The organism is Marinobacter sp. CP1 (genome assembly GCF_001266795.1).
Taxonomy (GTDB): Bacteria; Pseudomonadota; Gammaproteobacteria; order Pseudomonadales; family Oleiphilaceae; genus Marinobacter; species Marinobacter flavimaris.
The window spans coordinates 4696566-4754236 of sequence record NZ_CP011929.1 but is presented as its reverse complement, the minus strand read 5'-3'; the positions used below and the strand labels follow the sequence as shown (position 1 = coordinate 4754236).

General features: G+C 56.2%; 47 protein-coding genes and 1 other RNA gene (1 of these 48 only partly in view). 36 read left to right on the top strand and 12 right to left on the bottom strand.

The window, feature by feature from the left end; translation table 11 throughout:
* Positions 1-149 precede the first annotated feature (149 nt).
* From ACP86_RS21845 to prsK, 3 genes are all read right to left on the bottom strand, one after another.
* Entirely contained in the window at positions 150-2837 is a 2688-nt protein-coding gene (locus tag ACP86_RS21845; protein WP_053115409.1) for a tetratricopeptide repeat protein, read from the bottom strand.
* Positions 2838-2885: 48 nt separating this feature from the next.
* Positions 2886-4259: a PEP-CTERM-box response regulator transcription factor gene (prsR, locus tag ACP86_RS21840; protein WP_075267743.1), complete on the bottom strand. Its 1374-nt coding sequence runs from the start codon at positions 4257-4259 to the stop codon at positions 2886-2888.
* A 102-nt stretch (positions 4260-4361) separates the two neighbouring features.
* A complete protein-coding gene (prsK, locus tag ACP86_RS21835) occupies positions 4362-6497 on the bottom strand; it encodes an XrtA/PEP-CTERM system histidine kinase PrsK (RefSeq protein ID WP_053115407.1) in 2136 nt (711 codons plus the stop codon).
* A gap of 265 nt (positions 6498-6762) precedes the next feature.
* Here prsK and ACP86_RS21830 point away from each other — a divergent pair, with 265 nt between their 5' ends.
* A complete protein-coding gene (locus tag ACP86_RS21830; RefSeq protein ID WP_053115406.1) occupies positions 6763-7527 on the top strand; it encodes a PEP-CTERM sorting domain-containing protein in 765 nt (254 codons plus the stop codon).
* A 70-nt stretch (positions 7528-7597) separates the two neighbouring features.
* On the opposite strand, the gene ACP86_RS21825 is transcribed toward ACP86_RS21830, so the two are convergent.
* Genes ACP86_RS21825 through ACP86_RS21815 form a run of 3 tightly spaced genes read right to left on the bottom strand, consistent with a single transcriptional unit; the run spans position 7598 to position 10280 of the window.
* Positions 7598-8545, bottom strand: coding sequence for an SDR family oxidoreductase (locus tag ACP86_RS21825; protein WP_053115405.1), 948 nt, complete (start codon positions 8543-8545; stop codon positions 7598-7600).
* The gene (locus ACP86_RS21820) at positions 8545-9360 is read right to left on the bottom strand and encodes a lysophospholipid acyltransferase family protein (protein ID WP_053115404.1); all 816 of its coding nucleotides are present in this window, start codon (positions 9358-9360) and stop codon (positions 8545-8547) included. Before ACP86_RS21820 ends, ACP86_RS21825 begins: the two co-directional genes overlap by 1 nt.
* Positions 9357-10280, bottom strand: a complete 924-nt coding sequence (locus tag ACP86_RS21815) for a D-hexose-6-phosphate mutarotase (RefSeq protein WP_041645245.1) — start codon at positions 10278-10280, stop codon at positions 9357-9359. Before ACP86_RS21815 ends, ACP86_RS21820 begins: the two co-directional genes overlap by 4 nt.
* A gap of 118 nt (positions 10281-10398) precedes the next feature.
* Between ACP86_RS21815 and ACP86_RS21810 the strand changes: the two genes are divergently transcribed.
* From ACP86_RS21810 to ACP86_RS23575, 21 genes are all read left to right on the top strand, one after another.
* Positions 10399-11154: a 2OG-Fe(II) oxygenase gene (locus ACP86_RS21810; RefSeq protein WP_053115403.1), complete on the top strand. Its 756-nt coding sequence runs from the start codon at positions 10399-10401 to the stop codon at positions 11152-11154.
* 101 nt (positions 11155-11255) lie between these two features.
* Positions 11256-11352, top strand: an RNA gene (gene ffs / locus ACP86_RS22370) — signal recognition particle sRNA small type.
* A 151-nt stretch (positions 11353-11503) separates the two neighbouring features.
* Entirely contained in the window at positions 11504-13372 is a 1869-nt protein-coding gene (gene dnaX, locus ACP86_RS21805; protein ID WP_053115402.1) for a DNA polymerase III subunit gamma/tau, read from the top strand.
* A gap of 3 nt (positions 13373-13375) precedes the next feature.
* On the top strand, positions 13376-13699 hold the full coding sequence (locus ACP86_RS21800) for a YbaB/EbfC family nucleoid-associated protein (protein WP_053115401.1): 324 nt from the start codon (positions 13376-13378) through the stop codon (positions 13697-13699).
* Positions 13700-13730: 31 nt separating this feature from the next.
* Complete coding sequence (recR, locus tag ACP86_RS21795) at positions 13731-14333, top strand: recombination mediator RecR (protein ID WP_053115400.1); 603 nt, start codon at positions 13731-13733, stop codon at positions 14331-14333.
* A 31-nt stretch (positions 14334-14364) separates the two neighbouring features.
* Positions 14365-15522, top strand: coding sequence for a ribonuclease D (locus ACP86_RS21790; protein WP_053115399.1), 1158 nt, complete (start codon positions 14365-14367; stop codon positions 15520-15522).
* Positions 15519-15812, top strand: coding sequence for a YcgL domain-containing protein (locus ACP86_RS21785; protein ID WP_014577237.1), 294 nt, complete (start codon positions 15519-15521; stop codon positions 15810-15812). The genes ACP86_RS21790 and ACP86_RS21785 overlap by 4 nt, the downstream gene beginning before the upstream one ends.
* Entirely contained in the window at positions 15809-16255 is a 447-nt protein-coding gene (locus tag ACP86_RS21780) for a YcgN family cysteine cluster protein (protein ID WP_053115398.1), read from the top strand. The genes ACP86_RS21785 and ACP86_RS21780 overlap by 4 nt, the downstream gene beginning before the upstream one ends.
* Positions 16255-16599, top strand: a complete 345-nt coding sequence (locus ACP86_RS21775; RefSeq protein ID WP_008171839.1) for a hypothetical protein — start codon at positions 16255-16257, stop codon at positions 16597-16599. The genes ACP86_RS21780 and ACP86_RS21775 overlap by 1 nt, the downstream gene beginning before the upstream one ends.
* A gap of 25 nt (positions 16600-16624) precedes the next feature.
* Positions 16625-18760, top strand: coding sequence for a VWA domain-containing protein (locus tag ACP86_RS21770; RefSeq protein ID WP_053115397.1), 2136 nt, complete (start codon positions 16625-16627; stop codon positions 18758-18760).
* Between the two features lie 17 nt (positions 18761-18777).
* Positions 18778-19620, top strand: a complete 843-nt coding sequence (locus ACP86_RS21765; protein WP_053115396.1) for an AAA family ATPase — start codon at positions 18778-18780, stop codon at positions 19618-19620.
* A 34-nt stretch (positions 19621-19654) separates the two neighbouring features.
* Complete coding sequence (locus ACP86_RS21760; protein ID WP_053115395.1) at positions 19655-20833, top strand: vWA domain-containing protein; 1179 nt, start codon at positions 19655-19657, stop codon at positions 20831-20833.
* A 345-nt stretch (positions 20834-21178) separates the two neighbouring features.
* Complete coding sequence (locus tag ACP86_RS21755; protein WP_227507784.1) at positions 21179-21727, top strand: hypothetical protein; 549 nt, start codon at positions 21179-21181, stop codon at positions 21725-21727.
* Positions 21728-21733: 6 nt separating this feature from the next.
* Complete coding sequence (locus ACP86_RS21750; RefSeq protein WP_053115393.1) at positions 21734-23140, top strand: hypothetical protein; 1407 nt, start codon at positions 21734-21736, stop codon at positions 23138-23140.
* The gene (locus ACP86_RS21745; RefSeq protein WP_053115392.1) at positions 23137-25944 is read left to right on the top strand and encodes a tetratricopeptide repeat protein; all 2808 of its coding nucleotides are present in this window, start codon (positions 23137-23139) and stop codon (positions 25942-25944) included. Before ACP86_RS21750 ends, ACP86_RS21745 begins: the two co-directional genes overlap by 4 nt.
* Positions 25934-26416, top strand: a complete 483-nt coding sequence (locus tag ACP86_RS21740) for a tetratricopeptide repeat protein (protein WP_053115391.1) — start codon at positions 25934-25936, stop codon at positions 26414-26416. The genes ACP86_RS21745 and ACP86_RS21740 overlap by 11 nt, the downstream gene beginning before the upstream one ends.
* On the top strand, positions 26417-26764 hold the full coding sequence (locus ACP86_RS21735; RefSeq protein WP_053115390.1) for a hypothetical protein: 348 nt from the start codon (positions 26417-26419) through the stop codon (positions 26762-26764).
* A gap of 16 nt (positions 26765-26780) precedes the next feature.
* Positions 26781-27407, top strand: coding sequence for a MotA/TolQ/ExbB proton channel family protein (locus tag ACP86_RS21730; RefSeq protein ID WP_053115389.1), 627 nt, complete (start codon positions 26781-26783; stop codon positions 27405-27407).
* Positions 27404-27934, top strand: a complete 531-nt coding sequence (locus tag ACP86_RS21725) for an ExbD/TolR family protein (RefSeq protein WP_053115388.1) — start codon at positions 27404-27406, stop codon at positions 27932-27934. The genes ACP86_RS21730 and ACP86_RS21725 overlap by 4 nt, the downstream gene beginning before the upstream one ends.
* Complete coding sequence (locus ACP86_RS21720; RefSeq protein WP_008171825.1) at positions 27931-28419, top strand: ExbD/TolR family protein; 489 nt, start codon at positions 27931-27933, stop codon at positions 28417-28419. Before ACP86_RS21725 ends, ACP86_RS21720 begins: the two co-directional genes overlap by 4 nt.
* Positions 28412-29422 (top strand): AgmX/PglI C-terminal domain-containing protein, encoded by a 1011-nt coding sequence (locus ACP86_RS23575; protein WP_053115387.1) that lies wholly within the window; start codon positions 28412-28414, stop codon positions 29420-29422. Before ACP86_RS21720 ends, ACP86_RS23575 begins: the two co-directional genes overlap by 8 nt.
* A gap of 45 nt (positions 29423-29467) precedes the next feature.
* Here ACP86_RS23575 and ACP86_RS21710 read toward each other — a convergent pair whose 3' ends face one another.
* Positions 29468-29953: a MaoC/PaaZ C-terminal domain-containing protein gene (locus ACP86_RS21710; protein ID WP_053115386.1), complete on the bottom strand. Its 486-nt coding sequence runs from the start codon at positions 29951-29953 to the stop codon at positions 29468-29470.
* Between the two features lie 188 nt (positions 29954-30141).
* On the opposite strand from ACP86_RS21710, the gene ACP86_RS21705 reads away from it, so the two are divergent.
* The 3 genes from ACP86_RS21705 (at position 30142) to ACP86_RS21695 (ending at position 37149) form a co-directional block, all read left to right on the top strand.
* Complete coding sequence (locus ACP86_RS21705) at positions 30142-31818, top strand: long-chain fatty acid--CoA ligase (RefSeq protein ID WP_053115385.1); 1677 nt, start codon at positions 30142-30144, stop codon at positions 31816-31818.
* A gap of 123 nt (positions 31819-31941) precedes the next feature.
* The gene (hrpA, locus tag ACP86_RS21700) at positions 31942-35877 is read left to right on the top strand and encodes an ATP-dependent RNA helicase HrpA (protein ID WP_176443091.1); all 3936 of its coding nucleotides are present in this window, start codon (positions 31942-31944) and stop codon (positions 35875-35877) included.
* Positions 35878-36027: 150 nt separating this feature from the next.
* Complete coding sequence (locus ACP86_RS21695) at positions 36028-37149, top strand: beta-ketoacyl-ACP synthase III (protein ID WP_053115384.1); 1122 nt, start codon at positions 36028-36030, stop codon at positions 37147-37149.
* Between the two features lie 12 nt (positions 37150-37161).
* Here the strand turns inward: ACP86_RS21695 and ACP86_RS21690 are convergent, their stop codons facing one another.
* Positions 37162-37569 (bottom strand): acyl-CoA thioesterase, encoded by a 408-nt coding sequence (locus tag ACP86_RS21690; protein WP_041645241.1) that lies wholly within the window; start codon positions 37567-37569, stop codon positions 37162-37164.
* An 89-nt stretch (positions 37570-37658) separates the two neighbouring features.
* On the opposite strand from ACP86_RS21690, the gene ACP86_RS21685 reads away from it, so the two are divergent.
* Genes ACP86_RS21685 through dinG form a run of 5 tightly spaced genes read left to right on the top strand, consistent with a single transcriptional unit; the run spans position 37659 to position 44604 of the window.
* A complete protein-coding gene (locus tag ACP86_RS21685; RefSeq protein ID WP_053115383.1) occupies positions 37659-38447 on the top strand; it encodes a VacJ family lipoprotein in 789 nt (262 codons plus the stop codon).
* 29 nt (positions 38448-38476) lie between these two features.
* On the top strand, positions 38477-39964 hold the full coding sequence (locus ACP86_RS21680) for a DUF3336 domain-containing protein (protein ID WP_014577215.1): 1488 nt from the start codon (positions 38477-38479) through the stop codon (positions 39962-39964).
* Position 39965: 1 nt separating this feature from the next.
* On the top strand, positions 39966-41672 hold the full coding sequence (locus ACP86_RS21675) for an ExeA family protein (protein WP_053115382.1): 1707 nt from the start codon (positions 39966-39968) through the stop codon (positions 41670-41672).
* 2 nt (positions 41673-41674) lie between these two features.
* A complete protein-coding gene (locus ACP86_RS21670; protein WP_014577213.1) occupies positions 41675-42400 on the top strand; it encodes a general secretion pathway protein GspB in 726 nt (241 codons plus the stop codon).
* The gene (dinG, locus tag ACP86_RS21665) at positions 42400-44604 is read left to right on the top strand and encodes an ATP-dependent DNA helicase DinG (RefSeq protein ID WP_053115381.1); all 2205 of its coding nucleotides are present in this window, start codon (positions 42400-42402) and stop codon (positions 44602-44604) included. Before ACP86_RS21670 ends, dinG begins: the two co-directional genes overlap by 1 nt.
* 264 nt (positions 44605-44868) lie before the next feature.
* Here dinG and ACP86_RS23570 read toward each other — a convergent pair whose 3' ends face one another.
* A complete protein-coding gene (locus tag ACP86_RS23570; RefSeq protein ID WP_053115380.1) occupies positions 44869-47589 on the bottom strand; it encodes a LuxR C-terminal-related transcriptional regulator in 2721 nt (906 codons plus the stop codon).
* Between the two features lie 246 nt (positions 47590-47835).
* On the opposite strand from ACP86_RS23570, the gene cysB reads away from it, so the two are divergent.
* Positions 47836-48813, top strand: coding sequence for an HTH-type transcriptional regulator CysB (gene cysB, locus ACP86_RS21655; protein ID WP_008171800.1), 978 nt, complete (start codon positions 47836-47838; stop codon positions 48811-48813).
* A 27-nt stretch (positions 48814-48840) separates the two neighbouring features.
* Here cysB and ACP86_RS21650 read toward each other — a convergent pair whose 3' ends face one another.
* Positions 48841-49563 (bottom strand): phosphoadenylyl-sulfate reductase, encoded by a 723-nt coding sequence (locus tag ACP86_RS21650; RefSeq protein WP_014577210.1) that lies wholly within the window; start codon positions 49561-49563, stop codon positions 48841-48843.
* A 232-nt stretch (positions 49564-49795) separates the two neighbouring features.
* Between ACP86_RS21650 and thrH the strand changes: the two genes are divergently transcribed.
* Positions 49796-50410: a bifunctional phosphoserine phosphatase/homoserine phosphotransferase ThrH gene (gene thrH / locus ACP86_RS21645; protein ID WP_053115593.1), complete on the top strand. Its 615-nt coding sequence runs from the start codon at positions 49796-49798 to the stop codon at positions 50408-50410.
* A 67-nt stretch (positions 50411-50477) separates the two neighbouring features.
* Here the strand turns inward: thrH and pabB are convergent, their stop codons facing one another.
* Positions 50478-51818: an aminodeoxychorismate synthase component I gene (gene pabB, locus ACP86_RS21640; protein WP_053115592.1), complete on the bottom strand. Its 1341-nt coding sequence runs from the start codon at positions 51816-51818 to the stop codon at positions 50478-50480.
* Positions 51819-52052: 234 nt separating this feature from the next.
* Here pabB and ACP86_RS21635 point away from each other — a divergent pair, with 234 nt between their 5' ends.
* Positions 52053-52646, top strand: coding sequence for a hypothetical protein (locus tag ACP86_RS21635; protein WP_053115379.1), 594 nt, complete (start codon positions 52053-52055; stop codon positions 52644-52646).
* 151 nt (positions 52647-52797) lie between these two features.
* Complete coding sequence (locus tag ACP86_RS21630; protein ID WP_053115378.1) at positions 52798-53763, top strand: DUF6160 family protein; 966 nt, start codon at positions 52798-52800, stop codon at positions 53761-53763.
* 137 nt (positions 53764-53900) lie between these two features.
* Here the strand turns inward: ACP86_RS21630 and ACP86_RS21625 are convergent, their stop codons facing one another.
* The gene (locus ACP86_RS21625; RefSeq protein ID WP_053115377.1) at positions 53901-54518 is read right to left on the bottom strand and encodes a hypothetical protein; all 618 of its coding nucleotides are present in this window, start codon (positions 54516-54518) and stop codon (positions 53901-53903) included.
* A gap of 190 nt (positions 54519-54708) precedes the next feature.
* On the opposite strand from ACP86_RS21625, the gene ACP86_RS21620 reads away from it, so the two are divergent.
* Positions 54709-55743 carry a DUF58 domain-containing protein gene (locus ACP86_RS21620; RefSeq protein ID WP_053115591.1) on the top strand — a complete coding sequence of 345 codons (1035 nt, stop codon included), beginning with the start codon at positions 54709-54711 and terminating at the stop codon, positions 55741-55743.
* Between the two features lie 5 nt (positions 55744-55748).
* Positions 55749-57671, top strand: the 5' portion of a protein-coding gene (locus ACP86_RS21615) for a DUF3488 and DUF4129 domain-containing transglutaminase family protein (protein WP_053115590.1). The gene runs 159 nt beyond the window's last position; 1923 of the gene's 2082 nt are visible here — the first part of the coding sequence; its start codon is at positions 55749-55751; its stop codon lies off the right edge, out of view.

Sequence of the window (57671 nt, the reverse complement as noted above, 5' to 3'; positions counted from 1 at the left end):
TATGGCTGTGCGGAAGAAACCTAGCAAAAGTAGGGCCAACGACCAAAAAGAGACAAAATTCAAAGGGGTGGGGAATGCGCAATGGTGAGGTGTAAAAATAGCTGACAATTCCAGTTTTCATTGAAACTGCCAGCCATATGAATTGAGCTTTATTTAAATTTTTCCAGAATCTCCTTGGCTTTTTCTTGCTCACCAACGGCTTTGTAGGCCTCTGCCAGGTGCAAAGCAATCTCATTGGACTCCGGTTGCGCCTGGTGTGCCTTCTCAAGAATTGCCACGCTTTCTTTTTCCTGGCCGGCATTAAAAAGTATCCACCCGTACGTGTCTGCAACAGCACCGGAGTCTGGTCTTAGTTCATAGGCCCGCTTTGCAATCTCAAGCGCCCGCGGATCACCCGCTTGTTGATACAGCCACGCCAGGTTATTGAGGGCGATGACGTTATCGGGCTGATCTTCTAGCACTAACTCATAAGTTGATCTTGCTTCTTCCTGTCGGTCAGCCTGTTGATAAGCCAGTGCCAGCGCGAAGGTTATTTGAAGATTGTTTGGATAGGTCGAACGGGCGGACTCCATCACCTCAATAGCCTTGGTAGTCTGGTTGGATCGTTGCAGTGCTTGGGCGTAACGTAGCTCGGTTTCCGCTGATCTTCGTTTTTCAAGAGCCAGTTGATAGAGCTCAGCGGCCTCCTGATGCCGCTGTTCCTGGGTCATCCAGCCAGCCTCCAATATGAATGGCCTGGCGGACTCCGGGTGAGTGAGTTTTGCATCCTGTAATAACTCTTTCGCGTCTTGCTGGCGGTCTGTCTGGTAGGCGAGGTTCGCCGCTTGCAGGATGATATTTTCATTCTCAGGAAACAGGGCAAGCGCCCTCTCGAGAATTGCTCGGGCGTCGGCCAGATCACCGGCGGATGATTTTTGCGATGCTACATTACCGAAAATCGCTGCGACGAGCGGCGACAGCCTCGATGGCGTATTCTCATCAACCGGCTCCATCAATACTGCCAGATGATCTGTGCTCTTCTCGGTATCACCGTTGAAAAGAGCGTATTCAAGTAGAATGAGTCGTGGCCCTGCGGCTTCCGGTTTTTTCTCGGAAAGCTCGCCGAGAAAATCGGCTACTTCGGTACCCGGTAGGGAGCTGGTCAATCCCTGAAGGGCCTGGCGATTATTAGGAGCAAGGCTCACAGCTCTTTTGAAATACTCACCCGCGGACTCCAAGTTTTCCCGGGACCGTTCAAGCGCACCTAAAGCTAGTAAGGGAGTGGGGTCTTCTGGTGCATCCTGTGAAGCTGCGGTATAGAATTTCTCCGCCTGCTCCTGGTTGCCGAGCGCTAGAGCTAACTGGCCTCTCACAAGTTTCGCGTCAAGGCTCTCTGGATCTTCTTTAAGCCATTCGTCTGCATAGGAGACAGCTGCGTCGTTGTTTTCCGCTTTTAGGTAGGCTTCTATTTTTAGGCGCTTGGCATTAGAAGAGCTTGGGTCCTGTTCTATAACGTTTTCAAGCTGATCGAGAGCTCGATCAATTTTGTTCTGTTCAATCAGGTATCGTGAATAGCGCAGTCTAAGCTCACTGTTATCAGGACGGAGCTCCAGCGATTTTTCTATTAGTTCTTCTCCAGCAGCATTCTCTCCGCCAGCCAGGGTTGTAATACCAACCATCGCCAAAACCCCAGGATCGGTCTCTTTATCGTCAAGGGAATCGAGGATCGCGCGGGCGTCATCTATGTTCCTAAGCTGAATCTTGGTGGCGGCAAGGAGTTTGGCAGCTTCTTCCGCATCCTCATTGGCCGCGATTGGAGTGAGAAGTCTATCCGCCTCTTCCATCCTGCCTTGACGGAAACGAATCATCCCCAGCAGCAGAGCGCTTTGTTCGTGGCCGGGCGACTGCTTTAGAATTTCTTCCAGATACCGTGCCGATTCTTCCAGATTTCCGTCCTGATAGGCAGCCTGGGCAGCTTCCAAATTGCTGCGAATAGTTCCGGGCGCCGATTTGGCCAGCATTTCCTCGTAAACAAAGGCTTCCGAGGCTTTGCCCTGTTCTCGCAGCACTCGAATGAGAGAGGAAATGGTCTCGTACTTTCTGTAGGTCATGATGTCGTACTGACCTATGTCCTCAAGTGCTCGAATGTAGGCCTCTTCGGCAACCTGCCAATCGCTTTTTGCCTGAGCTACTCTGGCTTTCCAAAGCCAGAGTTCGGTTGAATTTGCATCAATGGCTTCGGCCTCTGCAATGTACGCGGCCACTTGGTCCTGGTTGTCTCTGGCATAGGCAACTTTGGAAAGGCCAATTAGCGGTTTTGCTGAGGAAGCCTCCAACCCTGCTGCGTTTTTATAGGCTTGTTCAGCTTTCGTTAGCTGTCGCTGGCTCAGAAGAATGTCAGCTTTAAGAAGTGCGGCTTGTAGTTCTTGGGGCCGATCTGGGTTCTGGAGATCCGAGAGAATGTCCAGAGCTTCGTCACCTTCGCCTTTCAGCTGCCTGGATTTAGCGCGGATTAGTTTGATTCTGTTGTGGGTTGTATCATTGAGGGCCTCGGGAACTATTCGATCCGCCAGCAGGTTCACTTGTCGCTCGGCGTTCGTGGCATCGCCGGCTGTCAGCAAGTTATCAATAATAATGAAGTAGGGCTCGGCGTTGTCTGGCTGGAGCTCAATGGCGCTTCGAGCTTCCAGTGTACTTGCTTTTAGTTCACCCTGGCGTTGGAAGAAGCGGGCCTGGTCAATGTGGCCGATGTACTGGATCTCTTCCTGCGTCATTTCGGTTTCATCGCTGCAGCCTGAAAGGCTACTAATGGCGAACAAGCTGAAAAGGGTAATGCAGATTGCCTTGGATACTTTCATGCCCTGTTCCTTCCTGATGACGGGTCTTTTTATTTTCCCTTCGTGAGTTTAGCGTTCGGTTGCAGGCTGTGATGTTGGAATTCGATATTTGTCCGTTAGGTTGTAAAGCGTTGGACGAGTTATTCCGAGCAGTCTCGAAGCCTGAGCCATGTTGAAGTTGCAGCTATTGAGTGCCTTCAAAATCGCATGACGCTCTGCATTTTCCCGAACCTGACGCAAGTTCAGATGCTGGTCAGGTTGATTGGTCTCACAGGCGAGTTCGAGATCAGTAGCTGTCACTCTCTTGCCTTCAGCCATAATGATGGCTCGCTTTACTTTGTTGATCATTTCTCTGACATTACCGGGCCATGAGTGATTGCTGATGGCGTTAACGGCATCTTCACTGAAGGACAGATTCGGTCGGTCCATCTGTTTGCCAAGCGATTTGAGCAACGATTGGGCAATAACAAGTGCATCACCCTCGCGGTCCCTGACGGCGGGAACGTCCAGCGTGATTTCACTGATTCGGTAGTAAAGGTCTTCCCGGAATTCACCGCCATCAATCAACTGCCTGACATCGCGATGGGTCGCGCATACAACGCGGACGTCCACTGGTACAGGGTTGACCGAGCCAACGCGATCAACGACCCGTTCCTGGAGAAATCGTAGAAGCTTCGCTTGTAGCGCCATGGGCATGTCGCCAATTTCGTCCAGGAAGAGGGTTCCGCCGTTGGCGCTTTCAATTTTACCTTTCTTGGCTTGAGTCGCCCCTGTGAAGGCCCCTTTCTCGAAGCCGAAGAGCTCGCTTTCGAGCAAGTTTTCGGGAATGGCTGCGCAGTTAATGGCCGCAAAGGGTTTCTCTGAGCGGTGGCTAAGATCATGAAGGGCCCTGGCGAGGAGTTCTTTGCCGGTGCCCGTCTCACCCGTGATCAAGGTAGTCACATCGGTAGGCGCTACCTTTTCCAGAGTGCGGCAGATTGACAGCATTTGGGGGCTGGAGCCAACGATTCCCTTGATATTGGCATCATTGCCCCGCATCCCGAGCTGTCTGTTCTCCTTTTCCAGCTCTGCAAGCCGGAAGGCTCGGTTAACTACAAATGTAAGAATGTCGGCATCAAGCGGTTTCTGGTAAAAATCCGAAGCGCCCATGCCGACAGCTTTCACTGCGTTTTCTTTGTCTTCACGGCCGGTGACTACGATAACCTTTGTCATGGGCGCCAGCTGAAGAATGTCTTCAAGGAGACGGAACCCTTCAGAAGCTCCACCTGGATCCGGAGGCAGGCCTAGATCAAGTGTTACCACCTCCGGCTCTTCTCGCCGCAAGCACGTCAGGGCAGACTCTCTATCCGACGCTACGGATACATCGAGGTCTTCACTGAAACACCACCGCATCTGGCTCTGCAGGCCCGGGTCATCTTCTATTATTAAGAGTCGTCTGGTCACAACAGCAACAAGTCCTTTGTAGTGATACTTCCACCCACCTGATTCTCAACCGAACATTGACACTTTGCAATGTCGATTTGAAATTCAGCTCCACGCCGGCATTTAATTGGCGCTTTGCAGCGGGTCTTCCGGAACAGAAACCGGCTGTAGGTCTCTAAGGTCTTCCACTTTGGGCTTTTCGGTAGCCAAAGGGATTCTCACCGAGAAACAGGAGCCAAGACCTGGCTCACTGGTTACGTCAATGTTGCCTCCGATCTTCCGGATATATTCTCGTGCCTGGTAGGCGCCAATACCCATACCCGTTAGGCCCTTTGTGCTCTCAAACGGTCTGAACAGCTGGCTGGAAATGAATTCTTTGGTCATTCCTGTTCCAGAATCCTGGATAAACAGCACCACGTTGCCTCTGGCGATTTTCAAAGTGATCGATATTTCACCATCATTTGGGGTTGCGTCCTGAGCATTCTGGATGAGGTGGCCGAGTACACTCCGAAGTTGCTCTGCGTCGGCTTTGATCATGATATCCGGAGCATCGCCTTCTAAATGAGGAGCGGGGGTTTGGTGCTGATGGTGTTCGATGAGATCTGTCACGAGATCCGTCAGGTTCAGCAGCTTGAGTTGGCTCTCATCATCGCTGCTCGGTTTCCTAATATGATCCACCAGCCCCGACATTTTTCGAACGGCATGGTCCGTGGTGTTAATCATGTCATCGATGAACGCGGGATTATTCCTATGTTTCGGAGCGTTCTTTACCAGAAGAGAGAGCTGTGCAATTACGGTTTTGAGATCGTGAACCATAAACGCGGAGGCTTTGCTCACTGCCTCGAATTGCATTGCTCGGGAGAGCCGGTTCTGAGCATCCGCCTGGGCCAGCAGGTTGCAGGTTTGCCGGGCAACGACTTTGATCAGGTCAAAGTTTTCCCAATTAAGCTCAACACGTGCGTAGGGATTGCCAACCAGCGCCATGCCATACAGATCGTTGCCCAGGTATAGCGGGATAATCAGCCAGGCATCCGGGGTTTTCGCGATTGCGTCCGGTATTTCAAGTAGGTTGTAGCTGACCGGGTCTGCTCCGTATTCGTGTAGGTCGACAATCCATTCCCGGTCTGAGAAGAAGCGTACCAGCTCGGAATCATGGTCGATGATCGTGTGTTTTGGTGTGGACAGGTTGATGGCAGCCTTTAGAACGTATGACTCCCGTTCGCCTTTCAGCCAAATCGCCCCTCCGTTACTTTCCACCAGTCCGGCGAGAATTCGGATAACCCGCTCTGGTAGGGGCGGGTCGTTGCTCAGATCCGCCAGTTCCCGGGTCATTTTCAGCCATTCTTCCCGGTAATCGTATTTATAGTCGAAGAAATTCTTGCTGATCAGAACCATGAGTCTGGCCCTGATGCGGCGTGAGAGAAGCAGCGTTGCAAGGAATACCAGGGAAATGGTCAGGAAAAGAACCTGCAGTGCTTCGCCCCAGTTGCCCCCCAAAGCCCGAACGTAATAACCACCCATAGCCAGGAAGAGCAGGTAACCGCCCGCAAAGACAAGCGTACTGGCATGGAAAACCGCTGTTCGGGAAAGCTGGAACTCGATCGGTTGTTTTCGGGTGTTGATAACGTTGACCGCAAACAGGGGCACCATGGTGGCATTTATAAAACCGCGCGCGTTCCAGAAGGAGTCCGAAACCTGGCCGAAGAGCAGTGCATCGGTATACATGAAGAAATCGAATGCAAAGATGGTGATGACCCCGATGCCCAGATATTTCATGCTGGAGCGGCCGAGACCGGTGGAGTTTCGCCAGATCTGTTCAACAACAGAGAGTCCGAGAAGGGAAAGCCCGATTTGGCCAAGAATCTTTGCTTTGCCGCTGAGCAGTTCCAACGCCAGAAAATACTCCAGTACACCGACGACCATCAAAATGGCAATTAGAATGCCACCGCCCAGCGCCATCATGGAGCGCACGCGGTTATTAAGACCAGATGATTTAAAGGAATCCCTCAGGATCGCGAAGAGGAGCAGTAACCAGGAAGCATCCCTGAGAAGCTCAAGGAGGTAACGGATCAGAAAGTCTGGCTGGCCAAAAAGGCTCTGTGTGACAAGCGCGGCGGCCCATAAGAAGGAAATAATGGCCGCAAGAAAGAGCGCGCGGTCGACGTTTCGCCGCAGATAGCGAGTACCAACGATAATTGCCAGCAACAGAAAGCAGATTGCTGCTGCTCCGTGGCTTATAACGCCCAAATCCCTGAACATCTCGTGCTTCCCGTAGTTAATCCACTTTTATATTGAGCGGATTATTGAGGGTGATCAAGCAGTCTGACTGTAACGAAAAATGAACACTTATTTCTAGTGGTGTCGATATCTTTTACATGTACGGCTCCTCGCCGTGTGCTTTCTAAAAGTTCCTCTTTCTAGTTTGCTGAATTTTCTCTCTTTCTATTGTCCTGGTCCGTTCTCTGCTATGTGGGGAACAGTCAGGTGATTTGTTTATAGTCGTATCCAGAAAAGGGAAGCAGTTATGAACTACGGGAAAAAAGTAAAAGCTTGGTCTGCCGGCCTGATTTTTTCGGTTGCGACCTCTTTCGCGAGTGCGGGCCCGATTGCAACGATGGACCTTAAGTTTGGTTCGGATGGCATCAAATTTCCTGAAGGCTATAGGGCGGGAACTATCACCAACGTAACAAACGACGGTACCAATCAGAGTCGGGTTGCTGCTGGTATGTTTCGTTTCTCTGTAAGCAATATTCAGGGTGACACGCCGTTCGCTCTTTCTTCGAATGACGTGCTCGATGCATTCTGTGTCGACATTGATACCCTTTTGGATCAATACAATACCGTAAGTTATTCATTGCTAAGTGCGACCGATTACTTCCAGAATTCCCGTAAGGTTAATCTTATGAGTAGCCTATATACCGGGTTTGGTGGAGACGAAGTTAAGGATTCGCGAACTTCTGCAGCGTTTCAATTGGCGCTTTGGGAAATAATCAATGAGAACAACGATGAATTAAACTTGGACGACGGCTCCTTCACATCTACTGATTTCACTGACGCAAAGGAAACTGCTAACGGGTGGTTCACTGGGCTGGGCGATATTGCAAGTGGATTTAATTTGTTTGTCTTAGAATCGGATTCAGATGCCGACGGGAACAAGCTCTCTCAGGATTTGCTCGTGTTCTCGCCCGCGCCTCCGGTAAAAGTTCCCGAGCCGGGTACTCTGGCGCTTTTGGCCCTTGGCATCTGCGGCCTTGTTTTGAGAAAGGCATCCAAGCGCTCAAAGGACTGATGTTGTCAGCTTCTTAAACCTTCTATAAGAAGCCCCGCACTCCAATAGCGGGGCTTCTTGTTATCCGGGGCTAAACCGGCCTCTTATTCTCCCGGTAAAACCGGAAAATCTCCTTCAGCGGCCGCTTCGGCTCAAACCCGAACTCGTTAACAAAGGCCCGCCCGTCAATTACCACCGGGTACTTGAAGAATGCCATCAGGTAGGACGGAAAACTCTTCAACTTCAGTGTGCCGAGTATCATCTTCGGAACCATCGGTGGGATGGAGGGCACCTGAATCCGTTTGCAGCCACAGAGCTTGAGCGCGTGCTGGTAGGCCACCCAGTCCTGCGGCGCCACGTTGTACACGCCACGTGTCGGTTTTTTATACGCCAGTACAATGGCATCGGCCATGTCGTCGATATGGATAAACTGCATCATCGGCGAAAAGCCCGCCAGCACCGGCGCGCGTTCGCTGGCCAGCAGAGTACTGATGGTGTTGCGCACGCCCGGGCCCACGATGTTACAGGGGCGCAGGATGGTGATGTTCAGTTCCGGGTAGCGCCACAGATAGATGTTGGCCAGGTTCTCCAGTTCCACGGAGTCAATCAGGTCGGCGCTGAGCCCTGCGCTCTTGAGCGGTGCCGCTTCGTCGATAAGTGCTGGGTTGTAGGCCACCGCTCCGTAAACATGGAACGTTGAAAGCACGACCACTCGTTTGATGCCGTACTTGTGGCTCAGGTCCAGAAGCTTCTGGGTGCCGAGCACGTTGGCGTTGTAGCGCCGCATGCGGGTGAGCTGGCTGGACATAATCCGGCCCATGTGGATCACGCCATCAAACTCATAGCGCCGGAACAGATCCTCGAACACCCGCTTGTTGAAATCGATGCAGTAGCTGGGGATGTCGTCGCCCAGGTAGACCTGGTCGCGGAAATCCACGGCGACCAGGTCGCAGGTATCCCGGAGCTGTTCGATAACTTTCTGGGCGAGGGCGCCGGCGGCACCGGTGATCAGAATGTGCGGTCTGCGTTGTTCGCTCATCAGAAAAGCCTTTTCCTTTCGCTCAGTCCCTTGTCGATCAGCCGGCTGATTTCCGCCTTGACCTTCTCTACGCGTTCTGTGACCTGTTCTTCGGGAATTTCAAGGTCGTCGAAGTACATCGGGGCTCCGAAGTTCAGGTGAACTTTTGCCGGCAGCACCACGGGCATGGCGACCGGGGCATAGGGAATGCCCAGGGCTTTTGCCAGGGGCTTGATGTTGGCGATGGCCGGGATGGTTTCCTCGCAGCCCACTACCCCGACAGGCACGATCGGCGCCTTGTACTTCATGGCCAGGTGCATGAAGCCGTTGCCAAACCGTTTGAGCTGGTAACGGTCGTGGTAGAGTTTTCCGGAACCGCGAATGCCCTCCGGGAACACGATGACGGCTTCGTTATTGGCGAGCATCTTGGCGCAGTTGACCGGGTCTCCGAGCACGGCGCCCACTTCATTCAACAAGTTGCCCAGCCAGGGCACGGTCGGAAAAAAGCGTTCAATCATCGCCCTTGGAATACGGGCATCTTTTTCCCGGGAGGCGAGGGCGTAGCCAATCAGCAGGCCGTCGATAGGCAGCTGCCCGCTGTGGTTGGCGATAATCAGCACGGGTCCATCCGCGGGAATGTTTTCGACGCCCTGGGCCTTTACCCGGAAATACTTCTCGTAAATCTGTTTGGTGAGCGAGAGCCCGTATTTCATGGCTTCGTTATTGTAGCCCCACGGATCGTAGCCCAGGCTCCCAATGGGTTTGCGGATGCGGTTGATATGCTCGTCCAGTTCCGCGGGAACCAGTCGGTTTTTGAGAAACGATGCCAGGCTCATGATTTCCTTCCGATGAATACGCCTAATGTGTGGCTTTGCCCGTTATTTAGCACCCGATAATCGCTGGCGGCATTGGCGGTTTCGACGCACAGCATGGACTGCCAGGCCGTATCGGGAAAGTCCGATAGCTTGGCCGCCTTGGCCGGACCGGGGTTCCAGACCACAGTTGAGTCACTGCCTACGGCCGAGAGCTTGCGGCCAGTTCGGGGTGTCACGATCGTCAGGGTTTCGCCGCTCTCGTAGATGCGGTCCGTTTCGCCGTCGAAATACACAGGGCCTTCCTGGTTGCGGTACTCCCAGTTATCCAGGGTGTCGATGTACTGGCTGTTTCCGAGACCCAGCACACGAGTCCGGGTTATGTCGCTGGTCGGCAAATAAGTATGGAGCGCCTGGGTAAAGGCCAGCGGATCGTTCCCCAGATTCGTGGTCGTCAAAGCCAGTTGGCATCCGCGGATGGAGAAACTGAAGGTGAGCAGGGCGAGCGCATGCCCGATCCAGACATCACTGAAATCTTCATTGGCATCCAGGGACAGGCTGATTTCCACTTCGTGGGCGTTCTCCCGGACATCTTCCAGTTTCCAGAGCGCGGTACGGGCAAACCCGTGGGCTTGGTCTGTCTGGATGCGTTTCCGCACTTCCGGCGCGTTGCGGGCCGGATCGCCGAACCAGGGCCAGCACACGGGAATGCCACCGCGGATGGCTCGACCGGGTTCGTACCGGGCCGCTGGGCTCATCCAGAGCCAGTCAGATTCGTCCTGAGGTTTGAAGCTTGCCAGATGAGCGCCCTGAATAAACACAGTGGCCTGGAACAAAGGATGGTGGACCTCAAGAGCTTCCAGTTGCCCGATTGTTTTCCAGCGCGTGAAGGACCACTGGCCCGGCGAAAGTGAGAGCGGTGGCCTGTTACTGCTTTCTGACATGGTTAGCTACTGAGTGAAACCGGTTAAGTGTATTTGCCTACACAGAGAGTAAATTAAAACTGCCGCTGCGGCGAGAATTGCGCCTAAAATACGCTCAAATTCAGTACGAGGCCTGCCGATGGAAACGCCGGTAATCATTCCGATCCATGATCCCCTTATCACACCTTTGCACAGCGCCCAGGATGCGGTGGCGGGCAGTGATGTCCAGTCGATGGATCTCACGCCGGAGCAACAGGAGCCGGTGTCTGAGGACTGGCTGGATGAACTGGCTTCAGGGCTGAGCGAGCACGGCTGGATGTCGCTGGATGTGAGGTCGCGGCTGGGCGCCAACCTGTTGGCGGCGCTGAAACAGGAAGTGCAGATTCTGGATCGTACCGATGCCATGAAAAAAGCCGGCATCGGGCGCGGGAGTGATCTGGTGCGAGACCGGTCGGTGCGGCGCGACAAGATTGCCTGGCTGCAAGGCATTACAGCTCCTCAGGCCGCGCTGTTCGAGTTTTTCGAGTCCATTCGCCAGGGTCTGAATCAAAGGTTGTTTCTCGGGCTGAAGCGATTCGAGACTCATTATGCTACGTACCATTCAGGTGATTTCTATAAACAGCATCTGGACAGCTTTAAGGGCAGGGCATCCCGGGTGGTGAGTCTGGTGCTCTACCTGAACGAAGATTGGCAGGCAGCCGACGGTGGCGCGCTTCAGGTTTTCAACCGGGACAATGATCAGGAAGTGTGCGGAACCGTGTTGCCCGAGGCAGGACGAATGGCCTTGTTCATGAGCGAGGAAATTCCTCACGAGGTGTTACCGGCAAACCGCACTCGCTACAGTCTGGCCTGCTGGTTCCGCCAGGATGAAGTGCCGCTGCCTTTACAAGGATGATGCTGACGGGCGTGCTGATTTGTCATTGTAGTGTGCAAACCCTTTTGCTAATATGCGCGCCGCTTTCGGGGAATTGTCCCGGAACGCCGTTATGGTGGCTCCATTGGTGCCTCCGCAACATGAAACCGTGAACCCGGTCAGGCCCGGAAGGGAGCAGCCGCAGCGGTGGAATTGTGTGCCGGGGTGTCGCTGATGGAGTCACCCCCAGTTTTCTCTCCTCTCCTGTTTTTTCTTCTGATTATCCTTGATAGCCATGAACTTGTGAGCGCGCTTCCGGAATCAAGTCTGCTTCTTCTGGATCTTTGTCCGTGCTAAGGTTAAAGCCGTTTTTCACTGCAGTTGGCGGAACATGAGCTACCAGGTACTTGCCCGTAAATGGCGCCCACGCACTTTCGAGGATATGGTGGGCCAGGAACACGTGCTCCAGGCGTTAATTCACGCCCTGGAAAGCCAGCGTCTTCATCATGCTTATCTATTCACGGGGACCCGTGGGGTAGGCAAGACCACCATTGGGCGCCTGCTTGCACGCTGCCTCAACTGCGAAACCGGCGTAACCCCGAACCCCTGTGGTGAATGCTCGAGCTGCCAGGAGATTCAGGAAGGCCGGTTTGTGGATCTGATTGAAATAGACGCCGCGTCCCGGACCGGCGTTGATGATATGCGTGAGCTGACGGATAACGTCCAGTATGCGCCCACGCGTGGGCGCTACAAGGTGTACCTCATTGACGAGGTGCACATGCTGACGAACCAATCGTTCAACGCTTTCCTTAAGACCCTTGAAGAACCGCCGGAACACGTCAAGTTCCTGCTGGCAACGACCGATCCCCAGAAACTACCGGTCACAGTGCTGTCCCGGTGCCTGCAGTTTAATCTCAAACGCATGACGCCGGAGCACATCGCAGGCCATCTGCGTCATGTACTGGGTGCCGAGGAAATTCCATTTGAGGAACCGGCCCTGTGGCTCCTGGCCCGGGCTGCGGACGGCAGTATGCGCGATGCCTTGAGCCTCACCGATCAGGCTATCGCCTTTGGCAACCAGAAGCTGTCCGCCAGTGATGTCAGTAATATGCTGGGGACCATTGATCAGCGGGATATTGAACGCATTGTGAATGCACTCGTTGAAGGCGACGGCCCGGCCTTGCTGGCGGAAATCAGCCGGATTTCGGACTTTGCACCGGATTACAGTGTGATCCTCGCCGATCTGCTATCGCTCTTTCACCGGGTGACCATGGAACAGGTGGTTCCGGGCAGTGCCGATAACGCCCTCGGCGATGCCGAGCAGGTCCAGGCGCTGGCTCGCAAGCTCAGTGCCGAGGATGCCCAGCTTTTTTACCAGTCTGCGCTGATTGGGAGGAAAGACCTTACCATTACGCCGGATGCCCGGATGGGGTTCGAAATGACCCTGCTCCGGATGCTTGCCTTCCGCCCCGGGGCTGACCGGCGAGAGCCGCCGGCCATAAGCTCCGGTGGTCAGTCTGCCGCTTCCGAGCCACGGGATGAGCCCGACCCGGCGCCGACCCCACAGGTAGAGCAAAAACAGCCGGAACCGGAACCCGAATCCACTCCTGAGCCTGAACCCGAGATGCCGGCCGCGCCACCCGTTGCGGATGAGGATGCATCCTGGCTGGCCAGTCTGGATGCCCAGGCCGAGGCCGCTGGAGAGTATGAAGAGATCTATCCTTTAAGCGACAAAGCTCCTGTTACCGAAGAGCCAGCAGCTGAAGTTGCCGCGGAGCCCGTTGAACAGGCGGCCCCGGCTCCGGAGCCCGCGTTTGTGGAGCCCGATCCAGCGATAGAACCTGCAGTTGAGCAGGCGCTTGAGCCTGAGGGCGAATTCGTCTGGCACCGTGATTTTAGAAGTCTTGGCATTGTGGGCATGCCCGGTAACCTTGCCAGTCACGGCGCCATGTCCCGCGATGGCGATGTGATTACGCTGACCATTGATGAGGGGCACGCCCGGCTGTTGAACAGCAGGCACGAGGAAAAGATTCTGGCTGCCTTGAGAAACCGCTTTGGCGACTCCATTCAGTTACGTACAGAGCAGGGCAATCCCGGGCCAGACACCCCTGCGGCTTATGAGGAACGCCAGAGAAAGGCGCGCCAGGAAGCCGCAGAGGCGTCCATTCGCAAGGATCCGGTCGTAAAGTCTATTGTTGAACGATTCGAGGCGCGGGTAGTGGAAGACAGCATCCGGCCGGCAGAGACAAGCAGGAGATAAGCTATGATGAATAATATGGGCGACATGATGAAAAAAGCCCAGAAGATGCAGGAAGAGATGCAGAAGGCCCAGGAAGAAATCGCCAAGGCCGAAGTGACTGGCGAAGCCGGAGCCGGGCTGGTCAAAGTCACCATGAATGGCCGCCACGACGTTCGTAAAGTGGACATCGACTCATCTCTGATGTCTGAGGAAAAGGACATCCTGGAAGACCTTCTGGCCGCTGCGGTAAACGATGCCGTTCGGCGTGTTGAGGAAAATCAGAAGGAGAAGATGTCCGGTATGATGTCGGGCATGGGTCTGCCGCCCGGTTTCAAGATGCCGTTCTGAATTTCATCCTGCAGTCGTTTGAGGACCTTTCATGGCGTTCAGCCCGCTGGTTGATGAGCTTGTAGAATCCCTTCGTTGCCTGCCTGGTGTTGGCCAGAAAACTGCCCAGCGCATGGCTTTCCATTTGCTGGAGCGTGGCCGTTCCGGCGGCACCCGTCTTTCCGACGCATTAAGCCAGGCCATGAACGGTGTCCGGCGCTGCGAAAGCTGCCAGAACTTTGCCGACACCGAAATCTGCGGCATCTGTGACAATCCCCAGAGGCGCACCGGTACCCTGTGTGTGGTGGAAAGTCCCTCGGATCTTCTGGCAATTGAGCAGGCTGGTGACTACCGGGGCGGTTATTTCGTCTTGATGGGGCATCTGTCACCCATAGATGGCGTGGGGCCGGAAGAAATTGGCATCGAACGCCTTCTGAAGCGGATCCGAGACGAAGGCGTTACGGAACTGATCCTGGCGACCAACCCGACCGTGGAAGGCGAGGCTACCGCCCACTACATAGCCGACCGTCTTGATGGTGATGGGATCCTGATTACCCGGCTGGCCCATGGCATTCCGGTTGGTGGCGAGCTGGGCTATGTTGACGGCTTTACCCTGACTCACGCATTCCGCGGCCGCAAGCCGCTCTCCGATTGAACCAGACCGAATAACCCTACCAGGCACATTTATGGATATTTCTGCCCAGGCCGCTGCGGCTGTTGACGTTCCCCCGGCTCCGACCAGGATTGACTGGATCCGGGAACCGCAAGCTCTGGACAAATGGCTGGATCGGGCACCGGGCAAGCCCCTGGCGCTGGACACCGAATTTGAGCGGGTAAACACCTTTTACCCGATACCGGGGTTGGTTCAGTTGGGCCTCGACGGCGAGTTTTGCCTGGTGGACCCTTCCGTTGCCGAGCAGTCCGGACGATTTCGGGAAGTCCTGGCGGACCCGGACACTCCAAAGCTTCTTTACGCCATGAGCGAAGATCTGGAACTTTTTCGCCAGTGGCTGAATCTTCAACCTGCCGGTGTCATTGATCTTCAAATCGGGGCCGCAATGGCCGGAGAAGGGTTCTCCCTGGGTTACGCGAGGCTGGTGGAAACCCTGTTCGGTGAGACTCTGGACAAGTCCGCCACCCGCTCTGACTGGCTGGCGAGACCGCTGAGCGATGCTCAGCAACGCTACGCGATTGACGATATCCGTTTTCTGGAGCCGATGTACCAGTGGGTCAGTGCATTACTTCGCGATCGCGGTCTGGAAGCGGCTCTGGTTGAGGAATCGGCGCGCTTTGCCATTGAACTGGCAGGGCAGGAGGATCCCGACAACCATTACCTGAAACTGCGGGCCGGATGGACCCTCTCGGCTCAGCAACAGGGTGTTCTCAAGGAACTGGTGCGCTGGCGTGAGGGGGAGTGCCAGCGGCGGGACCGGCCAAGGAACCGTGTGCTGGCAGATGCACTGTTGATTGCGATCGCGGAAAGGCTGCCAGCGTCCCTGAAGGAACTTTCCAACATTCAGGGAGTGCCATCCGGCGCAGTCCGTCGGTACGGCGATACCCTGATTGAACTTGTTAGCCGGGGATCGACCGCGGATAATTCGTCCCTTGAGAGGATTGCGCCACCGTTGTCCCGGGATCAGCAGGGATTCTTTAAACAGTTAAAGCGTCTTTTCAGGAGTGCGGCAGAAGATGCTGATATTCCAATGGAATTGTTGGCGCCGAGAAAGCGTTTGGAAAAGGTTGTACAGCAACCGGACCTCGCGCAACACGATTTTTTCCAGGGCTGGCGGGCGCAGATTCTTGCTCCGGTTCGCGCTGATATCGAGGAATTACTGAAGTCATGAAAGAGCGGGAATTTGTCTCTGTTTTCCGGAGCAGCAAAAAGAAGGATACCTACCTTTTTGTTCGGCGCGGACAGAAGTGGGAGGAGCTTCCCGAGAGCCTCCGGGGTATTTTCGGTCAGCCGGTTCATTCCATGGATCTGGTCCTGACGCCCGACCGCAAGCTTGCGAGGACTACCGGAAAGCAGGTTCTGGAAGCCATTGGCGAGAAGGACTTTTTTCTGCAAATGCCGGAAGAGCAGGAAGGGTACGTGGTGGACTTCAAGCGCAGACTGGATCAGCGCAATCCATGATTGCCCAGGTGCCGTTCTGGCAACGTAAGCGCCTGCATGAAATGACGCCTGAAGAATGGGAGTCTCTTTGCGACGGTTGCGGGAAGTGTTGCCTGAACAAACTGGAAGACGAAGACACCGGCGAGGTCTACCACACCGATCTGGTGTGTCGTTATATGAACGAAGAGACCTGCCAGTGCACCGTTTACGAAGAGCGGCTCAAGAAGGTGCCGGGCTGCACGGTGCTGACACCGGATACCGTCAGCGACTACCATTGGTTGCCGTATACCTGCGCCTACCGGACGTTGGCTGAAGACCGGCCATTGGCCGACTGGCATCCTCTTCGAAGTGGGGATCCGGATTCGGTGCACGAAGCAGGCGTTTCGATCCGTCACAAGGTGATTTCAGAAGACCGCGTGCCGGAAGAAGACTGGGAAGAACATATCATTCACTGGATCCTGTAATGATTGATACCGATGCACAAATGGCCTATGGGATTTTCTGGGCCGCCTACGCTATAGCCTTTGTCGTGTTCTTTTACATGATGAAGAGCCTGATCCGTTTTCTACCTTTTTATGGAGTGCGGACCCTGATTCTCGCCGCCCTGGTGGCCTTGCTGCTCACGCCGGTTGAATCACCCGATCTGGCCGGTTGGTGGATTCCGGCCTGGCTGTTCGGCGGCTATGAAATGATTCTTGGCGACGCCGACGCTTCAGGTCGGGCCGTGTTTAACCTCGGGCTCGCCGGCTTGGTCATGCTGCTGGTCTGGGTGTTGGATCTGGTTCGCTACCGTCTTGTTCGTAAATAGCGCGAAAAAGAAAAAAAAGATAAGGATGGATGCCTTGAGAGAGATGACGTCGAGATGGTTTGGGCTGGTTGCAATTTGCTTCGTGCTCAGTCTTCCGGCAGGGCTGAATGCCCAGGAGAGCGACGATGTTCAACTGCCGGAGGAGTCGGACGTCCGGATCATAGTCGACATCTCGGGCTCCATGAAAGACACCGATCCGGACAACCTGCGACAGCCCGCCGTGCGTCTGCTGGCCCGGCTGTTGCCAGAGGGGGCCTCCGCGGGTGTCTGGACCTTCGGGCAATATGTCAACATGCTGGTGCCGCACCGTGAGGTGACCAACGCATGGCGGGAAATGGCCATTCAGCGCTCAGCTCAGATTAACTCGGTCGCACTCAGAACAAACCTTGGCGCGGCTATTGAGACAGCCAGCGATGATTATTTCACAGACGGCGATCTGAGCCGGACCCACTTCATACTGCTGACCGACGGCAAGGTCGATATCTCCGACGATCCTGCAAAGAATACCGCAGAGGAAACTCGTATTCTGGATACGATTGTCGCTGATCTCATCGAAAGGGGCGCTACCTTTCACCCCGTAGCTCTCTCTGAGGCCGCCGATACCGACTTTCTGAAAGCGTTGGCGACAGACTCCGGCGGTCGTTTCCAGGTGGCGGATACAGCAGATGCGCTGAACCTGGCATTTCTTCAGGCATTGAATACCGCGGTCCCACAGGAGCAGATTCCCATTGAGGGCAATGGCTTTACTGTGGACGAGGGCGTTCGTGAGTTTACCGCCCTGATTTTCTGGGGCGAGTCTGAAACCTCTGCCACCCGGGAGCTTGCCCTCGTGCGCCCGGACGATCGGGTCGTTAATCTTTCGGAGTTTCCCGACAACGTCCGCTGGGCCAGGGAAGCCGGTTACGACCTTATCACGGTTGATGAGCCGTTGGCAGGACAGTGGCGCATTGATGGCGAGCTCGGAGAGGGCAGCCGGGTTACGGTCGTTAGCGATCTGAGAATGGTGGTCAATCCTCTACCTCCTTCATTCACATTGCAGGAGCCCCTCAAGCTCCGGGTCGGCTTTTTCGAAGAAGGGGAGAAAATCACTAATCCCGATTTTCTGGGTGTGATTGAGGTCAGCCTCAGTATCACCTCCGAGGATGGCAGAAGTGGAACCAAGGTATTGTCGGGAGAGCAGCCGCCGGAAGACGGCACCTACCGGGACACGGTCAGTCGTTTGCCAGCCGCGGGCCTCTACACCTTTGATGTGGTGGCCGATGGCCAGACCTTCAGCCGCAAGTTCAGCGCCACCGTCGGGTTTACGACGCCTGAAGGGGCTGAGCCCGCTGATCAGCCGGCTGAATCGCCGGAGCCGGAGGTGACAGAACCGGCACTCGCCCCTGAGCAGTCTGAACCGGAGCCGCCGGTGTCTGAGCCGGAGCAATCCGGGCCGGAACCGGCGATTACATCGCCCATCGACGTAAGCGAGGTCGAGGAGCCAGAGACGCCAGCGGTCCAGGAGCCTGAATCGGCCCCTGAGGAGCCGGAAGCGGCGGAACCTGCTTTTGCCGTGCCTTTGTGGATGGTCGGCGCAGCCGGTGGCGGGCTGCTCATTCTTGGCGGCCTGGTCTGGTTTGCCCTCCGTAAGCGTAAACAGGATCAGCAGGCGCAAGAGAAAGCAGCAGCAGAGCGCGAAACACTTGAGGATCTGCAGGACGAGCCCGAACCAGAACCAGAACCCGAGCCGGAGGCAGTTTCAGAGCCGGAAGAGGACGTCGAAGCCGAGGAAATCCCTGAGGTAACCGAGGAAGCATCTGAGGAGGATATGTCTGAGCTGGAGGCCGTTATTGATGAACATGAGGCCGCCCTGAAGTCGGAAGATGCAGCGCTTATGGAACCGGAGATTGAACCGACCGACGAACTGGAAGAGGACATCCCGGTAGCGGATACCCCGGTGGAGGAAGAGCCTGCGGAGTTGAATGAGGATATCCCGGAGCTGGAGGATATTGCCGATCCGTCCGACGCGGATGGGCCGGAAGATGATGATGAGGAGGAGTTCGGGCTTGAAGATTTCGATCTGTCCGAATTCGACGATTTACCCGATTATGATCAGGACGAGTCCGGATTGCCCGAAGACGACTCGAAGAAAAAACCTGATCAGAAAGACCAGAAAAAGTAACCAACAGGAACCAGACCATGAAGTTTACCGGTACCGAGAAGTATGTAGCCACCGATGACCTGCAAATGGCCGTCAACGCAGCGATTGCGCTTCAGCGCCCGCTGTTGATCAAGGGCGAGCCGGGCACCGGGAAAACCCTGCTGGCCGAGGAAATGGCCGCCGCCCTCGGGATGAGACTGATTCCCTGGCACATCAAGTCCACCACCAAGGCTCAGCAGGGCCTGTACGAGTACGATGCGGTTTCCCGTCTGCGGGACTCCCAGTTGGGTGATGAAAAGGTCAAGGACATCAGCAACTACATCGTAAAGGGCAAGCTTTGGGAGGCCTTTGAGGCTGACGAGCAGGTTGTGTTGCTGATTGATGAAATCGACAAAGCGGATATCGAATTCCCCAACGACCTGTTGCTGGAGCTCGACCGGATGGAGTTCTTTGTTTATGAGACGCAACAGTCTGTAAAGGCGAAAAAACGTCCGATCGTGGTTATCACCAGCAACAACGAGAAGGAACTGCCGGATGCCTTCCTGCGTCGGTGCTTCTTCCATTACATCAGTTTCCCCGACCATGACACCATGCAGAATATCGTGGACGTGCATTTCCCGCGCTTGCAGCAGGAGATCGTTCGCGATGCCCTGGAAGTTTTCTTCGATGTGCGCAAGGTACCTGGGCTGAAGAAGAAACCGTCCACCTCGGAGCTGATTGATTGGCTGAAGCTGCTGATGGCTGATGAGCTGTCTGCGAAAATGTTGCAGGAAAAGGATTCCAGTTCGGCGCTGCCGCCTCTTTATGGTGCTCTGGTGAAGAACGAGCAGGATGTTCACCTGTTGCAGAAGCTCGCGTTCATGGCCCGTCGTCGCAGCTGATTCTCGGCAAGAACACTGGCAAGAGTCACGTTTTATGTTGATTGATTTTTTTCTTGAAGTTCGGCGTGCGAGGGTGCCGGCCAGTTTGAGGGAATTCCTGGATCTTCTGGAAGCCCTTCAGAAAAGGCTCGCCTTTGCGGATATGGAAGAGTTCTACTATCTCGCTCGCCTCTGCCTGGTTAAGGACGAGCGCCACTTCGACAAGTTTGACCGTGCCTTTCAGGCTTACTTTGAAGGTATCGAGAACCTCGACGACCTGCTGGAAGCACTGATTCCGGACGACTGGTTGAGGGCCGAGTTCGAGAAGCACCTGTCTGAGGAAGAGAAGGCCAAAATTGATTCTCTGGGAGGCCTTGAGGAGCTTATCGAGACCTTCAAGAAGCGAATGGAAGAGCAGGAAGAGCGCCACGCCGGTGGCAATAAATGGATCGGAACCGGCGGCACCTCACCATTCGGGGCGAACGGCTATAACCCCGAAGGCTTCCGTATTGGCCAGAAAAATGGCCGCCACGGCAGGGCCGTTAAAGTCTGGGAAAAACGCGAGTTCAAGGATCTGGACGACAGCGTGACTCTGGGTATACGGAACATCAAGGTGGCGTTGCGTCGGTTGCGTAAGTTCGCCCGCCAGGGTGCGGCAGACCAGCTGGATATGGACGACACGATTCGTTCCACTGCCCGCAATGCCGGTTATCTGGATCTGAAGATGGTGCCCGAACGGCATAACGCTGTGAAAGTGCTGATCTTCTTCGATGTGGGCGGCTCCATGGATCCCCACGTTCGTGTCTGTGAGGAGCTGTTTTCGGCCGCACGGCTCGAATTCAAGCACATGGAATATTTCTATTTCCACAATTTCGTCTATGAAAGTGTCTGGAAAAATAATATCCGGCGGATGAATGAAACCACCAGCACCTGGGACATTCTTCACAAGTACACGCCCGACTACAAAGTGATCTTTGTCGGCGATGCGACCATGGCGCCTTACGAGATCTCCCATCCCGGTGGTTCAATTGAGCACTGGAACGAGGAAGCGGGCGCTACCTGGTTTCAACGTATCAATGAGCACTTCCGCAAGGTTGTCTGGATCAACCCGCTTCCGGAGAGTTACTGGGGTAACGGAGGTTCGTTGGGCATGACCAAGCAGCTCGTCAACGACCACATGTATCCGCTGACCGTCGAGGGCCTTGAGTCGGCCATGAAACAGCTGAGTAAATAAAAAAAGCCGATGCGGTTGAGGGCATCGGCAAAGCTCGGCATATCAAGCGGGTTTGCCCGAAGGCAATCCCGCCGCCTTCCAGTGAGCAAATACAGGGCCAGTTGGATAAAAGGCTGCTAAAACAGTCGTTTAAAATTCAGCTTATCCGCTTAGGCTATATTTTGCTCCGATAACTCTCCTCACCCTGTCAAATAAGTCGACACTCTTCTCAATTTTTAACTGCCGGACTCGCGTTTTTCATTTGGTGATCTGGATACCGTTATTGGCGGTTACCAAGTGTTACGCTTTCTGCCGATCTGTTACAGAAGTTTGCATGAGTTACAGAGGCTGCAGGGCAGGAGGCTTATGTTCGGCACACAAAAATCACAAAGGCGACGGATAGCACGCCAAAGGTTAGTCCGCTTCGGTGCGGTGGTTCTGTCATTGCTGGCTGTCTCGGCTGTAGCCGCCAACGGACTTGACGAGGAACTCGAACGCTTGAGTGCCGAGGTCGCCAGTCATTCGGAGCGCGTCTTCGCCCTTGAGCAGAAGGTCCTGCATCCAGCCAATACCAGACTGGCAGTTTTTCTGACACTTCAAAGCCGGGATGCGCTCGATCTTGATTCCGTCGAGCTCTTCGTGAATGGCCAACCTGTCGCTTCCCACCTGTATTCCGATCGAGAGCGGACATCGCTTGAACGCGGCGGAATCCAGCAGTTGTTCACCGGGAACCTGGAAAACGGCGAGCATGAGTTGAAAACGGTGATTACCGCTCGCTCTGCCGATGATGATTTCGTGCGGCGGGAATCCACCCATAAGTTCAGAAAACGCCCCGGCGTACTCCGTTTGCAGATGAGTCTGGAAGCCCGGGCGCCCGATTACGAACCTCGGGTTTCTTTCGTGGAGTGGGAGTAGGGCGCCATGATGCTCCGGGTCCTCCTGTTTGTGTTACCTCTGACTGTTTCCAACTTTTCCGGGGCGGCCACGCCGGTAATGCCGGATGATGTCCTTTCTGGTCTCAAGCAATTCCGGCAGGCGGGAGAAGTCGGCGTCGATCTTGGGGACAGACGACAGCAAGCGCTCTATGAAGATGCTGAGAAGGCACGAGCCGAAGGCCGCACCGATGAGGCCGGGCGCATCCTGGCCGGTATGAAAGAGGGCTACTGGGCGGCTCTGGGATACCTCAATCTTGCCAGTGATTACGCGAAATCCGATCTTAACCCGGCCAGAGCGCTGGTTGCTCTGCGGGTTGCGTTAGCCATGTCCGATGGTGACGCCGATTCCGAGCGTAGCCAGCATCTGGAGAATAATCTGTTGGTACGTGCGGGCTACCTTGCCTACCAGCACGGCGAATTCGATAAAGCGATCGGCTTTCTGGAGAAGGTCGATCTCGACAGTTTCAACACGCCGCGGGCCCTTTACCTGCACGGCTTGGCGCTGACAGAAAAAGGCAATCACCGGGCCGCTATGCAGAGCTGGCATCGAGCCAGGAAATATCCTTTGGCCTACCCGGGAGTTGCCGACGCATGGATAGGGATGGGGCGCGGCTACGATCTCTCCGGCTATCTCGGGCAGGCTGGAGAAGCCTACCTTGCGGCCAACGCTGCGTTCGAGAGTGAACGGGTCACGCTTCGTAAACTTGCCGGCAAGATTCGCGAACAGGGCGCCTACAAAACCCTGGTGGAAGATGCCAGGGAAACCGGGATTGACTGGTTTCTTGCCGACAGCCGCACCTTGACTCAACCGCGAATGGCCTATCTTCTTGGCTTCATGGAGGACCCTGGCGTCCAGAGGGCCGCAGGGCGGGTGGCAGCCCTTCGTTCGATGGCGGTAAAACTTGAACGCCACGGTCACGATTTGGAGGTGTTTCAGGGCGCTCTGAAAGAACAGCTGGTCGGCATCCATCAGCAGGAATCCAGGCAAAGCACCGCTGATCTTAATGCGCGGGGGGCGGAGCTCGGTGCACGGCTGCTGCGCCTCGCGGATAGCGCCGGTCCCGGCCAGCAAGCCCGTATCGAGGCTCTTCGGAAAACCCTGTCGGATGCCCAGACCCGATTGAGCCAGGTCCAGAGCAAGGCATCGGGGCAACCGGAAATCCTGGAACGGTTACGTCGCTCAGCCGAAGCACTGACAGAGCGCAACGAAGCGCTGTTGCTGGCGGTTCGTCAGTTGCTTGAAGCATCTGAAACGGCGTTGGACGATTTGGCTCTCGACTATGTCGAAGCGAGGGACCAGCAGATGGCCTTCGCACTGGACAAAACCGAACAGCAGATTGCTCACCTGTATGAATACCTCGCCCTTCAGAACCTGGAGGAGACCCAGCCATGATCCGGCCGTTTCAGAGCTTCTGCCTTTCCTTACTTATGGTTGCGCCGGTTGTGGCCCAGGAATCTTTCCGTGTGGAACTGGGCCGGGACGGCGAGACCATCGGGGATATGCGCCCGGTGTTCCTGACCTTTGAAAGCCGGCCCATGCCGGCAATCTCGCCTTCGGAAGTTGCCCGCCGTTACCATCGCCTGTTCCGCACATCCGACGAACCAGAGGTCCGGATTGATGCCCTAAACCGCCTGAGCAATATCCGGGACCGTTCAGGTGAAGACATAGGGTTTTCTCCGGCCGAAGAGGAAAGGGTCTACAGCGAAGCGATCAGCAGCTACGAGTCCATTCTGGCGCGCGGCTCCTATGGTGGGCGGCTGGATGAACTGCTTTACCAGATGGCCAAGGCCCATGCCCTGACGGGACAGCAGGATGCGTCGATCCAGAGGCTGAAACAGCTGGTGGGGCTCTACCCTGATTCGCCTCTGGTACCGGAGGCCCGGTTCCGGTTAGCGGAATCCGCCTTTGGTGCTGGCCAGTACGCTGAGGCAGAAAGCGGCTACCGGCAATTGATTGAATCCGGCGACAGCGAAGAGTTCAGCACCAAGGCCCGATACATGCTTGGCTGGAGCCAGTTCAAACAGGGCCCGTCTGCATGGAACAGGGCCGCAGGCACGTTTGTCGAGGTTCTGGACGAGTTTCTGCCGCAGGAACAGAGCCTTGCGTCGGTCAGTGAATCCAGTGTTGATACCATCGACGATACCTTCCGGGTGCTGGCATTGATGGCGGCCCGAAAGGGTGGGCCGGACACCCTCATTGCGTGGTTGGATAAGGCCCAGCCGCGCCCCTGGGAACACCTGTTGTTCGACCGTCTCGCGGATTATTACGCCATCCAGGGCGAGACCAGGGCCAGTGTTGCCGCTAACCGGGCCTTCATCGAGTATTCCCCGAATCACCATTCCGTTCCCGCCTTTCGGTTGCAGGTGGTGGATGTCTGGCAAGGGGCGGGTGACGCGGAGCGGGTTCGTACGGCCCGGGCCCGATTCGTCCACAGCTATAGCCTGGATTCCGCCTTTGCCGGGCTGAATGGGAGCCAGCAGGACAAGTGGCGGAGCTTCAGCAGACGGCTGGCGGACTATCACTATGATTTGGGCGCCCGCTCGGCGGAACAGGGGCAGGTTGCAACCTCTGAGTCTGCCTTTGCACGGGCCGCCACTTACTATGAAGGACTGGCACCCCGGGTTGGCCAGAGCGGCGAGGTCTTGCGGCTTGCCGGGGATGCAGGGCTGCAGGCAGGCCACTTTCCGAAGGCACTGGCGAACTTTCGCAAGGCTGCCTATGAGGCGCCCGGTTACAGTGAGGCAGCAGATGCTGCCTGGGCCGCCGTCACTCTGTTGCGAGACGGCGTCGACCAGCAGTACGGGGCTACCGCATTCAAACCCGGTCTGGAGGACCTTTCAGGCGAAGCCAATCGTTTTAACGAGCGATTCGCGGGTGATAACCGGGGTTCCGGCCTGATGGCGGATCTGGCTGCCCGTTGGCTTGCAGCCGGCGATCATGAGCGGGGATTGCACTATGCTTCGCAGGTTCTGACTGCCCCCGGGGCATTGCCGACAGAGCAATACGCTGCATGGCAGGTAACGGCCCGGATCCGCCAGAAAGAGGGCGATTATGGACTGGCGGAACGCGCGTGGAATCAGGCGCTGGATCTTGCCGGGAGCGATCAGCTCAAGGATGTAAACGGCGACCAGCTGGCGGCCATTCGAAGGCAACTGGCGACGGCAGTTTATCGCCAGGGGGAAGTGGCAGCATCCCAGGGCAGGCTCGGAGAGGCTGTGGGTCATTTCCGGCGGGTTGATTCAGTGTTACCCGGCTCCGAAATCGCCATCCGGGCCCGTTACGACGCCGCCAATACCTTGCTCAAGGCATCGGACTGGACAGCCGCTGTTGTCGACCTGCAAGAGTTCCGCACCGACCACCCGCAACATGATCTGACTGCGGGTATCAGTGAAAAGCTGGTACACGCCTGGATTCAGTCCGATAAACCCACCCAGGCAGCATCCGAATTGCTGCAGGCCGCTGAAAATCATGCCAATCCCTGGCAATTGCGGCTGCGGGCTTCGGAATTGCTGAACGAAGCTGGCAATGTAGCGGAACGGAATGCCCTGTACAGGGACTATCTTGCGACCGACCCGAAGCCTGGCGACGGATCTGAACATGAGCGGCTCCAAATCTTCCGTTATCGCCTGGTAGAAACCGGTGACGATCCGGATTACTGGCGAGAAGCACTGGTCCAGTCAGAACTGGACAGTGCCTGGCACAGTGCCGACACCCTTGAATGGGCATCCCGGTCTTCTCTGGTGCTTGGCGCCCGTGCGGCTGCCGCGTTTACCAGCATCAGCCTGAGCCAGCCTCTGGAACAATCTCTGGGGCGCAAGCAGAAGGCACTGGAAACCGCTCGACAGCGATTCCTGAATGCCGAAGCCCTCGGCGGGGAGCGCGTTCTGTCTGAGTCGTTGTTCCGCCGGGCAGAGCTCTACCGGGGACTGGCGAAAGACCTGATGACGTCAGCAGTACCTTCGGACCTGAATGAGCTTGAGGCCATGCAGTACCAGATGCTGCTTGAAGAAGAGGCGTATCCCTTCGAAGAGAAAGCCATTCAGCTGCACACGGAAAACCACCGCCGGATCACATCGGAGGGCTATGACGCCTGGATAGGTCGAAGCCTTGGCGTGCTTGCGGAACTGCATCCGGGCCGTTACGAGCGGAGTGTCAAGTGGCTCAGCTGGAACATGGAGTCTAACGATGGCGTGTAATTCGTTGCGGAAAACACTACTGCTACTGAGTTTTCTGCTGGTGTTTCTCGCCGGTTGTGCCGGCCAGGAAGTGCGGCAGCCAGAGGAGCCGGCCAGAACCGATCCAGAGCTGGCGGCAAGCTTTGAAAAGGAAGGGCGCAAGGCCTTCGAAGAAGGTAGGAAAGGTGCGGCGGTGGACGCCTGGCAGAAAGCCGTGGAGTTGGACCCCACCAATGCCGTGACCGTGAACAATCTGGCGCTGGTCCTGAAGGATCAGTACCGGTTCGCCGAAGCCGTTAAATTGCTGGAAACAGGCATTTCCCATTCGCCGGATGTGGCGGAGCTGCATTTCAATCTGGCGGTGATTGCCGAACTCTATCTGCTGGATCTGAAAACAGCCCTCACGCACTACAACCGGTACCGGGAACTGACGAAAGCAGACGACCAGGAGGTGGCCGGGTGGATTGCGGACCTGGAAAGGAGGCTGGAATAAATGATTGGTAGCCGGAAAACCTCTAGAAACCTCTTTACTGCGCTGCTGCTGGCAGGCCTTCAGGTGCTTTTCCTCAACCAGGCGAAGGCGGACCAGGATGACACTGTCCGGCTCAGTGTTGAGGGCCTGTCTGCAAGTCTTGGCGAAGACGAGCCCCGGGTACTTTACATATTGCCCTGGCAGGCGCCGAGCCTGCCAAGACGGCCAAGGGCAGACCTGAATGACGAGGCGCCGGAACTGGTCCGTCCGGCTGATCCGGTCGCCCTGGAGCGGCACCGTCTGTTTCGCGAAAACCTCAACCCTCTGATCCTGAGTCCCCTCGGCGACTCAGCAGTGACTGCGCAGTAATAACGGGAGAACAAGCATGCTGGACACTATCGTACGTTTTTTCCAGGAAGGCGGGCCCTTCATGTACCCCATTGCCATCGTACTGGCGTTGGGGCTGGCCATCACTCTGGAGCGGTTCTTTTATCTCTCGGCGGTGCGGCGCCGTAACCGGGTTGCCTTTGAGCGAGGCATCCTGCCGCTGCTGAGAAAACGGGACTATCAGCGGGCCATGAAAGCTGCCACCAACTCCGACAGCGCTATTGCCTCGATCATGGGCGCAGGCATTGGCCGGTTGCTCAGCAACAGCCGGCGAGAGGACATCGAGTACGCCATGGAAGAAGGCCTGATGGAAGTGCTGCCGCGCCTCGAAAAACGCACCCAGTACCTGGCGACCCTGGCCAATATCGCCACGCTGCTCGGCCTTTTGGGAACCATTATTGGTCTTATTGCGGCGTTTACCGCCGTGGCGGCGGCAGATCCTTCCCAGAAGGCAACCCTGCTGTCGGAAAGTATTTCCGTGGCCATGAACACGACGGCCTTTGGCCTGATGTCGGCGATTCCGTTGCTCATGTTTCATGCGGTACTGCAGACCCGCACCAACGAGATTGTGGACAGTTTCGAAATGGCCGGGGTGAAGTTGCTGAACATTGTGTCTGAACCATGAGACGCCGTCACCGCAGGTTAAACGCTTCGCCGGAGCTGGATATCACCGCCTTTCTCAATCTCATGATTGTTCTGGTGCCCGTCCTGTTGCTTGGCATGGTGTTCAGCCAGGTCCGGATGATCGAGCTGAACTTTCCGGGTATGGACGCCGGGCAGGCGCCTGAGCCTGAGGAATTCCGGCTCGTGGTTACTCTGATTCCGGAAGGTATCGAGATCGCCGACAGCGACCGCGGTCTGATCCAGGCGCTGCCCGTGGGCCAGGAAGGGCAGGATTTCGAGAACCTTCGTCAGGTACTTCGGCAGATAAAAACCCGTGTGCCGGATAAAACCGACGTGGTGCTGGAAGTCGGACCGGACATCGATTACCAGACACTGGTTACTGCCATGGATACCGTCCGCTCTTATCCGGCGGTAGTTGCGGCCAGCGTGGTTGAGGGGGAGCTGTTTCCCGATGTTTCGCTGATGGATGCACCTGAAGACCGGAAGCTTGCCGCAAACGCCAGGGCCGAATCAGGGGAGGGCGCATGAGAACGTCCCGAAAGGCGAAAAGAATTCGTCGGCATTACGGCCGGATGCACAAGCCCGGGGGCCTGAACCTGGTGTCGCTGATGGACATCTTTACCATCCTGGTCTTTTTCCTGATGGTGAATTCCTCGGATGTGAAAGTGATGCAGAACACCGCAGACGTGCCTTTGCCAAAGTCCACGGCTCAACAGGAGGCAGTTGAGAGCCTGACAGTTCAGGTAACGGGCAATGCCATTCTGGTCCAGGGCAGCGAAGTGGCAAGACTGGATGGCATAGAGAACGCTGACACCTATATCGCCGGTCTGTCGGAAGAACTTTCCTGGCGCCGCAACCGCTGGGCTGAAATTCCCGAGGAGGGGCTTGAGGTAACCATAATGGCGGGCCGGGATACCGATTACCGATTGCTTCGCAAGGTCATGCAGACCTGTGTTGATGAACAATATCGACAGGTGCGCCTCGCAGTGGAAGGGGAGGTCCGTAATGGCTGATAACGGATATTCCCCTGCGACGGGTTCGGGGCTGCCATGGAGTCGTGATCTCGGCGAGAATCGAAGATTTGCGGGTATTGTATTGTTGATGTTGGCGCTGTTTTTGCCGCCTGCATTCCTGATCCCAATGCTGGATGTACCGGAGGTTGAGCGCAGCGAGGCCGAGAAGGTTCCTCCCCGGCTGGCGCGCCTGGTAGAGAAGCCGAAACCGATTGTGCCACCGGAGCCAGTCCAGCCCGAGCCAGAACCTGAGCCCGAGCCAGAACCGGAAGTGAAGGAAGCGAAGAAAGAAAAACCAAAGCAGCCGGAACCGAAAGTTGCCAGGGTTGAACCCGAGCCTGCGCCTGCCCCGAAACCAGAATCCGAACCCAAGGCCATATCGGAGCCGAAGCCCAAGCAGACCACCGAGCAAGCCAGGGAGAAGGCGTCCCGCTCCGGGCTGCTGGCCATGAGAGACAAGCTGGCTTCACTCAGGTCGCCCGAACCGCCCCCAGCCCGTGAGTTTGCCGTCAACACACAGCCGGAGGCGGCCGAAGCAACGAAATCGCCCAAGGATTCTCAGCAAGTCCTCAGTGGAAGCGGTGGTGTTGAGGACGCTCCGGCACCGGAAACCACTGTCGCTGTAGCTGAGCATGAGGTCAAAACGGTTGTTGCTCCCGAGGAAGAATCCCGAAAAGTGGCTGCCAGGCCGGCAAAGGCCGAGCCATCGGTTGGCGAGCGGGCAATGAGTAATATCCGGCAAGTATTCGATGCCCAGAAAACGGCACTCTATTCCATGTACCGGCGGGAGCTTCGGCAGGATCCGACCCTTGAGGGCAAGGTGTTGTTGGAGCTGGTAATCGAACCGGATGGCTCGGTGTCTGCCTGTGAGGTGGTCAGCTCAGAGCTCGGGCACCCCACGCTGGAACAGCGGATTGCCATGCGCGTGCGGCTGTTCAATTTCGGGGCTGACAATGTTGAGGCCCGGAAGGTCAGATTTCCGATTGATTTCCTGCCCGGCTGATAACGTAATGGGGCAGCCAGCGAGGGACTGCCCGATACGGGGAGCTTAGTTTTCGATGGTGATTTTCGGCAACCGGGGTTTGTGCAGACACACTTTCTGCGATGGCGCGATGACCTTCGCTTCCCCGATGACCACCTTCTGATCGTTCTGATTACGTACGTCGCACTCGACCACGACCCGGCCTTTCGGTTCCTTGCGGAGGATTTTCAACTGAACGGTGAGGGTGTCGTCCAGTTTCACCGGCCGCTTGAAAGACAGGCTCTGATCCAGGTAAATGGTGCCAGGGCCCGGCATGACCGTTGCCAACGCGGCCGAGATCAGGGAGCCGCTCCACATACCATGGGCAATCCGCTCCTTGAACATGGAGCCGGCTGCAAATTCGGAGTCCAGGTGTACCGGGTTTACATCACCGGAGACCGCTGCAAACAGCACCAGTTCGTCCTCGGTGAGGGTGCGCGTAAAGGTGGCGGTATCGCCCTCGTTCAGCTCGTCGTAGGTGATATTTTCCAGGGTATCAAGGGTGTCGCTCATCGCGTGCTCCGCACTGCTGTCATTTGAGTACAGGTGTTCGGGTAAGAGTCTCGAAAACTACCTCATCGGTTACAAAACTGCTATTCTCTCCCCACTTTTTTGAGGCTGATACCTTTGTAGGGTTGATTTTCTGATCAACCTGACATTGGTAAATCAATACAATCAAAAGCGCCAAACAGGAGATGGTGATGGATTTTGAGCAGTTCTATCAGGATAAATACCCCGCCGGCGTACCCCGCGAGGTGGACCTGAACAAGTACAAAAGCATGGTGGATGTGTTCGAACAGTCGGTCAAAAAATTTGCCGACCGTCCAGCTTTCAGTGCTGTTGGTGCAACTCTCACTTACCGTGACCTCGACACCCAGAGCCGCAACTTTGCAGCCTGGCTGCAAAACAAGACAGACCTGAAACCTGGCGACCGCATCGCGGTGCAGATGCCAAACGTCAGCCAGTACCCGGTCGTTGTGTTTGGCGCAATGCGAGCTGGCCTGATTGTAGTGAATACCAACCCGCTTTATACCACGCGGGAAATGGAACATCAGTTCAACGATTCCGGAGCCAAGGCGCTGGTGGTTCTGGCGAACATGGCCGAGAACGCCGAGAAGGTGTTGCCGCACACTGGCATCGAGCACGTGATTGTTACCGAAATCGCGGATATGCACTCGCCAATCAAGCGCACGCTGATGAATGCCGTGGTCAAGCATGTCAAAAAGATGGTGCCGCCGTTCAATCTGCCTCAGGCCCACAAGCTGCCTGCCGTTCTGAGTGCCGGCGCCCGTGAAAAATTCACCCCGGTAGAGTGCAAGCAGGATGACATTGCCGTGCTTCAGTACACCGGCGGGACGACCGGTGTGGCAAAAGGCGCGATGCTGACTCACGGCAACCTGGTAGCCAACCTGCTGCAGACCCGTCCTATGATGGAAGACATGGTGGTTGAAGGTCAGGAGGTTGTTATCGCGCCGCTGCCGCTCTACCACATTTATTCCTTTACCCTGAACTGCGGCATCATGCTCGAGGCCGGCGCGCACAACTTGCTGATTCCGAACCCGCGTGATATCCCGGGCTTTGTGAAAGAGCTGAAGAACCACAAGTTCACCGCGTTTCTGGGACTGAACACGCTCTTTGTCGCGCTTTGCAACAACGAAGACTTTCAGGATCTGGACTTCAGCAGCCTTAAGCTGACGTCCTCGGGCGGCATGGCGCTGACAAGCGACACCGCCAAGATGTGGGAGCGGGTCACTGGATGTGAGATCTGCGAGGGCTTCGGCATGACCGAAACGTCCCCGGTTGTGACCTTCAACCCACACAGCGCCATTCAGATCGGCACCATCGGCCTTCCGATTCCGTCCACAGTGGTTAAAACCCTGGATGAAGAAGGCAATGAAACGCCTCTTGGCGAGCCGGGCGAGCTGTGCGTGAAAGGCCCGCAGGTTATGCGCGGTTACTGGCAGCGCCCTGAAGATACCCAGAAGTCCTTCACCGATGATGGCTATCTGCGTACCGGGGACATTGCCCTGATTCAGGAAGACGGCTATATCCGTATTGTCGATCGAAAGAAAGACATGATTATTGTTTCGGGCTTCAACGTGTTCCCGAATGAGATCGAAGATGTGGTCAGCAGCCATCCGAAAGTGGTCGAGTGTGCCGCGGTTGGCGTTCCCGATGCCAAGAGCGGTGAGGCGGTCAAGGTTTATCTGGTGCCGACGGCTGAAGGCGTAACGGAAAACGAGCTCAAGGAGTTTTGTCGCGAGCGGCTAACCGCCTACAAGGTTCCCAAGAAATTCGAGTTCCGGGACGAGCTGCCCAAGACAAATGTGGGCAAGATCCTGCGCCGTGAACTGCGGGACGAGGCGAACAACAAGTAAGCCTCCCTGGCGGTGGATCAAGGAAAACCCCGCTTCGGCGGGGTTTTTCCGTTTTTAAGACACCGACTTTCCCGATAGACTGTCGCCCAATCGAATCCGAGTGAGCGCTATTCCGGCAATTCAATGACAGAAACCCGTTCCGATACTTCGAGCACACCGAAACCCAAGCCCGATGGCGAAGCCGCTGTTAGGGCGATGATGGAGCAGCTGGACGCCTGCAATCAGCAGGAAGCCGCCCGTATTGTGAAAACGGTGGCCCGTACCAAGGGCAAACCGGGCCAGAAAGACCTGGAGAAAATGGCCAACTGGCTGGAGCGTGGCCTGGAAAAGGTTCAGCAGCGCCACGCTTTGCACAAGCCGGCCAGCTTCCCCGAGGGCCTTCCGGTCTCCGAGCGTGTGGATGATATCCGTGAGGCCATCGAAAACCATCAGGTGGTAATCATTGCGGGTGAGACCGGTTCTGGCAAAACCACCCAGATACCCAAAATCTGCATGAACAGTGGCCGTGGTATTCGTGGCCTGATCGGTCATACCCAGCCTCGGCGGATCGCCGCCCGCAGTGTGGCTGCCCGTATTGCCGAGGAGATAGGTGAGCAGACCGGTCAGCAGATCGGGTATCAGGTTCGTTTTACCGATAACACCTCCGAGCAATCCCGTGTAAAGGTGATGACCGACGGCATCCTGCTGGCGGAGGTTCAGCACGACCGGTTTCTGGACCGGTACGATACGATCATCATCGATGAAGCCCACGAGCGCAGTCTCAACATCGATTTTCTGCTGGGCTACCTGCGCCAGCTTTTGCCCAAACGCCCGGATCTGAAGGTCATCATCACGTCGGCCACCATTGAGGTCGAGCGCTTCAGCGAGTTCTTCGACAAGGCGCCCGTGATCGAGGTGAGCGGCCGAACCTATCCGGTGGACGTGCGCTATCGGCCACTGACTGGAGATGAAGACGACCGGGATCAGGGTTGGACGGATGGCGTGCTGGGTGCCCTTGATGAAATCGAGCAGCACGAGCGCAGCCAGAAACAGCCGCCTGGAGATATTCTGGTTTTTCTGCCCGGCGAGCGCGAGATTCGCAACCTCAGCAAGGTTCTTCGCCACGTCGACCTGCGCCATACCGAAGTGCTTCCGCTGTATTCCCGATTGAGCAACGCCGAGCAGAATCGGGTTTTCCAGTCCCACAAGGGGCGACGGATCGTGTTATCCACCAACGTGGCGGAGACCTCTCTGACGGTGCCGGGTATTCGGTACGTGATCGATACCGGTGTTGCCCGGATCAGTCGTTACAGCGTGCGCTCGAAGATCCAGCGCCTGCCGGTGGAACCTATTTCCCAGGCGAGCGCCAACCAGAGGGCAGGGCGTTGCGGTCGTGTTGCCCCGGGCATCTGTTTCCGCCTGTACGATGAGACGGACTTCATCAACCGCCCCGAATACACCGATCCGGAAATCCTGCGAACCAACCTGGCGTCCGTCATTCTGCAGATGGCCACTTCAGGTTTGGGGGAGATTCGCCAGTTCCCATTTCTTGAGGCGCCGGATAAGCGCCAGGTAAACGACGGCTACAAGCTCCTTGAAGAGTTGGGCGCGGTGGATGACAAACGACGCGTCACCCGCCTTGGTCGAACCATGGCACGGCTGCCTCTGGACCCGCGCCTGGCCAGGATGCTGGTCACCGCCGCCGAGCTGGGGAGTCTTTCGGAAACGCTGGTGATCATTGCCGGGCTGAGTATTCAGGACCCCCGGGAACGCCCCCAGGACAAGCAGCAGGCTGCGGATCAGGCCCACGCGCCTTTCAATGACAAAGAATCCGATTTTCTGACGCTACTGAATGTCTGGAACTTCTACGAAGAACAGCGTCAGGAATTGTCCCAGAATCAGCTCAAAAAGGTCTGCCAGAAGAGTTTCCTGAGTTGGATGCGGATGCGGGAATGGCGGGATATCCATCGCCAACTCACCTTGATCTGCCGGGAACAAAAATTGATGGTCAACAAGGATGCCGCCAGTTATGAAGCGCTGCACAAGGCGATTCTGGCGGGTCTCCTGGGTCAGGTGGCGGTGAAAGTGGAGAAAAAGGAATACCTGGCAACACGAAACCGCAAAGTCCTGATCTTTCCCGGTTCGAAGGTCGCCAAGACTGGCCCGAAATGGATTGTGGCCACCGAGATCGTGGAGACCAGTCGGGTGTTCGCCCGGGTGGTGGCCTCCATTCAACCGGAGTGGATTGAGCCCCTGGCCGGACATATCGTCAAGCACCACTACTTTGAGCCCCACTGGGAGCAGAAGCGGGCCCAGGTGATGGGCTATGAAAAGGTGACCCTTTACGGCCTCGATATCGTGGCCAAGCGCCGCATTCCTTACGCCAAGGTGGATCCGGCGGAATGCCGAAATCTGTTTATCCGGCGAGCCCTGGTGGAGGGGGATTACCGATCAAAGGCGCCCTTTATCGCCCGTAACAGGGAAATGCTCGACACGGTTGAGAATCTGGAGAAGAAGACCCGGCGGCGTGACCTGCTCGTTGACGATGAAGTGCTGGTGGCCTTCTATGATGAACGCCTGCCGTCAGACATCATCAGTGGCCGGCATTTCGAGACCTGGTGGAAAGGGCTACCGGCGGAACAGTTGAAAGAACTGGAGCTCACCGAAACCGACATTCTTCAGCGACCGGTTGATGCCCAGGCCGCTGACCTGTACCCGGACTATCTGGAGTGGGAGGGTGTTCGATACCCACTGAGCTATGAGTTCGAACCCACCAGTGAAAAGGACGGCGTTACGCTTCAGGTGCCCTTGATGGCGCTCAAGCAGATACCGTCCCGTCGCCTGGAATGGCTGGTGCCGGGACTGTTGAGAGAGAAGTGCATTGCCCTGGTGAAATCCCTGCCCAAGGCATTGCGCCGGAATTTCGTTCCGGTGCCGGATTTCGTGGATGCCGCTCTCGAAAATCTTCAGCCTTCCAACCAACCGCTGACGCTTCAGCTTGGCGAGCAGTTGCAGCGCATGACCGGCGTGCAGATTGATCCTGATGCCTGGACCGATAGCGAATTGCCAAAACACTTGCGGATGAACCTTCGCGTTATGGGTGACGGCGGTCGCGCCATTGCAGAGAGCCGAGAAACGGCAGATCTTCAGCACCAGCTTGAGGGTCAGGCCGAGCAGGCACTGGCCTCGGCAACTCAGGGTGATGCGGCAACGGAACCGAGTGGCGAGTACACGGAATGGCAGTTCGGTGCATTGCCTGAACAGGTACAGACAGAAAAAGGCGGTATGCAGGTGACTGTGTATCCCGCCCTGGAGGACCTTGGCAAACAGGTGCGCCAGATACGTTGTCTGGATCGGCTGACCGCTGAAGATACGACTCGGAAGGCGATCGCCCGATTGATCATTAACCGGTTTGGCCGAACCCTTGATGATCTGGAGCGTAAGCTCCCCCGGTTTAAACAGTCTGCGCTCATGTTTGCTCCGGTGGGTCAGTCGAAAGTGTTGTTGGACGATCTGCTGTTGGCGACCGCCATGCAGCACTTTATTACGGACGAAATTCCGAGGACAGCAGAGGGCTTCGACAGGGTGTTTGATGCTCACCGAGGGGATTTCGTTCCTGCACTGGAGCAGGCAGACGAACGGCTGTATCAGGCCATGTCCGGTTACCAGAAAGTGGCGAAACAGTTAAAAGGTAAGATCAATCTGGCCATGGCCAACAGCATGGCGGATCTCAAGTTTCAGCTGCAGAACCTTGTGTATCCAGGATTCCTGGTTGAGACGCCGCCAGAGTGGCTGGCGGAGTTCGGGCGCTATTTTGAGGCGGCTCTGGTTCGGCTGGAGAAGATGCCCCGGGAAATGGGCCAGGAACGGGAATTTCTCCACACCATTGAGCCGCTCTGGTCCCGGTATGCTGTCAAGCGGGACGAACAGCAACGGCAGGGCGTTCGAGACCCCGAGCTGGTGCTGTACCGCTGGATGCTGGAAGAATTCCGGGTGTCGTTTTTTGCACAGCAACTGGGCACGGTGATGACTGTGTCCGTAAAACGATTGGACCGGCAGTGGGAGAAAACGAAGGTCTGAGGCAGTAACGGGCGCACCAATCCGGTGCCCATGACTGATACCCGACGGGCAAAACCCCGATACTGTGTTAGTATTTCCGGCAGTAGGTCAACGAATTAACAAAACGGGATGTCTGGTGTCCCGTTTTCACAATTATGACGTGGGGTTAGCGTGATTAAAGCCGTTATTAGCGGGACCGGTCTCTACACACCGCCAGCAACCATTAGTAATGACGAACTGGTCGAAGCCTTTAACCAGTATGTTGAACTGTTCAACGCCGAGAACGCAGACGCCATCGCCAGCGGCGATGTAACGCCACTGCAGCCTTCCTCCTCTTCGTTCATCGAAAAAGCGTCGGGAATCAAGCGTCGCCATGTCATCGACAAGGATGGCATTCTCGATCCCAACCGCATGAAACCCTACATCCCGGATCGCAGCAACGAAGAGCCCTCGGTTCAATGCGATATGGCCGTGACGGCCTGCCGTGAGGCGCTGGAACAAGCGGGCAAGTCGGCTGAGGATGTTGATGCGGTGATCGTTGCCTGCTCTAATCTGCAGCGAGCCTACCCAGCCGTTTCTATCGAGGTCCAGGAGGCGTTGGGTATCGACGGGTTTGCCTATGATATGAACGTAGCCTGCAGCTCCGCTACGTTCGGTCTCCAGGCCGCCGTTAACTCTGTCGAGAATGGCAGTGCCCGTGCCGTTCTGGTGGTCAGCCCGGAGATCTGTTCGGGCCACCTGAACTTCCGCGATCGGGACAGTCACTTTATTTTCGGTGACGCCTGTACGGCTATTCTGGTTGAGCGTGAAGAAGATACTCGTGAAGGCCAGGGCTTCGAGATCCTCGGTACCAGTCTGAAAACCAAATTCTCGAATAACATCCGGAACAATTTCGGGTTTCTGAACCGCGCCGACGATTCCGGTGTCGGAAAACCGGACAAGCTCTTCGTTCAGCAAGGCCGCAAGGTATTCAAAGAAGTGTCGCCACTGGTTGCCGAGACAATCCAGAAACAGCTGCAAAGCCTTTCTCTGGCCCCGGATGATCTCCGTCGTATGTGGCTGCACCAGGCCAACCTGAACATGAACCAGCTGATAGCGCGCAAGGTACTGGGTCGGGATGCCACCGAAGAAGAGGCCCCGGTCATCCTGGATGAGTACGCAAACACCAGCTCCGCCGGTTCGATCATCGCCTTCCACAAAAACAAGGATGACCTTGTCAGTGGTGATCTGGGGGTAATCTGTTCTTTCGGGGCAGGTTATTCCATCGGCAGCGTTGTGGTTCGCCGCCGATAGGAGTGAGCTGGGTCAAGACGTTGCCAGTGCCCTGAGGGTGTCTGGCAGCGGAGCCGATGAGCGCGTCTTCCGGTCGAACCAGACGATTTTTGCATAGCCTTCCGCATAGACGGCGCCGGTGTCGACATCTGTCAGCAAATGGTAGGTGTCGAGACTGGTGTTACCTGCCTTGTCAGCGTATGTTTTCACCTCAACCGTTGCCGGGTGGTTCAATTCCTTTAGAAAGGTAGCGCTGGTCTTTATAATAACGGGGCCGGTCGGCTCGTCAGGCCCGCCCAGCTCCAGTGAAGCCAGCCACACAATGCGCGCTTCCTCAAAGAATCGGAAGTAGACTGTATTATTGGCGTGGCCGTATGCATCCATGTCTCCCCACCGGAGGGGCATAGTGATTGTGTTTACAAGATTTCCCGGTACTGACATCGGTTTCTCCGGAACAACGGTTTAATAATAAAAAGTAGCGCCGGTATTTTCGACGAATTGAAACGAATTAAACAACCCAAGAGCAGATGATGAACTACTTTTTTATCCGGCGCCGGCTTATTACCCTGGCCATGTTGTTTTCCCTGTCTGCGCTTCTGCCAGCGGGCCAGGCTATTGCCCAGAACATGCAGGAACCCGCTCCAGAGGGATCTGTTCCGGTTGATCCCGCAGATCCCTGGGAGAACTGGAACCGCAAGGTGTACACCTTCAACGAGACCATCGACCGCTGGTTCCTGAAACCGGTAGCACAGGCCTATCGAACCTTCACTCCGCAAATTGTCGACCGCGGCGTTACCAATTTTTTCAACAATCTGACAGAACTGAGGAACTTCATCAACAGTGTCCTTCAACTGAAAGGGGAGTCTGCGGTGGTTGCCGTGGGGCGCTTCACCTACAACACCACCTTTGGGCTGGGTGGTTTGTTCGATGTCGCAACCGCCTTTGACCTGCCGGAACGGCCCGAGGATTTTGGTCAGACCCTGGGATACTGGGGCGCGGGTTCAGGGCCCTATCTGATGCTTCCTTTTCTCGGCCCTTCCACACCCCGGCACTTTACCGGGTTTGTGACGGACGGCTTCGCGTTGCCTTCGGCGTGGGATGAAGTGGAAAGCCCTGAAGTTTACTATGCAAGGGCTCTGCAAATCGTCGACCGCCGGGCGGATTTGATCCCTGCTGAAAGTTTCATCTCTGGCGACAGTTACGTGTTTGTGCGGAATGCCTTTCTGCAACGTCGCGAATTCCTGATTAACGACGGTAAGGTGGTTAACGATCCGTTTGCCAGCGATGATGATGAGGACTTGATGCTTGATGATTTCTAAGCGTCAGCCGGATTGAAAGGAGATCAACGGTGCTCAAGGACCCAAGAATAGCCAAGTTCCGGAAAATGCTGGCCGACGCGCCCAACTACGAGGTATGGAAAGCAGCGGCTCTGGAACTGGACTTTTTGGAGGGCAACGCCGAGTGGAAAGAGGATTTTGCCTCCGACCTTTATCATTATGAAGTCATCTACGACCGGCTGAGCAACCTCAAGCAGTATCGCCAGCAAAATGACGTGGAACGCCTCAAACGCGCTCTCCGCGAAGGCTTGCACCATGACCTGGGCAATATGGGCAATCCCGCGCTTTATACCCGGTCGCGCGTCGGCACGAAGCATCTGATCGAGGAGTACATCACGCAGGTCTGTGAAGCGCTGGACTATCTTTGTGATCAACCGGTTCCGGGTTTTCCAGTTGCAGATAAGCTCCAGTTCTTCCGCGACACCCTCACAAGTTACGGTCGCCCGGCACTTTTGCTCAGTGGCGGCGCCACCCTCGGTGTGTTCCATTTCGGCGTGATCAAGGCGCTCTGGGAAAAGGGGCTTCTGCCGCAGGTTATTGCGGGCTCAAGTATCGGGGCCATCATCGCTGGCATTCTTGGTGTGCATACGGATGCCGAAATTCCGGAAATGCTGATCCCCGAGAACCACAACCTGAAAGCCTGGAAATGGCGAGGTCTTCTAAGCGCAGTCCGTGGCGACGGGCTCATGGATCAGGAGGAGCTTCGGAACTGTCTGCGGGGCAATATCGGTGAGTACACCTTCGAGGAGGCGTATCAGCGTACCGGACGTTCAATCAACGTTAGCGTGTCCCCAGTACAGGCGCACCAGAAGGCCCGGTTGCTTTGCGGATACACCTCGCCCTATTTGATGGTGTGGAGCGCGGTGCTGGCCAGCGCCGCGGTTCCCGGTATTTTCCCGCCGGTTACCCTGATGAAAAAAGACATTCAGGGTAATACGCTACCGTATATGCCGCGCCTGAAGTTTGTGGATGGCTCGGTCGTCAGTGATTTGCCAATCGAGCGGTTGATGCACCTGTACGATGTCAATTACACCATCGTGAGCCAGACCAATCCCCACGTAGTCCCTTTCCTGAGCCAGCGGGGGCTGGATGAAAAACTGTCCCTCGGAAATCTGCCCATGCATCTGTTGAAATCCGAGATACAGTTTCATGGCCAGGGCGTGTTCGATTACCTGCGAAAACGGGTAAGGCCGGAACTTCTGCGGCAGATGTCCGGTCAGTTGTACACCATTATGGCTCAGCGTTACTCGGGAGACGTGACCATAGCTCCGTCGTATTCCTTCAAGGATTACAGCAGGATGCTGGCGAATCCGGATCCTGCTTACGTGCGGCAGATGATTCTGGCTGGCGAGCGAGCGACCTGGCCGAAGATCTCCATGATTCGCTCCCACGCCCGTATATCGAAAACCCTGGAGCGCTGCGTGCGAAGGCTGAAGCAACAGAACCGGCGCACGGCCGAGCTCAGGCTGATCAGCAACGCGGATTCCGGTACGTCCTGATATGTATTACGACTTTTTCGGCTTTCGCGAACCGCCGTTTTCCATTGCCCCGGACCCTCGTTATCTATATCTCAGCGATCGCCACAAGGAGGCCCTGGCGCACCTGATGTACGGAGTCCAGGGGCAGGGCGGTTTCATCGTAATCACTGGTGAGGTGGGAACAGGAAAAACAACGGTTTCCCGGTGTTTTATCGAGAATGTTCCCGATCATGTGGATATCGCGCTGATCCTCAACCCGAGGCTCTCTGCGCGGGAGTTACTGTCCTCCATCTGCGATGAGCTGGAAATCCCCCACGATATCAGTGCCACCATCAAGGAACTGGTTGATCTGATTAACCGGGACTTGCTCAAGGCCCATGCAGCCGGGCGACACAAGGTTCTGATGATTGATGAGGCCCAGAACCTTTCGGCCGAGGTGCTCGAACAGTTAAGGCTGTTGACCAATCTCGAGACGGCAGAGAAGAAGCTGCTGCAGATTGTCCTGCTTGGCCAGCCTGAACTGCAGGAAATGCTGGCACTTCCGGAATTGAGGCAGCTGAATCAGCGGGTTACAGCACGCTATCACCTGGCCGCCATCGGTCGGGATGAGCTGGCGGCCTACCTGAAATACCGCCTCAGTGTTGCCGGCATGCGGGGTGATATCTTTTCGCAGCGGGCGGTGAATCGCCTCTATCGCGAGAGCCAGGGCATACCCCGCCTGATCAATTTGATCAGTGACCGCGCACTGTTGGGCGCCTATGCCGAGGGTGAGCATGAGATTACGCCCGAGCATATCCGCCAGGCGGCAAAAGAAGTACGTGGACAATCCCTCGGCCCCACGCCCTCACGAGCTCACCAGTCACCAGACAGATCCCAGTACCTTATCGTTGCGGCTTCGATTCTGGTGGCCATCATCGGCACCTCCTGGCTTTTTGAGCGTTGGTCACCGGGCGGAGCGTTTCTCACCGATCCCTCCTCAGCAGAACCTTTACAGGGAGCTGTTGAGCGAGTCGAGGAGCAGGAACAGAAACCATTGCAAGAGATCCAGGAAACCGGGTCGGGAGAGTCGTCAGCACCCGTTGAACTTGCCGTGCCAGGTCAGCTTCTGGATTCCGTGGAGGCTTTTCAGGTACTTTTCGGGATTTGGGGGCGCGAATATGAACCTTCGGAAGCGCCCGTTGCCTGCGAATGGGCCAACGAGGCGGGTCTTGGATGCCTGAGTCGTCAGGGTAGCCGCCGAAGCCTCGAGTTTCTGGATCGCCCGGCGATGCTTCAGTTGCAGGATGAGGCGGGTAACCGGGGGTTTGTCGTGCTCCGCCATCTGGATGGCGATACCGCAGACATCGCCTTGCCCTCCGGCAATCAGACTGTATTGTTTGCCAGTATCGAGCGCTATTGGTTCGGGGAGTATCGGGTTCTGTGGCGCCTTCCGGAATACCTGACGGGCGACGGCTTTTACAGCAATGGCGGGGGCGAGCAACTCTGGATTGGTGCGCGAATGATGGATCTGGCGGACCGTTTCAGTAATTCCCGTGCTGAAAGTGACCGGGTGAAACGGCTGGATTCCGAAGAGCAGGTTCGCTGGTATCAGTCATTGCGAGGGCTTACCGTCGATGGGATCGCCGGAGCCATGACGATTATCCAGATCAATAACGACCTGGAAGCTAACATTCCCCGTCTCAAGCCTCTGCAGTCCGAAGGTCGCCGGCAAGTTGAAGGTCGAGAGTAATTATGTCGTACATTCTTGACGCATTGCGGAAATCCGAAACTGAACGGAGGCAAGGGCGCGTACCGGACCTTGGTCAGCAGGTACAGCTGATCCATCGCCCGAAGAAAAAGCGGTGGTCGCCGGCTGCCTGGGTGTCTCTTGCACTCATGCTCAATGCCGGCGTCCTGGCCTTTGTCTTCTGGCCGGGAGCGCCGTTGCCCTGGGTTTCCGAGTCGCAATCCGAGACATCTGCGGCCTCGGCCAGAACGACAGCTCCTGAACCTGATGCGGTGGCGCCTGCGACAGAGCCAGCGCCGACATTGGAAGATCCCGTTGCACAAACGGGGACCATCCCTGAGCCCGATGCGGGCGAGGCGACGCCGGCGCCGATCGCTTCGGAACCTTCCCCATCACAAAGCCGGGAGCGGGCGACCGTTATCGTTCCCTCATCCGCAAATGCCGAAACTGCTGCACCAATGGTGCAGCCCGAGCAGGCAGGCAGAGTGCCACATCTGGTAGAGTTGCCGCTCTCATTTCAGAAGAGCGTTCCCGATTTGACCTTTAACAGCCATATCTACTCGTCATCCCCTGCATCGCGCCGGGTCATGATTAACGACACCTACCTGCGAGTGGGCGACGTCTTCGAAGGCTTGCGGGTAGACGACATAACGGAAGAAGGGGTGGTTCTGAGTCGTGACGGGCGCCGTTTTCGGGTTGGCGTTGTTCGGGACTGGGTGAGCCCTCGCTGATGGCGCTGACCGACGAGATCAAGCAATCGATCCAGCAGGGATATCGGGATGTGCTGGCAGGCAAGGATATTCGGGCGCGCTATGGGCAACGCCTGATGATTGCGGAAATCGCCAGATACATGGGCGACATCACCGAGAACGATGGCCAGCGAACGTCCCCTGCCTCTGCCTGTGTGGTCGAAGCCGGGACCGGGACAGGCAAAACCCTGGCCTATCTGATCGCTGCCATCCCGGTGGCCAAAGCCCTCGGCAAAACCCTGGTTATCTCCACCGCAACCGTGGCCCTTCAGGACCAGATTGTGCTTAAAGATCTCCCGGACCTGAAAAAGCACAGCAAGATGGATTTCAACTGGACTCTGGCCAAAGGGCGGGGGCGCTATCTCTGCATGTCCCGGTTGGAAGCCCGACTGCACGATGAAGGCAATACCGACAGCGACACCATGCCCCTGTTCCTTTTGGATGGGCCGAAAAATGAAGAACCGGGCACCCGGGCCTTTTTCGAAGAAATGCTCGCCAGTTATGGCTCCCGCGAGTGGGACGGTGACCGTGACCACTGGCCGGAACAGATACCGGACGACGTCTGGCGACAGGTAACCACGGACCACCGGCAGTGCACCAACCGCCACTGCAGCTATTTCGACAGTTGCGCGTTTTTTGATGCCCGTAAAGACCTTGATGATGCCGATATCGTGGTGGCTAACCATGACCTGGTTCTGGCCGACCTTGCCCTGGGCGGCGGTGCCATTCTGCCGGAGCCGGAGAACGCCCTCTATATTTTCGACGAGGCTCATCACCTTCCGGACAAGGCCCTGAATCACTTTGCCGCGTCGCTGCCACTCAATGCTACCCGGCAATGGCTGAAGCAGCTTTCCCAGGCGCTTGTGAAAATGCAGCCTTATCTGGCAGCCGGCACCCAGGCCGCCAAGTCCCTGGATCGCATCAGTTCTGCGTCGAGAGAGGTAGACCTGGTCCTCAACCGGGTTTACGAAGAAGCCGAGCAGAATACCGGCTGGGAGTTCAATGAGGAGCGACGGACGGCGCAGTGGCGTTATCCGGAAGGTGAATTGCCGGAGGCGATGGCCGAGCTTGCAGCCGAAAGCCGGATTGCTACCGCTAACATGGTCCGGCAACTGGGCGTTCTGGCGGACGAGTTGCAGGGCGCCTTTGACGAGCGCAAGGAGCATGAAATCGACCGGGAAACCGCCGAAGCCTGGTATCCGGTGATAGGCTCCTTTCACGCCCGGGCAGAGGACCAGTTGCGGCTCTGGACAGCCTGGTGCGACCCGGGCAATGCCAGTCCCCCCGTGGAAGCTGAAACCAACAGCGAGACAGGTGATGAGCCAGAAGCCAGGCCGAAAACGCAGAGAAGCCCGCCCCCAGCCCGATGGTCAGTACGCCAGCGCTGGGATCACGCCGAAGACATCACTCTTTACAGTTCACCGGTACTGGCAGACAACCTGTTGTATTCCAGGCTTTGGTCTCGCGCTTACGGCGCCGTGCTCACCAGTGCGACCCTGACTGCACTTGGTCGGTTCGATCGCCTGAACGCGCGGGCTGGATTGCCCCAGGGCAGCCGCTTCCTCGTGGTTCCCAGCTCTTTCCGTTACGGCGAAATGGCAACGGTGGAGGTGCCTGCGATGTCTGCCATGCCAACGGATGACGGCTTCGCCGATGAGCTTGTAAAACGACTACCGGACCTCTGGGCAGGCGAGAAGGCGACTCTGGTGTTGTTTACGTCCCGTCGTCAAATGCAGCAAGTGCGAGACGCGTTGGCCCCGGATTACCCGGACCTCATTATTACCCAGGACGATATGGCCAAGGGCGAAGTGCTGAGGCAGCATTGCAGCAGGGTGGATGAAGGCCGGCCGAGTGTCCTGTTCGGCGTTGCCAGTTTTGCAGAGGGTATCGACCTTCCAGGCAAGTACTTGCACCACGTCGTGATTACCCGTTTGCCATTTTCGGTGCCGGATGATCCCATTGAGGCGAGCCTGGCCGAGTGGGTGACGCAGCGGGGCGGCAATCCGTTTATGGAAATCACCGTTCCGGACGCGTCCATCAAACTCGTCCAGGCGGTTGGTCGGCTGCTGCGGACCGAGCAGGATACTGGAAGAGTGACGATCCTGGATCGCCGCATTATTGCCCGCCGGTATGGTCAGCTGTTGCTGGATGCATTGCCACCCTTCCGCCGGATCATCGAACACTGAATCCCACCAGAACCGTTCAGCCATAAAAAAAGAGCCAGCCCTTTTGGGGTTGGCTCTCATCAAGGGGTTCTTTCGAACCCGGGCGTCGAAACAACGCGGAACAAGAAATCTGAAGGCCTGAAGTTTCAGAATTCCTGGTGAGGTTTCCCTCACCGTTGAAAATATAATAGGGGATTAGAGGGCGTAGCCGGATCGTCCAAAGGGCGTAGCGGGTTCAAGTTGTTGGTGCAAAGTGTGAGCTGCGTCACGTTTTTTGGCCCGAAATCAGCCTTGCAGCAACCCCAGTTCCCGGGCCCTGGCCAGAGCCTCGGTTCTGCGGCCCACGCCGAGCTTTCCATAAAGGTTGCGAATGTGGGCCTTCACCGTAGCCGGGGCAACGTCCATTTTTGCGGCAATTTCCTTGTTGGCGTGGCCCGCATGAATGAGCGCAAGCACTTCAAGTTCTCGCTGGCTGAGAGGTTCAGGCAGTGTTTCGGCGTTGAGTGTCGTACGACCGCGCTCACCAGAAATGGCACTAGGTTTTGCTTCAGAATGGCCCTCGCCGGACTGGCGTTGATCGAGAAGCATTTTCCTGACGCTGGCGTTCCAGCTTCCCGGCTCATCCAGTGCTGGCAAACCAAGGAGCAGGGCACGCAGATCGGGGCTTTCCTCCGCAAAGAGCCTCAAGAATCCGGCGTCGCTGGCCAGTTTTATCGCGCGGGTCAGCATTTGCTCCGATTCATCGGTCCGTTCCTGCTTCGCCAGGGCCTCGCCATAGACCAGCAGAATTTCCACCAGGTGTCGGTTGTGGGCGTTGCGTTCAGCCGGTTGCAAAAGAGCGCTGAGTATTTCCTGGGCCCGCTCGGGCTGATCCAGTGCCACCAGCACTCGCGCCTCGCTAATACGGCTTTGTTCAAGATGAAGCGGATTGGTGAACTCGGTATCGGCTCGGGAACCCAGGCAGGCCCGGGCTTTTTCCGGATGGCCTGAAGCCAGGTAGCAGCGTGCCAGAAGGGCAGTGCTTGCGGGTGGCTCGAACACGATTTGCTCTCGCCGCTTGCGGGCGGTCTGGGATGCGTCTTCGAGCGCGTCAATCGCCTCCTGGAGCCTGCCCTCGCTGAAAGCCAGGTGACCACGCACGTACTGAATGATCACGTGCTGGCCCGGTTCGGTGCCCCGCTCAACATGTTCGAGCAGCGGTTTCAGGTGCGTGGCTGCTAGCTGGGGGTGATTTCGTTCGCGATGAATCTCGCAGAGTGTACTGTTCTGCCAGCATGAGATGAGTCTTGGCTGGGTTGGGTCCGCATAGTGTTTGTCCACCCATTGCCTTATCTCGGTGCAGGTTTCCAAAGCCAGATCGATATCGCCGCGATTGTATTGAATCCACGCCAGCAGGCCCCCACTGGAAAGAACCGTACTGGGTTTATGTTCGACCTGTCCGTAACGGACTGCCGACTGGAGCGCGTCTTCGGCTTCGGTGAGTTCACCTTTGCCGTAGTAATCCAGCCCAAGGCCGTAATAGGTTACCGACTTTAATGGTATGCGAGTGTGATCAATCTCCCTGAGCACCTGTCTTGTGAGATCTGCGGCGCTCTTGTCGTCACTCCGGGTGCGAGCCAGATAGGAGCGCATCAACGAGATCTCACTTTGCAGCCCGAGGGCCCCTTCGGCATCCGGATGGGAGTCCGCCACCTGCCGGTCCAGAAGATCCTCCAGGCCGGACAGCAGCGGCTCCAGACTATCCATGCGGTTGGCAAAGAACAGCCCCCAGATCCGGAGCATCTGGAGTTGCGGATTGTCGATGACAAGATCCTGTGGCAGGGCATCAATCCAGTCCAGCACGGGGAGGTGATATCCGCCATGGATCAGGTTGTTGCCGTGCTCGGCGAGCACCCGGGCAAGCCGGGACCAGTCCTCCTGTCGGACGATCTGGGCAATGGCTTCCTGCACGTGGCCATGGGCCAATAACCAGTCCACCGTCCGGTGCCAGAGTCGCGCGGCCGAGTCAGGATCTTGGTGACTTACTCTGAGTTGCAGCGCATCCCGAAACAGGTCGTGATAGCGGAACCACTCGTTCCGGGTATCCAGCGGGATCAGGAAAAGATTCTGGCTGAGAAGTTTTTCAAGCAGCTCCTGGCTGTTATCGGACCCACGGATCGAATCACAGAGGGACGCACAGAGCCGGGGGCAACAGGCCGTTTCAAGCAGAAAGTCCGACAGCTCCCGGGGTTGCTGCTCAAGTACTTCGCTCAGCACATAATCGCTGATGTGGCGCTCATCCAGATTTATCTGGTTTCCACTCGTGCTGGCGTCCTTTCCGGACAATGCGGACAGCTGCATGGCGGCGACCCAGCCTTCGGTCTTGCGGTAAATCGCGTGGACATCCTCGTCGGCGATATCAAGGCCCATGGTGTCGTGAAAGAACTGACGGCATTCGTCTTCAGAAAAGGCCAGCAGGCCAGGGTGGATGTCCTGGATCCACCGACGGACGCGCCAGCGGGCCAGGGGCAGTTGCGGTTCGGTTCTGGACGCCAGGGTTATCAGAACACCCGGCGGAAGATAATCAATGAAATAGGCGAACTGCCTGTGGATGGCAGGGTTGCCAATGAAGTGGAAATCGTCCAGCACCAGCGACCACGGGCTGTCATCATGCGCCAGTGTGTTGATCAGGCCGGTAATGGCTTCGGTAAACGTGTCATCCGAGTGGTGAGCCAGTTGTTTACGCAAATCGGACGCGCCGGTCAGGCCGGCTTGCTCAAAAGCACCTATCAGGTACTGCCAGAATCGCCGGGGCTCATCGTCGTGTTCATCCAGAGAGAGCCAGGCGGTAGGGGAGGAAACCCTTGAACACCATTGCGCAACCAGAGTGGTCTTGCCAAACCCGGCCGGCGCAATCACCAGATTAAGTCTTTTCGGAGCCCGGGACTCAAGCAAGGCACTCAGCCGCTCACGTTTAACCGCGCGCGAGTCTGACGTTGGCCGAAGAAACTTTGTGGTGAGCAGCATGGGTTCCCTGAGAACTGGAGTGTTGATGTGCCCAGACAAGGCATTACGGATTGTGTCCTTTGTATTGGCCAAGTCAAGGGTTGGAGGGGCTTTTCATAGCCTCAGGGTTTTATCAGGGGCTGCGCAAATGCGATTTTGGTCTAAACTGTGTAAAAGCAGTTGCCTATATTAAAAAAGAATGAAAATCTGTATTTTTATGCGTATTCTTCAACAAGGTCCTTCGATCTCCAGGGAGCAGCAGATTCAATGAAACTACAACAGTTGCGCTATATCTGGGAAGTTGCGCATCACGACCTGAATGTCTCAGCAACCGCCCAGAGTCTGTTCACGTCCCAGCCGGGTATCTCCAAACAGATCCGCCTGCTGGAGGACGAGCTGGGGCTTGAAGTATTTGCCCGCAGCGGCAAGCATCTCACCAGAATCACACCGGGCGGCGAGATCATTATTCGCGAGGCCGGCGAAATCCTGCGGCGGGTTGAGGGCATCAAGAAGATTGCCCAGGAATTCAGTAACCAGCGAAAGGGTGATCTCAGCATCGCCACCACGCATACCCAGGCCCGTTATGCACTGCCCCCGATTATCAGTGGTTTTATAGAGGAGTACCCGGACGTCTCCCTGCATATGCATCAGGGGACGCCAATGCAGATCTCCGAAATGGCAGCCAGCGGGGCGGTCGATTTTGCCATTGCGACCGAGGGCATGGAGCTGTTTAACGACCTGATCATGATGCCATGCTACAAATGGAACCGGAGCGTCATCGTGCCGAAGGATCATCCACTGGCGAAACTGCCGGAACTGACACTTCCGGAGCTGGCAGAATACCCGCTCGTAACTTACGTGTTCGGCTTTACGGGGCGCTCGAAACTGGATGAGGCGTTCCAGTCCCAGGGACTGACACCGAAAGTGGTATTTACGGCAGCAGATGCAGACGTGATCAAGACCTACGTCAGGTTGGGGCTCGGTGTTGGAATTGTCGCGAGCATGGCATTCGATCCAAAAACGGACACCGACCTGGTTGCGCTCGACGCCCGCAAGCTTTTCCGTCCCAGCGTCACACGACTCGGGTTCCGAAAGGGGACTTTCCTACGGGGCTATATGTATGACTTCATTCACCGTTTCGCGCCCCATCTCACCAAAGAAAAGGTGGACGAGGCGGTTTCCCATCAGGGCAGCCGGTCTGAAATCGAAGAACTGTTCAAGGATGTCGAGCTGCCCACTCACTAAAAGGTGAATGGGCAAGAGGCGCTCGGGTTATTCCCGGGCGATCAGGTTGCCGGCATGGAGGCCGCATTCTTTCTGGGTGGCTTCTTCCCACCACCAGCGGCCTTCACGTTCATGTTGACCAGGCAGGACAGGACGGGTGCAGGGCTGGCAGCCGATGCTGACAAAGCCTTTCTCATGCAGTTTGTTGTAAGGCGCCTCGGACATACGGATGTAATCCCACACCTCTTTTGATGTCCAGTTTGCAAGTGGGTTGAACTTTACCAGTGTCTTTTCATTGGTCGAGAAGGCGGTATCTTCCTGGATAACCGGGACGTCATTGCGAGTTCCGGGGCTCTGGTCTTTCCGCTGTCCAGTGATCCAGGCGTCCACGGTCGCCAGCTTGCGGCGAAGGGGGTTGACCTTGCGAATGCCGCAACACTCACCGTGCCCATCTTCATAGAAGCTGAACAGGCCCTTTTTGTTCACCAGATCCTGAACTTCGTGAGCATCCGGAAACAGAACTTCGATCTCGATGCCGTAATGCTTGCGAACCCGCTCTACAAAATCGTAGGTTTCCGGATGCAGACGGCCTGTATCCAGAGTGAAAACCTTCAGGTTGTCGGTCAGCTTGTGCGCCATTTCAATCAACACGACATCTTCTGCGCCACTGAAAGAAATGGCGATGTTATCGTATTGTTGCAGCGCAGCTTTGAGAATCGAACGGGGGCTCTGGCCTTCGAGCTCTTCCCGCAGGGTTTGAATATCGGTCATGGCCCGGCATTGCCTTCTATGGATGTGCAAGGGTATCTAACTGACCGAAAAGGCTACCATTAAATGCCTCATACCCTGAAGGAATGACGATCTATATGGTTATTCCGCGTTCAAAAGCGCGGGTTTACACTTCCACGATGCAATCCTGGCCGGTTTTTCTTATCATACGCACCGAATACAGGCAGGCGGATTGACCGTACTGGCCCTTTACCAATCAAAGCAGGAGATCGTTGTGGAACTGGCATGCCTTGACCTTGAAGGAGTATTGATCCCGGAGATCTGGATCGCGTTCGCCGAAAAGACCGGCATTGAAGAGCTCAAGGCGACCACCCGCGATATTCCGGATTATGACGTGTTGATGAAGCAGCGCCTCAAGCTGCTGGACCAGCACGGCTATGGCCTTCCGCAAATCCAGGAAGTGATTGGCGAGCTGGACCCGCTGCCCGGCGCCCGGGAGTTTCTGGATTGGCTGCGCGAGCGTTTTCAGGTTGTGATTCTGTCCGACACCTTCTACGAATTCGCGATGCCCCTGATGAAGAAGCTGGGTTATCCGGCACTGCTTTGTCACAAGCTGGAAGTTGCAGACGACGGCCAGATCACCAACTACCTGCTGCGCCAGCGCGACCCTAAGCGACAGTCCGTGAGGGCGTTTCAGCTTTTGAATTACCGGGTGATTGCGGCGGGTGATTCCTACAACGACACCACCATGCTGACTCAGGCCGAGGCCGGCATCCTGTTCCATGCTCCGCAGAACGTGATTGACGAGTTCCCGCAGTTCCCGGCAGTACACAATTTTGACGATCTGAAGCAGCAGTTCCTCAAGGCGAGTGCTATTCACAACACCTGAGCCGAGAGCTAAAAGCGGGGTCAGAAGAAACCCTTCTTCTGACCCCATGCTCACCTGACCTCAAAGTTCACTCAATCACCAACTCTTCCAGAAACCGCATCAAAGGCCCGACCTTCGCCAGAGTCTCCTGATACTCCGCCTCGGGATCTGAGTCCGCGACAATACCGCCACCACCCCAGCAACGAATGGTTCCCTCGCCATCGCACAGCATGGTTCGTATCGCGATACTGCTGTCCAGAGTGCCATCCAGTCCGCGATAGAAAATCGAGCCGCAGTAGGGACCACGCCAATGGGGCTCAAGCTCCCGGATGATTTCCATGGCTCGTATCTTCGGTGCGCCAGTGATTGATCCACCCGGGAAGGCGTCAAAAAGGGCCTTCATGGGTGTTACACCCTCGGCAAGCTCGGCGCGGATGTGGCTGACCAGATGGTGAACGTTGCGGTAGGACTCCAGGGCAAACAGTTTGTCGACTTTCACGCTGCCCGGCTTTGCGTTCAGGCTCAGATCGTTGCGAAGTAAGTCGACAATCATCAGGTTTTCGGCCAGGTCCTTTGCAGAGCCTTCCAGTTCAGCGGCGTAGGCTGAATCGCTCTGCGGAGTTCCGCCTCTCGGCCGCGTGCCTTTGATGGGGCTGGTGGTGACGGTACGGTTGTGTATCTCGAGAAAACGCTCCGGGGAGACCGAGAGGATGGATGCCTCTCCGGTGCGGATGAAACCGCTATAGGGAGTAGGGTTTGCATCCGAAAGCGCCTGGAATGCTTGCCAGGGATCCCCCGTGAAATGGCCGGAAAATTCCTGGGAGAGATTCGCCTGATAACAATCTCCGGCCTCAATGTATTGGCGAACCCTTTCTACGCTGGCCCTGAAGGCACTCGGAGTTTGCCTGGGCTGAAATCGGGAAAACATAGACCATCCGGTGGTGGCTGCGGGTTCGTCCGAGCCCAGCCACTGCTCCAGCAGATCCCGTGTCTCACCAGGGCACTTCGGATGAATCCAGAGCCAATATTGATCTGTCTTGCGATTGTGACTTGCCGTCCAAAGATAAAATCCTGCAGACATAAGGGGAGCATCCACAGATGGACAGAGCTGCCTGAGACGGCTTTCCCTGACATACCCGAGCTCATAACCGAGGAATCCAATCCACCCGCCGGACAGACATTCCGGGTTGGGTTCCTGTTCGATCTGGAACTGACGGACGAGGCTTTCCATGCTCTGGGCAAGCTGATCGGAGCAGAAATCCGGAGGCACAGGGTATTGGAGCACTTCGGTGGCGCGAGCTCTGGCAGAAAAACCGCTGAAGACTCCTCGGGCGGGGCCGTGACCCACACTCCCAATATAGGCGAAATCCGCTTCCCGGCAGGCATAGCTTAGCAGGCGATGGTAGCCGTCCTGATTGAGTTCACGCATGGTTGCCGGGTTCAAGGTTCCTCCGGAATGTTCAAAAAATGATAAACAGCACACAAAATCGGCGTTGTGACTTTTATGGATGCGCTGATCTAATTAACTAACGCTTTATTCAACTGCTGATTATACGGTTGATCGGCATTCTATCCGAGTTGGTAGGGCGTCCCCAGTATAAAAAAACTAAATGGAAGCGCTTGTCCCGAGAGGCAAGGGCAGTCCTTTGCACATGGAGTTTCTATGAATACCTTGCGATTTGGTTATTTAAAGGTCCTTTTTTTGATTCTTTCACTTGTCTGCTTCTCCGCGACAGCGACCTCTCAGGAACACCAGAGTGAAGGTTCCAGTGTTTTATCTGACGGCAAGCTCACAAAAAAGGAGCTGGCTGCAGCCATGTTAACGGCGGAAAAAGATCTCACTTCAATGCTGAAAGCCTCAATGTCCGTTGTAGAGGAAGAAGTAGAGAATTCGGGGATTTTCGGGCCGGGTGCATGGATGGTTTTAAAAGATCGGAAACTCAAAAAAGTGAGGCTCGATGAGGCAGCGGAGAGCGCGCCTCCGGCAGCGAAGCTGAGGGTCTTCAGGGCCAGTTTAAGGTCCTTAGCCCGACACGAAAAAATTGATGCAAGTTTAATTGTTTATCCGGGAACGATTACAAAGGAGGGAAAGAAAGAGCGCGTCGTAGTCGTAGAACATGAGCATCGTCTTGGCATCGCAGGGCTGAAGTTGGTTCCACTCAAGCTTGGCCAGGGAAATGCCACATTTGGTGCGCCTATCTCACAGGAAAAGTCTTTTCAAATTTTCTACGACCAGAGGGACAAGAGGGCTGAATAGTCGCTCGGCGGGACTTCTTCGTATCCTGAATTGTGCGTTCATTCACGGAATAGGACTGTAAAACAATCTTAAATGGAGGTGTGAGGTTACAGAACTTCACAAAACTAAAACTCGGAAAACAATCAAAAAGAGTTTACTCAAGGAGATAATAATGAAAGGCCTGAAGAAACTTGCTCTTGCTACAGCGGTTGCTGCGGCTCCCTTTGCAGCTAATGCTGACCTAAAAGCGTTGGATGACAGCGCGATGGGTAATGTAACCGGCCAGGCAGGTGTAACCATTGAATTGGAAACCCGCGTTTCTATTGGTGAGTTCACCTACACTGACGAAGGTACTTTTGCCGTTTCCGATATTGAAATCGGCGGTGCAAATGCCAGTGGGTTAATCGCTCCCGACGGGAATGGGGGGTTTGAGCCACAGCCTGGCCTGGCTACCCAAAGTGGACTGCTGGACGATTTGAAAATTGATATCGACGTTGCAGCAGACGGCGATGCAGTAATTCACGTTGGCTCTAATACTGGCGCTCCGATTGATTGGGGTATGCAAGTTGGTGAGATGTCTTTGCGTGACAACGTGGATGGATCTTCTGCCACTGAGAATACTACACTGATTTCAGGTATGAAGGCGTGGGGTTTGTTGGGCGCTTTGGACATTCGGGTTGATACCACCGATGTTGCAGCTGGCCCTGACACTGGTACCTTGAACCTGGATGCGGCATTCACGGTCGAGCAAATGGATTTCGAGGTCGATTTCCTGGCGGTCGGTATCACAGGCCTGAGCATTAAAGGTGCTAATGCTGGCGGTGAGACCTATACTGAGGCAGAGATTGCTGATCTGCTCACCGATGCGAATGGTGAAGATCAGGTGCTCGAAGGCACCTTGGCTGCGCTTGCTTCTGGGGTTAACCCTACCGGTCAATCGTTCGCGGTTGCCCGCTTAGATGTATACAAGGGTGAGAACCTCAACGGATCGAAGCAAGGCGTTCTGCGCGTGGATGTTGATGATGTTCTTATGGATGTAAACATCCAAGAAACCCGTGTAGGTGGTACCAACATAGGTACTATCGGTATCGATAACCTGCACATCTCCGATACCAAGCTTGCTGTTTACGGTAAATAATTTTACCAGACGCCATAGTATTGGTTAAACGCCCCGCTCCGCGGGGCGTTTTTATTGGCCAGAAGAAAACTGGAGCCAATAAAAAAACGGCAGCCAATCCTGGCTGCCGTTTTCAAATCGAATCAACGAATTCTGCCTTACTGATCCGGTACCGCAATAGAAAGATCAAACCCGCCACCAGGCCTTGGCGTCAGAGTAACCGGCCCTTCATTAATCGCCTGTGGAACCTGGATCTGGTCAATCCCCGGCGGGTTACCAATACTGAAATTCAGATTTTGCCCATCAAACCCGATCCCCAGTTGATCGTTAAGAAACGTCTGCGTAAACGGCTCTTCCGGGATCTGTGCCTGCTGTCCGAAGATTATTGGTGGAATCGTTGGCGTAAACTCAGCCGGCGGCTGTGCCCGGGCGATTTCTTCCTGGGGCAGGAGCAGGGCGCGCCGTAGAAATTCCTCTTCAGCGTTTTCCAGGGCATCGGTCTTACCCTCATCAACGTATCGTTGCAGGGCGTCACGGTAGGCTTCTTCTTCAGCTTCGGTCAGCACCGGTTCACCGGGGGATATGGTGAGGGAGCGCAGGATACGTTGCCGGTCGGCGTCGGATTTTTTGCGCTCTTTGGGCACAACAATAACGGCGGAATCCTTTACGTAGGTCTCTACCATTTCGTCCGAGGTCATGGTCTGAACGCCAGCATAGGCAGGTAAAGCAACAACCAGACTGCTGATGGCGCTGGTGAGCAGGTGTCGGCGTTTCATAATCTGGACCCTTGTTGTTTAAAAAATACGCTCCCTGAGTCGAGTATTCGGTTTGTAGGACAGGAATTCAAGCTGGAAGATCCGGGATTGTGATCAGAATCTTTGATTTTTCGGTACTGTTACTAATCACAGCAAAATCATGGTCGAATACCATGAACTTTTTTTGGCGTTGCAGGGCCTCAGTGACACTATGAAAAATCCGTTCAGAAACCGATTTCGTCGCTGGATTAACCGACGGATTCCGCGGTCCGATCTACAGACCTTCAGTCAGAAAAACATCTTCATTCTGCCCACCGGCGCAGGGGTCGTGTTTGGGCTTTTGCTGGTCATCATGCTGTTAACCGGCATCAATTATCAGAACAGCCTCATTTACCTCACCACCTTCCTGCTGGGCGCTGCGTTTGTCGGGGCCATGCACCAGACCCATCGGAACCTGTCGGGCGTTGAACTCACCCTGGTTCAGCCGGGAGAGGGTTTTGCTGGCGATGATATCCCTTTTCGCTTTCGTTTGAAGGCTGGCCGGGATGATGCCATCGCCATGCTGCTCTCTTGCGAGGAATCCGGTCTTGCGCCGGTGCACGTCCAGTCAGGGCAGTCTGAGGATGTCACTTTGCCGGTTCATTCCGCTCATCGGGGTTATTTGCGGCCCGACCGGGTTCGTATCGAAACCCGTTTTCCGTTTGGTCTTCTGAAGGCCTGGTCCTGGCTTCGGCCGGTGTCAGCCGGGGTTGTGTTCCCGCGGCCGGTTCCTGCGCCAGAAGCTTTCAGCACTGTCGAGGATGGCGAGGAGTCTGCAGAGGTACGGTCCGTTGAAGGGAACGATCATGCCGATATCCGGCCCTGGCGGGAAGGTGATCTGAGCCAGCGGGTGCTTTGGAAGCGGTTTGCCCGAACCGGGCAGATGGTGGTTGCCGACTGGGAGGGTGAGCAGGGTAGTCCCTACTGGCTGGATTTTAATGCCTATCCGGGCGCGGATTATGAATTGCGGCTGAGTTACCTGGCGTATCTGGTAAACGAACGAGGCCGCAGTGGTGTGCGGTTTGGATTGAATCTTCCGGGGCAGATCATCGAGCCTGATTCCGGACCGGCCCATGCGGCCCGGTGCCTCCGGGTATTGGCAACCTGGGGTGAGGAGCGGCCGCGGGATGCGATGGCTGAGCCCCATGGAACGCGAAAGAAACAAAGAGAGACAACCTCCCAGTGGGTTACGGAGGGGCAGGCTTGAGTTTGATGGACCGCCTTAGAGGCAATGAGTCGGATGAAGGGACAACGACTAATCTGCCTTCCCGGGCTTTGCTCTGGCTGATTGCCAGTTTTGCCCTGTTACTGTCGCCCCAGTGGGACCGTCTGCCCCTGTGGCTGATCGCCGCCTGTGCCGTGTTGGCCGCGTGGCGATGGCTGGCGCAGTACGGGCGGGTAAGGCTTCCCGGCCGCTTGTTACGCACCGGGATCATGCTGGTGCTGATTGGTGTTTATGTCGCAACGGTTCAGGGGCGGTTTACGGTGGACACTGCCGCCTCGTTTTTTGTTCTCGCGGTGGGTCTCAAATGGCTGGAGACCCGGTCAGTCAGGGACTTCTATGTTCTGTTTTTTATCCTTGTCTATCTGGCAACGGTCAATTTTCTGTTCCATCAGGAGATTCTCTGGGCCCTGGTGAATTTCGCCGGCATAGCGCTATTGCTGGTGGGGTTACAGGTGCTGAATGCGCCGGAATTACCCGGGGGAATGACCTCTGGCTGGCGCAGGCTGGGTGGGATGTTTCTGAAGACACTGCCGATTGTGGTTCTGTTGTTTGTGTTTTTCCCGCGGATGTCGCCTTTGTGGAGCGTGCCGCTGGTATCGGGTGAGGCTCGTACGGGCATCAGCGACACCATGCGACCCGGCGATATTTCCAATCTTGCCCAGAGCAGTGAGCGAGCCTTCCGGGTAACGTTCGGAGGCGAGATGCCTGCCTACCGCGACCGGTACTGGCGGGGTCTGATTCTCGATTATCTGGATGGGGAGACCTGGCGCCAGGGCCAGCGCGAGGGTTTTCGCCCTCTTGGTCGGGTTGCGATTGATGGGGGCATAGGAGAGCTGGAATCGAACCAGTATGACGTTCTTCTGGAGCCAACCGATCAGCGCTGGGCGTTCGCACTTGAGAACTCCAGGGCGGTCTCGGACAACGTATTTGAAGACAGTGCCGATCTTTTCAGATTTCGACGTCCTGCCGACAGCCCGGTCCGTTACCGGCTGGCCCTGGAGGGAGAGGCTTCGACGGCTGAGACACAAAGCCCCGCCGAGTTGCGGCGTTACCTTCAGTTGCCCCGGGAAGGCAATCCGAGAGCCCGGGAGTTGGCCCGGGAGCTTCGTCGAAGTATGGGCGACGAGCAGGTGATTCGTGCTCTGTTGCAACGATTCCGTGAGCAGGAATACTTCTACACCCTGCGGCCACCGGCCATGCCCGATGATGGCATTGATTCCCTGTTGTTTGATGCAAAACGCGGTTTCTGCGCCCACTACGCGGGTGCAACCACCTTCGTTTTACGGGCTGCCGGTATTCCCTCGCGGGTTGTGGTCGGCTACCAGGGTGGCGAAACCGGAGCGGGGGGCGATTACCTGATTGTGCGCCAGTATGATGCCCATGCGTGGGTAGAAGCCTATGTCGATGGGCGAGGGTGGGTAAGGATCGATCCTACGGCGGCCATTGCGCCGGACAGGATCGAGTCCGGTCTTCGGGACGCCGTTGCCGAAGAGGGATCCTTTCTGGAGGATAACTGGGCCTCGCCTCAGCGTTACGCCGATGTCGCCCTGGTGCAGTGGGCAAGCCTTCAGCTTGATCGTATCAACTACCAGTGGCAGCGCTGGGTAGTGGGTTACCAGGGGCAGAGCCAGATGGATCTGATGTCCAGGCTGCCAGGTGGTTTCGGCATGCGCGAGCTGGGGTATATGACAGCCGGTATCGTTGGCGCCGGCTTGCTGATCGCCGGGCTGATTTCCGCTTTCCAGATGCGGCGCGGAGAACGACGTGACGCGTTTCGGAGAGTGGTGGATACCTGGCATCGGCTGTGTGCCAGTGCCGGGGTGCCTGTGCGCCATGGTGAAACGCCATCGGTGCTCGCGTCACGACTGGCGAAAGCGGAACCGGCGGCTGCGGATTCGGCGAGGCTTTTT

Excerpts from the sequence above, each read along its gene's own strand:
- ACP86_RS21845 (WP_053115409.1), bottom strand. The coding sequence starts at position 2,837 with ATGAAAGTATCCAAGGCAATCTGCATTACCCTTTTCAGCTTGTTCGCC.
- prsK (WP_053115407.1), bottom strand. The coding sequence starts at position 6,497 with ATGTTCAGGGATTTGGGCGTTATAAGCCACGGAGCAGCAGCAATCTGC.
- ACP86_RS21830 (WP_053115406.1), top strand. The coding sequence starts at position 6,763 with ATGAACTACGGGAAAAAAGTAAAAGCTTGGTCTGCCGGCCTGATTTTT.
- ACP86_RS21825 (WP_053115405.1), bottom strand. The coding sequence starts at position 8,545 with ATGAGCGAACAACGCAGACCGCACATTCTGATCACCGGTGCCGCCGGC.
- ACP86_RS21820 (WP_053115404.1), bottom strand. The coding sequence starts at position 9,360 with ATGAGCCTGGCATCGTTTCTCAAAAACCGACTGGTTCCCGCGGAACTG.
- ACP86_RS21815 (WP_041645245.1), bottom strand. The coding sequence starts at position 10,280 with ATGTCAGAAAGCAGTAACAGGCCACCGCTCTCACTTTCGCCGGGCCAG.
- ACP86_RS21810 (WP_053115403.1), top strand. The coding sequence starts at position 10,399 with ATGGAAACGCCGGTAATCATTCCGATCCATGATCCCCTTATCACACCT.
- dnaX (WP_053115402.1), top strand. The coding sequence starts at position 11,504 with ATGAGCTACCAGGTACTTGCCCGTAAATGGCGCCCACGCACTTTCGAG.
- ACP86_RS21800 (WP_053115401.1), top strand. The coding sequence starts at position 13,376 with ATGATGAATAATATGGGCGACATGATGAAAAAAGCCCAGAAGATGCAG.
- recR (WP_053115400.1), top strand. The coding sequence starts at position 13,731 with ATGGCGTTCAGCCCGCTGGTTGATGAGCTTGTAGAATCCCTTCGTTGC.
- ACP86_RS21790 (WP_053115399.1), top strand. The coding sequence starts at position 14,365 with ATGGATATTTCTGCCCAGGCCGCTGCGGCTGTTGACGTTCCCCCGGCT.
- ACP86_RS21785 (WP_014577237.1), top strand. The coding sequence starts at position 15,519 with ATGAAAGAGCGGGAATTTGTCTCTGTTTTCCGGAGCAGCAAAAAGAAG.
- ACP86_RS21780 (WP_053115398.1), top strand. The coding sequence starts at position 15,809 with ATGATTGCCCAGGTGCCGTTCTGGCAACGTAAGCGCCTGCATGAAATG.
- ACP86_RS21775 (WP_008171839.1), top strand. The coding sequence starts at position 16,255 with ATGATTGATACCGATGCACAAATGGCCTATGGGATTTTCTGGGCCGCC.
- ACP86_RS21770 (WP_053115397.1), top strand. The coding sequence starts at position 16,625 with ATGGATGCCTTGAGAGAGATGACGTCGAGATGGTTTGGGCTGGTTGCA.
- ACP86_RS21765 (WP_053115396.1), top strand. The coding sequence starts at position 18,778 with ATGAAGTTTACCGGTACCGAGAAGTATGTAGCCACCGATGACCTGCAA.
- ACP86_RS21760 (WP_053115395.1), top strand. The coding sequence starts at position 19,655 with ATGTTGATTGATTTTTTTCTTGAAGTTCGGCGTGCGAGGGTGCCGGCC.
- ACP86_RS21755 (WP_227507784.1), top strand. The coding sequence starts at position 21,179 with ATGTTCGGCACACAAAAATCACAAAGGCGACGGATAGCACGCCAAAGG.
- ACP86_RS21750 (WP_053115393.1), top strand. The coding sequence starts at position 21,734 with ATGATGCTCCGGGTCCTCCTGTTTGTGTTACCTCTGACTGTTTCCAAC.
- ACP86_RS21745 (WP_053115392.1), top strand. The coding sequence starts at position 23,137 with ATGATCCGGCCGTTTCAGAGCTTCTGCCTTTCCTTACTTATGGTTGCG.
- ACP86_RS21740 (WP_053115391.1), top strand. The coding sequence starts at position 25,934 with ATGGCGTGTAATTCGTTGCGGAAAACACTACTGCTACTGAGTTTTCTG.
- ACP86_RS21735 (WP_053115390.1), top strand. The coding sequence starts at position 26,417 with ATGATTGGTAGCCGGAAAACCTCTAGAAACCTCTTTACTGCGCTGCTG.
- ACP86_RS21730 (WP_053115389.1), top strand. The coding sequence starts at position 26,781 with ATGCTGGACACTATCGTACGTTTTTTCCAGGAAGGCGGGCCCTTCATG.
- ACP86_RS21725 (WP_053115388.1), top strand. The coding sequence starts at position 27,404 with ATGAGACGCCGTCACCGCAGGTTAAACGCTTCGCCGGAGCTGGATATC.
- ACP86_RS21720 (WP_008171825.1), top strand. The coding sequence starts at position 27,931 with ATGAGAACGTCCCGAAAGGCGAAAAGAATTCGTCGGCATTACGGCCGG.
- ACP86_RS23575 (WP_053115387.1), top strand. The coding sequence starts at position 28,412 with ATGGCTGATAACGGATATTCCCCTGCGACGGGTTCGGGGCTGCCATGG.
- ACP86_RS21710 (WP_053115386.1), bottom strand. The coding sequence starts at position 29,953 with ATGAGCGACACCCTTGATACCCTGGAAAATATCACCTACGACGAGCTG.
- ACP86_RS21705 (WP_053115385.1), top strand. The coding sequence starts at position 30,142 with ATGGATTTTGAGCAGTTCTATCAGGATAAATACCCCGCCGGCGTACCC.
- hrpA (WP_176443091.1), top strand. The coding sequence starts at position 31,942 with ATGACAGAAACCCGTTCCGATACTTCGAGCACACCGAAACCCAAGCCC.
- ACP86_RS21690 (WP_041645241.1), bottom strand. The coding sequence starts at position 37,569 with ATGTCAGTACCGGGAAATCTTGTAAACACAATCACTATGCCCCTCCGG.
- ACP86_RS21685 (WP_053115383.1), top strand. The coding sequence starts at position 37,659 with ATGAACTACTTTTTTATCCGGCGCCGGCTTATTACCCTGGCCATGTTG.
- ACP86_RS21675 (WP_053115382.1), top strand. The coding sequence starts at position 39,966 with ATGTATTACGACTTTTTCGGCTTTCGCGAACCGCCGTTTTCCATTGCC.
- ACP86_RS21670 (WP_014577213.1), top strand. The coding sequence starts at position 41,675 with ATGTCGTACATTCTTGACGCATTGCGGAAATCCGAAACTGAACGGAGG.
- dinG (WP_053115381.1), top strand. The coding sequence starts at position 42,400 with ATGGCGCTGACCGACGAGATCAAGCAATCGATCCAGCAGGGATATCGG.
- ACP86_RS23570 (WP_053115380.1), bottom strand. The coding sequence starts at position 47,589 with ATGCTGCTCACCACAAAGTTTCTTCGGCCAACGTCAGACTCGCGCGCG.
- cysB (WP_008171800.1), top strand. The coding sequence starts at position 47,836 with ATGAAACTACAACAGTTGCGCTATATCTGGGAAGTTGCGCATCACGAC.
- ACP86_RS21650 (WP_014577210.1), bottom strand. The coding sequence starts at position 49,563 with ATGACCGATATTCAAACCCTGCGGGAAGAGCTCGAAGGCCAGAGCCCC.
- pabB (WP_053115592.1), bottom strand. The coding sequence starts at position 51,818 with ATGCGTGAACTCAATCAGGACGGCTACCATCGCCTGCTAAGCTATGCC.
- ACP86_RS21635 (WP_053115379.1), top strand. The coding sequence starts at position 52,053 with ATGAATACCTTGCGATTTGGTTATTTAAAGGTCCTTTTTTTGATTCTT.
- ACP86_RS21630 (WP_053115378.1), top strand. The coding sequence starts at position 52,798 with ATGAAAGGCCTGAAGAAACTTGCTCTTGCTACAGCGGTTGCTGCGGCT.
- ACP86_RS21625 (WP_053115377.1), bottom strand. The coding sequence starts at position 54,518 with ATGAAACGCCGACACCTGCTCACCAGCGCCATCAGCAGTCTGGTTGTT.
- ACP86_RS21620 (WP_053115591.1), top strand. The coding sequence starts at position 54,709 with ATGAAAAATCCGTTCAGAAACCGATTTCGTCGCTGGATTAACCGACGG.